Origin of the sequence: Sedimenticola hydrogenitrophicus (genome assembly GCF_025175675.1) — a bacterium.
GTDB classification, from domain to species: Bacteria; Pseudomonadota; Gammaproteobacteria; order Chromatiales; family Chromatiaceae; genus Sedimenticola; species Sedimenticola hydrogenitrophicus.
The window spans coordinates 1-57,276 of record NZ_JANIOA010000015.1; the positions used below are offsets into that span (position 1 = coordinate 1).

Sequence of the window (57,276 nt, forward strand, 5' to 3'; positions counted from 1 at the left end):
CCACCGGCTGGTTTCAATCCATACTGGCCGGGGCGCTGGGTGTCACGGGACAAAAAGCGCACCGGATGCAAAGCGGCTTTGCCTGGTCCGAAAATCGACTGCAATTTGCGGTACGTGAACCGTTCCCCAGCAATACCACCGGGGTTGACTTGGTATTCGGCGAGATCACCAGGGAAAAACCCTTGATTCTGGAATCCCTGATGCCCGAAAACGGCGTCATCTTTTCCGATGGCATTGAGCAGGACTATGTGCGGTTTGATTCGGGCACTGTGGTGACGGTAAACATCCCAAAGGTGAAGGGGAAACTCGTCAAAGGATAGATTTGTTCAGTATTGATAGGTTTTCAATCAAGCCTAGCCGGTTGAATTGTCTAATAATAAGACTTTTGCTATTGATTATAGAACGGAGATTTATACTTCATCTGACCCCACAAATTCTGCTGTAGTTGGGCTATCTGCTCGTTACTCATCCTTTCATCCTTATAATTACTCGGGCTCGCCCGCACACTTATTATTTGTATATTGTCGAGTGGCTGTTCAGTTCAATCATGCACCCACTGATAACGCACCTTCAGATCATTACAGTGGGACATGGGCAGCAGCTGTCTGTGCTGCAGTTGACCTACGACGATCCCAGGGGCGATACCCACTTCGTGGGCAAACTTCACAATGCTAGCCTTGCTAAACTGCCCTTGTCGGGAAAATGCGGTAAAGGCTCTTTTGGGAATCAGCTCATGCGCCGCAAAGGTGTTTGCCTGTTCCTCCTTTTCAGCATCCATGCCGTTGTTACCCTCGATAAAGAGCTCTTTTTTACCATGCAGGAGAATATGGCCGGCTTCGTGGAAGAAGGTGAACCAGAGATGGTCATTGGTTTTGTAGCGCAGGCTTAATTGAATGATCGCCTTATCCGGATTGAGCCAACGGGTGGCCCCGCTCACCCCGGTCTTGGGCAGGGCGGGTATCAGCACCACGGCCACGCCCGCCTGTGCGGCCAAGCGTTGGAGCTCTGGTATAAAAGCCGTTGGATCGATCACCGACGTCAGGTTTCTGATCTCATCCAGTGCCTCCCGGAATTTGGACTTGCTGAACGGGGCATAGGGAAGGGATGCGGCTTCTATCTCGCCTTGTCTCAGCCAGGCCGAAACCGCTTCCGGGAATACCTCCTGTTTATTGTGTTGACGATAAGCTACCGCTACCTTAGGCCAGAGTTCGTCCCACTGCTCCACGCTGGCAATGCCGAAGAATCGCAACAACGCATCGAGCTGCTGCTTTTTGTCCCTGTGCTTCTTCAGCCAGCCAAGTTTAGTCATGGCGGCAATGGGAATACGCTTTAGCCAATCCAGATCCTTCTCCAGCTGTTTCGCTTCGGCTAGCCGGGCGCGGGTCTCCTGGTAGTTGGCTTCCAGATTTAACCAGTATTCCGCCGGCATGCCCAAGGTACGCTCCAGTTTGATGGCCGTTTCCGGAGTGATACTGACCGTACCCTTACCTTTAAATACGGTATTCAGATGCTTTTCTGTTAGACCGGTACGCTTCGCCAGCTCGGATTTGCTCATGTGGCGCATTTCGAGTTCGTACTCAAGCACCTCGCCGGGGGTGACCGTGTAGTCCGGTGTGTACTGGTTGATTGCTTGATTATCCATGGGTGTTCTCTACGCCGGTGATTTCAATGACGGTTATTTGAAACCAATCCAGGCCCCCTTCTGGGCGCTGCGGTGGTGGGTCAATATTTGGCTTGATGATTAGGCGGTACGGACCATCCAGGTCCAAACTCAACATGCCTTGTCGGTTTCCAGTCAACGCATGGCACCTATGCGGCGGACTGTAGGGCGGAGCGAACACACCCAAATTGGGCGCCGCTCGTAGCGAAGTCATAACCAATCGAATGCGCTTTGATCGCTCCGCACCAAAGGTCTTCTGCATGACCCTGGCCTCGTTGAACTGCTTACTCAGCTTCTTGCTGGTGAACATTATTTCCATATAAATTATTCACCTAATAGGTTAATACAATTTGCATTAAATTACCATGGTGCTGGCTGCCGCAAGGCCACGATGGGAGATAAGGCGATAAACTGTGTGTGAACACCATTCGCTGTCTTAGTATTAAGTCGTTTATTGACTGGAATAATGTACCACAATTCGAGGACGGTATGATGCGGAGAGTCCAGGGCCTCTTCAATCCATAAACCCATAAACCGCGAAGTAGCAGGACGGTCGATTTCCATATTTCTGGTACCCGAAGGGCCGGTCTACAGGGATGTGGAGCATGGGCGACGTGATAAAGGGGTCAAAACAAGACGTTGCGTCTGTTGACGCCCCCTAACCCTCTCCCTGGGGGAGAGGGGATAAAAGCGGCTCTTTTGTTGGCCAGGTTGCCAGAACAGCCGGCGTGACTCTGTTCCTTTGTACCGCGCAATTTCCCGAATCTACTCCACCGTCACCGACTTGGCCAGGTTCCTTGGCTGGTCCACGTCGGTGCCCTTGAGCAGGGCGACGTGGTAGGAGAGCAGTTGCAGCGGCACGGTGTAGACGATGGGCGCGGTGGTGGGGCAGATGTCGTCCAGGGTCAGGCTCTGGTAGTTGTCCAGTTCGATCTTGACCCGCTTGTCGCTGAACAGGTAGAGCTCGCCGCCGCGTGCCCGGACCTCCTGCAGGTTGGAGAGCACCTTCTCCAGCAGCGGGTCGTCGGGCAGGGCGCAGACTACCGGCATTTCGGCATCCACCAGGGCCAGGGGGCCGTGTTTCAGTTCGCCGGCGGGGTAGGCCTCGGCGTGGATGTAGGAGATCTCTTTCAGTTTCAGCGCCCCCTCCATGGCAATGGGGTAGAACGGGCCGCGCCCCAGGAACAGGGCGTTGCTGCGCTCGGCAAAACCGGCGGCCATCTTTTCGATTTCGTCGTTGAGTTGCAGCACCACCTCCATCTGGCGGGGCAGGGCATGCAGCTCTTCCACCCATTCGGTGAGCTGGGCCTGGTCGATACCCTGGCGACGCGCCATCGCCAGCACCAGCAGCCGCAGGGCCACCAGCTGGGTGGTGAAGGCCTTGGTGGAGGCGACGCCGATCTCGGGCCCGGCGCGGGTCATCAGCGCCACGTCGGATTCGCGCACCAGGGAGCTCTCCGGCACGTTGCAGACCACCAGGCTGCCCAGGAAACCTTGAGCCCGGCTGCCGCGCAGCGCGGCCAGGGTGTCGGCGGTCTCGCCCGACTGGGAGATGGTGACGAACAGGGTGTCCGGCGACACCACCGACTTGCGGTAGCGGTACTCGCTGGCCACCTCGACGTTACAGGGGATACCGACCTCCTCGAACCAGTAGCGCGCCACCATGCCGGCATGGAAGGAAGTGCCGCAGGCGATGATCTGGATGCGCTTGGTCTTATCCAGCAGCGCCTTGGTCTCGTAACCGAAGCTCTCCTCCAGCAGCCGCCCCTTGTGGATACGTCCCTCCAGGGTCTCGGCCACCACGGCGGGTTGCTCGAAGATCTCCTTGAGCATGTAGTGGCGGTAGGCCCCCTTGTCGGTGGCGGCGGGGTTGAGCCGGGAGGAGACCACCGGGCGCTCCACCGGATGGCCCTCGCTGTCGTACACCTGCACCCCTTCGCGGCGCACATCGGCCAGGTCGCCCTCTTCCAGGAAGATGAAGTGCTGGGTCTCGGAGAGCAGGGCGAACACGTCGGAGGCGACGAAGTTCTCCCCGTCGCCGAGGCCCACCACCAGCGGCGAGCCGGCCCGGGCCACCACGATGCGATCCGGATCATCGGGGCTGGCCACCGCCAGGGAGTAAGCGCCCACCAACCGGCCCACCACCGAGCGGAAGGCGTCGCAGAGGTTGCTTTCAGTTTTCAGGGCGTCCGCCAGCAGGTGGGCGATCACCTCGGTGTCGGTCTCGGAGGTGAACTGGTAGCCCTTGGCCTTCAGCTCCTCGCGCAGTTCGGCGTGGTTCTCGATGATGCCGTTGTGCACCACCGCCACCTGCTCGCCGCTCATGTGGGGATGGGCGTTGCGCTCGGCCGGCATGCCGTGGGTGGCCCAGCGGGTATGGGCAATGCCCAGCTCGCCCTCGATGGGGTGCTCGTCCATGCGCTGCTGCAGCGAGGCGACCTTGCCCACCGAGCGGATGCGCTGGATGCGGCCGCTCTGGTCGCGGATGGCGATGCCGGCGGAGTCGTAGCCGCGGTACTCCAGACGGCGCAGGCCTTCGAGCAGGATGGGGGTGATATTGCGCCGGGCCACGGCGCCTACGATGCCACACATATTCGATTGTCCTTTTCTCTCTGGTGAGGAGGCTGTGTTACTTCACCACTGGTTCATGACGTAGCGTAGGAAGAGCGGGTTCTGGATGGCTGTCGCCATAGGCTGTAATCCCCTCATCCTGTCCTTCTCCCAGAGGGAGAAGGAACGCTTCGACCAAGATTTATTAAAACCCGATGGGCTTGCGCCCAGTCGTTACGATCAGTCACCCTGTTTTTCCGGACGCTTCCAACCCTTGAGTGTGAGCTGCTTGGCGCGGCTCAGGGTCAGGGTGTCGGGCGGGGCGTCGCGGGTGATGGTGGAACCGGCGCCGATGGTGGCGCCCGCGCCTACCTCGACCGGCGCCACCAGCTGGGTGTCGGAGCCGATGAAGGCGTTGTCGCCGATCACGGTGCGGAACTTGTTCACGCCGTCGTAGTTGCAGGTGATGGTGCCGGCACCGATGTTTACCGAGCGGCCGATGGTGGTGTCGCCGATATAGCTGAGGTGGTTGATCTTGCTGCCGGCAGCCACGTCGCTCTTCTTGATCTCGACGAAGTTGCCCACGTGTACCCGCTCCGCCAAGGTGGTGGCGGGGCGCAGCCGGGCAAACGGGCCGATGATGGAGTCGGCGCCGATCACCGCATCCTCGATCACGCAGTTCTCCTTGATCCAGACGCCGTCGCCGATGCGGCTGTTGCGGATCACCGTGTTGGCGCCCACCCGCACGCCGTTGCCCAGGGTGACCTCGCCCTCGATCAACACGTTCACGTCCAGCTCCACATCCTCGCCGCTGTGCAGGCGGCCGCGCAGATCGAAGCGGGCCGGGTCGCGCAGGGTGACGCCCTGGCGCATCAGCCGTTCCGCCTGCATCTGCTGATGGCGGCGCTCCAGCATGGCCAGTTGCACCCGGTCGTTGACCCCCTCCACCTCGAAGGTGTCGGCGGGGTGGGCGGTCTTCACCTCGATCCCGTCATCCACCGCCATGGCGACGATGTCGGTGAGGTAGAACTCGCCCTGGGCGTTGTTGCTCTCCAGCCGGGCGAGCCAGCCGGCCAGCTTGGCCCGCTCGGCAATCAGGATGCCGGTGTTGATCTCGCGGATGCGCTGCTCGACTTCCGAGGCATCCTTCTGTTCGACGATCCGGGTGACGTGGCCCTCCACCCGCACGATGCGGCCATAGCCGGTGGGATCATCCAGGGTGACGGTGAGCAGCGCCAGCGCGCTCCCTTCCGCCTGATGGATCAGGCTGTTCAGGGTCACCTGGGTGGTGAGGGGTACATCGCCGTAGAGCACCAGCACCCGGTCCATGTCGGCCATGGCGAACATCGCCTGCTCCACCGCATGGCCGGTGCCCAGCTGTTCCGCCTGCTCGACCCAGACCAGCCCCGGATCGGCAATGGCCTGCTGTACCCGGTCACCGCCATGCCCATAGACCACCGCCACCTTGTCGCCACCCAGCACCCGGGCGGTGTCGATGACATGCGCCAGCAGCGGCCGACCGGCAATGTTGTGCAGCACCTTGGGCAGTGCGGATTTCATCCTTGTCCCTTGCCCCGCGGCAAGGATTACCACGCCTAGCTTCATCTCTTTCCCTCGCAAGGTAGTCCCGGTATCCGGTCGATGGCCGATCGATTGCCTGTCAGTTGATGGAGCAGCCGCCCTCGGGCGGGGCCATGTCTTCCATTGTAGCGTCCCGCACTTCGACTATCTTGATCATCACCTTCAGGGTCTTGCCGGCCAGCGGGTGATTGCCGTCCACGGTCAGCTGATCGCCCTCGATCCTGCTGACATAGAAGGTGCGCGCCTCGCCGTCCTGGTTCTGCATCTGCACCTCGGCGCCGAGTTGGCGGAACTGGGGCGGCACATTCTCGATATCGTCGGCGAAGGTGAGGTCCGGGTCGTGCTCGCCGAAGCCGTCCTCCGGCGGTACGATCATCTCCACCTCGTCGCCAACGCCCTTGCCGGCGATGACCTGGTCCATGCTGCCGATCAGTTCGGTCTCGCCGCCATGGACATAGCTGACCGGGATGTCGTTCTGCTCCAGCACGTTACCGTCCAGGTCGGTAATGTGGTAGGTGAGGGAGACAAATTTTCCGGGTTTGATGACTTCGCTGGACATAACATACTGCTCCGCTTGATTGAATAGAGCCTCCCGCGGGGAGGCACGTCAGTATAGCATCGGCGGTGCACCGCTGACTAAGGACCCGGGCAAGAATAAGTGCCTGCATTCGGCCGCCCCTGGACCAGGCTCCAGGCGCCAGGGAATTATGCCTGCGCGAGCGCTAAACCGGGACGGCGAGATCGGCCACCCGGTCGCAATCCCCGACCGGGATAGTCATTAACTGCCGGTCACACGGTGCTTTTCGGCGGATACCCGGCCATCCGCGGAGGGCGAATGGGTGGGTTTCCACCCATTTTGTCCCACGGGCAAAAACCGGCCACGCGCCTCATATCCATGATAATCAATCGGTTAAGTATCTCGCCGGCTGCCGTCAGGCAGTTGGCACTTCCCTTGCTATCCTTTGGTGACCAGCCCGGTTTTCCGGCTTATCCAAATCCCGTCCCGGCCTGGACCATTACATAGATCCTAATCAGGAGGAATCCAATGCGCAAAGCTCTGATCGGCCTCGCCGTAACCGCAGCACTCACCGTCACGTCTTCCGCTGCCTTCGCTAACTGCGATCCCGGCGAAATGGTGATCAAATTCAGTCATGTGACCAATTCCGACAAACACCCCAAGGGCATCGCCGCCTCGCTGCTGGAGAGCCGGGTGAACTCCGAGATGAACGGCAAGGCCTGCATGCAGGTCTATCCGAACTCCACCCTGTACGACGACAACAAGGTGCTGGAGGCGATGCTGAACGGCGATGTCCAACTGGCCGCGCCTTCGCTCTCCAAGTTCGAAAAGTTCACCAAGAAGTTCCGCATATTCGATCTGCCGTTCCTGTTTGAGGATGTGGAGGCGGTGGACCGTTTCCAGAACTCGGACGCCGGTGAGAAGCTGAAGGGTTCGATGAAAAAGCGCGGACTGCTCGGTCTCACCTACTGGCACAACGGCATGAAGCAGCTCTCCGCCAACCGGCCGCTGATCAACCCGGAGGATGCCAAGGGCCTGAAGTTCCGCGTACAGGCCTCCGATGTGCTGGTGGCCCAGTTCGAACAGCTGGACGCCAATCCGCAGAAAATGGCCTTCAGCGAGGTCTACGGCGGACTGCAGACCAAGGTGGTGGATGGGCAGGAGAACAGCTGGTCCAATATCTACGGCAAGAAGTTCTTCGAGGTACAGGACGGCGTGACCGCCACTAACCACGGTATCCTCGACTACCTGGTAGTCACCTCCACCGAGTGGTGGGACGGTCTGCCGGCCGACATCCGCGGCCAGCTCGCGCAGATCCTGCAGGAGGTGACCGAGACCCGCAACTCCGAATCCGCCAAGGTGAATGCCCAGAGTATGCAGCGCGTGATCGATGCCGGCGGCGTGGTGCGCACCCTCACCCCGGAACAGCGCCAGGCCTGGGTCGACGCCATGAAGCCGGTGTGGAAGAAGTTTGAAGGCGACATCGGTACCGACCTGATCGAAGCAGCCGTCGCATCCAATAAAAAATAAGTAGTAGCTGTAACAGGCGGCCGCGCCAGCGGCCGCCTGATCCACTTCCAAAAACCCGGTTTCAAGTGCCTTCGAGGAGGCTGTGATGCACCCCTTACCCACCTCCCGGTTCGCCCGGGCCATGGATCAGCTGGAGGAGACGGCGATCGCCATCTGCCTCGGTCTCATGACCCTGATCACCTTTGCCAACGTGATCGCCCGCTATATATTCAATAACAACATTCTCTGGGCCCTGGAGACGACGGTGTTTCTGTTCGCCTGGCTGGTGTTGATGGGCTGCTCCTACGGGGTAAAGAAGCAGTTCCATATCGGCGTCGACGTGGTGATCAACTTGTTTTCGCACAAGGCGCGCCGGGTGCTGGCGCTGCTCTCCGTCACCGCCTGCCTGGCCTTTGCAATCCTGCTGCTGATCGGCTCCTGGGATTACTGGTATGCCTTCGCCACCAAACGTGCCTTCCTCGAAACCAACGACGTGCCGATGCCCGATTTTCTGCAGTTTTTAGCCACCTGGCTGAACGAGGGCGAGCAGTACGAGAAGATGCCCCGATTCATCCCCTATGCCGCGTTGCCGCTGGGTATGGCGCTGTTGACCCTGCGCTTTCTTGAAGTTGCCTGGAAGGTGATCAAGGGCGAACAGGATTCCATCATCGCCAGTCACGAGGCGGAAGCCGCCATCAGTGAAAAGCCCCAAGACCATAGCGGAGAAATTTGACCATGGATATTCTGATTCTCTTCGGCATGGTCATTGGCCTGATGCTGATCGGGGTGCCGATCGCCGTCGCCCTCGGCCTCTCCAGTATCATCTTCCTGTTCATGCACTCCGACGCCTCGCTGGCCTCGGTGGCACAGACCCTGTTTTCGGCTTTTGAGGGACACTACACCCTGCTGGCGATTCCCTTCTTCATCCTCGCCTCCAGTTTCATGTCCACCGGTGGCGTGGCACGCCGTATCATCCGTTTCGCCGTCGCCGTGGTTGGCTGGTTCCCCGGTGGCCTGGCCATGGCCTCGGTGTTTGCCTGCATGATGTTCGCCGCCCTCTCCGGTTCCTCTCCGGCGACCGTGGTGGCCATCGGCAGCATCGTCATCGCCGGCATGGTCAAGGCCGGTTACACCAAGGAGTTCGCGGCAGGCGTGATCTGTAATGCGGGTACCCTGGGTATCCTGATTCCGCCGTCGATCGTCATGGTGGTGTACGCGGCCGCCACGGACGTGTCGGTCGGCCGCATGTTCCTGGCGGGTGTCATCCCCGGCACCCTGGCCGGTGTGATGCTGATGATCGGTATCTATATCGCCGCCCGGGTCAAGGGCCTGCCATCCCAGCCCTTTGCCGGCTGGGGCGAGATATTCGAGTCCGCCAGGGACGCCGGCTGGGGCCTGATGCTGATCGTGATCATCCTGGGCGGTATCTACGGTGGTATCTTCACGCCGACCGAGGCGGCGGCGGTGGCGGCGGTGTACGCCTTCTTCATCGCCAACTTCATTTACAAGGACATGGGACCGCTGGCCGACAAGTCCAGGGGCAACTTCTTCACCGCCCTGGTGACGGTGTTCTGGCACAAGGATACCAAGCACACCCTGTTCGAAGCGGGCAAGCTCACCATCATGCTGCTGTTCATCATCGCCAATGCGTTGATCCTCAAGCACGTGCTGACCGAGGAGCGGATTCCGCAGATGATCACCGAGGCGATGCTTTCCGCCGGATTCGGACCGATCATGTTCCTGATCGTGGTCAACGTGCTGCTGCTGATCGGCGGCCAGTTCATGGAACCCTCCGGGCTGCTGATTATCGTCGCTCCGCTGGTGTTCCCCATTGCCATGACCCTGGGAATCGATCCGATCCATCTCGGTATCATTATGGTGGTGAACATGGAGATCGGCATGATCACGCCTCCCGTCGGCCTGAACCTGTTCGTGACCGCCGGTGTCTCGCACATGTCCATGATGCGGGTGGTCCGGGCTGCGGCGCCCTGGCTCGGCATCATGTTCCTGTTCCTGATCATCATCACCTACGTGCCCTGGATCTCCACCTGGCTGCCCACCCTGATGATGGGGCCGGAGATCATCACCCAGTAGCATAGGAAACCGGGCGCGGGATGCTTCGGCGTCCCGCGCTTTCCACCACATCATTTGCCTTTACATCACCTGAGGCTGACGCCATGAGCATTCCAACATTCAAGACCATCCTCTATGCCACCGATCTGGGCAAGAACATGCGTCCGGCATTTCGTCATGCCATCAGTATCGCGCAGCAGTATCAGGCCAGGATCATCATGCTGCATGTGGCGGAGCCGATCGGGACTACCGGGATGGCGGTCCTGGAACTCTATGTGCCGGACATGAGTGACGATTTCGAGCAGGAGGAGTTGCGGGAAATTCTTAAAAAGATGGAACAGCGCCTGGAGGCTTTCTACACCGAGGAACTGGGGAAGGATTCCGGCCTGGTTTCCGAGGTGGCCGTGGTCACCGGTCGGCCGGCGGAGGAGATCAAGAAATTCGCCGCCGCACATGATGTTGACCTGATCGTCATGGGCACGCATACCAGCTCCGGCTTCGGCGGATCGCTGCTTGGCTCCACTGCGCGCAAGTTAGTCAACAGCAGTGACCGGCCGGTGCTGGTGGTTCCGGTGGGCAAGCAGGCCAGCCCCTCCGGGAAGGCACCCGTTAAAAAGTAACCGTTGGCATGGGGGCGACAAGGCGCGGCCTGTTTCGGCAGTCCGCGCCTTTTTTGTTCAGGAATGGCGGAGGTAGATGTAGGGTGGGTTAGCGGCGCACAGACACGGCACTTCCAGACCACGCCAATATCCGGGCGCCGCGTAACCCACCGACTCCCCCACCACCATATGGTGGGTTACGGCGCGCGTACGGCGCAATGCAAACGGCCACCCCCTGCGCAGGGCGCGCCTAACCCACCCTACAAAACCGTCCCACCTTACTTTCTTGGTTCGTGGCAATTGCAGGATACGGTGAGGTGCCCACAGGACGCCCTATACCCAAACCATCGGATCGGTCGAGCTGGCCCCGGCCCGCCGCTCTACTTGAAGCGGCTCTTGTCCAGCCCGTACTTGCGCATCTTGTCGTAGAGGGTCTTGCGCGGTACGCCCAGCGCCGACATGGTGGCCTTGATATTCCCCTTATGGGAAATCAACATCTGCTCGATTATGCTCTTCTCGAAACAGTCGACCTGTTCCGGCAGGGTCACCTGATGCTCGCCCTGCTCCTCGTCGGTACCGTGCACCAGCTGTTCCAGGTCATAGCCGCAACTCTCGCCCAGCAGGGTATAGCGTTCCGCCACGTTGCGCAGCTCGCGCACGTTCCCCGGCCAGCTGTGGGTCAACAGGGTGCGGATCTGGTAGCTGGAGGGCGGGGGGGCTTCCATCTGGTAACGGGCATTGGCGACCAGCAGGAAGTGGTGAAACAGCAGCGGTATGTCCTCGCGGCGGTCACGTAGCGGCGGTATCTCCAGGGTTACCACATTCAGGCGATACAGCAAGTCCTGACGGAAACTGCCCGCCTCGCACGCCTCCTTGAGGTCGATCTTGGTAGCAGCCACCACGCGCAGATCCAGCGGGATCAGGTTGTTGGAGCCAAGCCGCTCAACCACCCGCTCCTGTAGCACCCGCAGCAGGCGCACCTGCACCGGCATCGGCATACTCTCGATCTCGTCCAGGAACAGGGTACCGCCGTTGGCGTGTTCAAACTTGCCGATACGCCGTTCGTTGGCGCCGGTGAAGGCACCCGGTTCGTGCCCGAACAGCTCGCTTTCGATCAGGTTTTCCGGTACCGCACCGCAGTTGATGGCGACGAAGTTTCTGTCGCGACGTTTCGATTGCTCATGCAGTGAGCGCGACACCAGCTCTTTGCCGGTACCGGTCTCGCCCAGCACCAGAATGTCGGCGGCGGTATTGGCCACCTGGGCGATGGTGGCCCGCAGCTTCTGCATCGCCGGAGTGCGGCCGATGATGCGTGGCCCCGGGACATCCTGCGCCTCCAGCTCGCGGCGCAGGCAGCGATTCTCCAGGGTCAGGGCCCGCTTGTCCACCGCCCGCCGCACCGTCTCGATCAGCTTTTCGGCGGCGAACGGCTTCTCGATAAAGTCGTAGGCACCATCCTGGATCGCGCTCACCGCCATGGTGATATCGCCGTGGCCGGTCACCAGGATCACCGGTATATCCCGGTCGACCTGCAGCGCCTTCTCGAGAAACGTGAGCCCGTCCATGCCCGGCATCTTGATGTCGCACACCACCACGCCGTGCCACTCCAGCGACAGTAGCGGCAACACCTTCTCCGCGCCATTGAAACTCTGCACCGCAAAACCGGCCAGCTCCAGGGTCTGCTGGTTGGCCATGCGGATGTGCCTCTCATCATCGATGAAATAGATAATCGGTTCGGGACTGTTCATCATCTGCAGTTTCGGCTCGGCGGTGGTCTCGGTTAACGGGCTCATTTGGCCAGCTCCTGGCCGCTCCGGAGTTGTGCCACACTCGCCAGGTCCAGTTGCAGGGTAAACACGGCGCCGCCCTGTTCCCGGTTGGCCGCGGTCAGACTGCCGTGCATCATCTCCACGATGCGGTAGGAGATGGAGAGCCCGAGCCCCAGCCCCCGCTCCTCCGATTTGGTGGTGAAGAAGGGATCGAAGATGCGTCCCAGGTTCTCTTTCGCGATGCCCGGGCCGTTATCCAGGATCTCGATAATGGCCTTGCCCCGTTTTGTGCTGACGGAAATCTGGATCCAGCGTTCGGCCTGTGGTTCCACGGCGTGTACCGCATTGGTGATCAGATTCACCAGCACCTGCTCCAGCTGCACCATGTCCGACATCACGTAGATCTCTTCCTCCGGCAACACCCGGCGCAACCCGGTCACCGTATCCTTGAGCTGCGGTCCCACGATCTTCAGCGCGTTTTCGATCACCGCCTGCAGCGATACGCTGACGATCTGTCCCGAGGTCTTGCGCGAGAACACCTTGAGCTGACTGCTGATCTTGGCCATGCGCTCGGTCAGTTCGGCGATCTGTTGCAGGTTCCAGCTCGCCTCCTCCTGGCGGTCGCGGGTCAGCAGGGCACGGGCGTTATCGGCATAGGAGCGGATCGCCGCCAGCGGCTGGTTGAGTTCGTGGTTGATGCCGGACGACATCTGCCCCAGGGCGGCCATCTTGGCCGCCTGGATCAGCTCGTCCTGGGTCTGGCGCAGGGTTTCGTCGGTGCGCCGATGCTCCTCGATCTCCTGCAGCAACCGGGTGTTGGCGGCGGTTAGGTCGGCGGTACGCTCCCGCACCCGCCGCTCCAGAACCCGCTTGGCCCGCAGTTCAAAGCGTTCACGCTCCTTGATCCGGCGAATGCGCTGGTAGAGAAAGAGCACCAGCAGGACCACCGCAATATACAGGATGGTGGCGAACAGCAGGGACTTGAGGACCTGCGAATTGACCACCTCCAGGCTGGCGAAGGTGTGCACGCGCCAGCCGGCCTCCGGCATCTCCTGTACCAGCATCAGGTGGTCGCTGTGGCGCGGGTCACCCATGTTCACCACCTGCGCCTGCCCGGAAATGTGATCTTTCGGGGTAATCGCCAGAGTGCCGATTTCCGTATTCCAGTACCGCCGGCTGTCGTGGATTCTTTCAATCACCGTGTCATCCAGCGGATAGAGGCTCTTGTAGCGCCACGCCTCGTTGGTGGAGATGAAGATCACCCCATCCGGATCGGTCACCGCAAACTGCTCGTTCAGGGAACTCCAGCTCTCCTCGAAACCGAGCAGTTCTACCTTCATCACCACGGCACCCAGGATCTTCTCCTGGTCCCGTACCGGATAGGCAAAATAGTAGCCACGCTTGTTGGAGGTGGAACCGAGGGCGAAATAGCGTCCAAGATGGCCTTTCATCGCCTCCTGGAAGTAGGGCCGGTAGGAGAAGTTGCGACCGATGAAGGGACGCTCCGACAGCCAGTTGGAGGCGGCGATGGTCCAGCCTTCCGCGTTCATCAAATAGGTGTCGGAGGCGTTGGCGACCTTATTGATGGTTTCCAGATAACGGTTCAGGGCGTTGATGCTGTTGACGTCATTGGGATACTGCAGGAAGTTGAGCAACAGACTGTTGGTGGAGAGCAGCTCCGGCAGGAACTCATACTTCTCCAGCTGCCCCTGGAGATTGGCCACGAACAGTTTCAGCTGGTGCTGGTTCTGCCGCTGGAGGTTCTCCAGGGCGATCTGTCTGGACCAGTGAGCCGTCTGCCAGAGGATCAGCGCAAGCAGCGCAATAACCGCCGCCAGCAACCACTGGCGATGAGATTTTTTCGGGCTGAAATGGGCAAATTTAATATCCATGATCCGCTCTGAAGTATAGGTCCTCGGCCGGGATTAGTCCCATCGTCCGGCCGTCGCTGAAGCGACTCCACAGGGGCGGGCCGCCTACCTGTTGAGTGCCGCTTCGGGTGTGTGGCGGGTGTGCGGCTCACCCGCACGATGCACCGTGGCCTGGACAAGCCGTAGGTTGGGGTGAGCCTGCGAACCCCAACGGGGTTTCAGGTGTGTGCGCCATGATGTTGGGGTTCGTTCCTCACCCCAACCTACCGGTACGGGCGGCCGGCAATCCGGGTCTTGGCAATATAAATCCGTCCCAAAGCCGCTCCCGGCCATCCCTGGACAAAAAAACCCCGCCGAAAAGGCGGGGTTGTTCTGCATTGCCTGGGATCAGGACTTCTTGATCTTGCGAAGTTTCTCGATCGCCCGGAGCTGAGCCACGGCCTCGGCGAGTTCGGCCTGTGCCTTGGCGTATTCGAACGCTTCCTTCTGTCCCGCGAGCGCCTCTTCCGCCTTGCGTTTCGCCTCGATCGCGGCGGCCTCGTCAAGATCGGTAGCACGGATGGCCGTGTCGGCCAGTACCGTCACTACATGGGGCTGAACCTCGAGAATGCCCCCGGATACATAGAAGTGCAACATCTCCTTGCCGGTGTCCACCCGCACATCGCCCGGCTTCAGGTGCGTCACCAGCGGTGTGTGTCTCGGGGCGATGCCCAGTTCACCCATCACGCCGGGGGCATAGACCATTTCGGCATGGCCGCTATGGATGGCTCCCTCTGCACTGACGATGTCGATATGAATAGTCATGGCCATTTAGTTTCTCCAGACTCGATTAGTCGCCTGCGCCACGCTCAACAGCTTCCTCGATACCGCCGACCATGTAGAAGGCCTGCTCCGGCAGGTGATCATACTCACCCGCCAGGATCGCCTTGAAGCTGGCGATGGTGTCCTTGACCGAGACGTATTTACCGGGGCTACCGGTGAACACCTCAGCCACGAAGAACGGCTGCGAAAGGAAACGCTGCATTTTACGTGCGCGGGATACGGTCAGCTTATCCTCTTCGGACAACTCATCCATACCCAGGATGGCAATAATATCCTTCAGCTCCTTGTAACGCTGCAGGGTACCCTGGACGCCACGCGCCACGCCGTAGTGCTCCTCACCCACAATGTGCGGATCCAGGATACGCGAGGTGGAGTCCAGCGGATCCACCGCCGGGTAGATACCCAGCTCGGCGATCTGACGCGACAGTACCAGGGTCGCATCCAGGTGCGCGAAGGTGGTGGCGGGGGAGGGGTCGGTCAAGTCATCCGCCGGTACATATACCGCCTGGAAGGAGGTGATCGAGCCGGTCTTGGTGGAGGTGATACGCTCCTGCAACACGCCCATCTCGGCCGCTAGGGTCGGCTGGTAACCTACCGCTGAAGGCATACGGCCCAGCAGTGCCGATACCTCGGTTCCCGCCAGGGTGTAACGATAGATGTTGTCGACGAACAACAGTACGTCACGACCTTCGTCACGGAAGTTCTCGGCAATGGTCAGGCCGGTCAGGGCCACGCGCAGGCGGTTGCCGGGGGGCTCGTTCATCTGCCCGTAAACCAGGGCTACCTTGTCCAGTACCCCACCCTCGGCCATTTCGTGGTAGAAGTCGTTACCCTCACGGGTACGCTCGCCTACACCGGCGAATACCGAGAAACCGGAGTGCTCGACAGCGATATTACGGATCAGCTCCATCAGGGTGACGGTCTTGCCGACGCCGGCACCGCCGAACAGTCCGACCTTGCCGCCCTTGACGATCGGCATGATCAGGTCGATCACCTTGATGCCTGTCTCCAGGATCTCGGTCGCCGTGGACTGATCTTCCAGCTTGGGGGCAACCCGGTGAATCGGCATAAACTCCTTGGAATCGATCGGGCCCGCTTCATCGATCGAATTGCCCAGCACGTCCATGATGCGGCCCAGGGTGCCCTGGCCGACCGGAACGGTTATGGGAGCGCCCGTATTGACTGCTTCAACGCCACGCTTCAGACCGTCGGTTGAACCCATGGCAATGGTACGGGCGATGCCGTCACCCAATTGCTGTTGAACTTCAAGGGTCAGACCCACTTCTTCGATCTTCAGCGCATCGTAGACCTTCGGCATATGACCCATGGGGAACTGTACGTCCACCACAGCACCGATGATTTCCACCACTTTACCCGAACTCATCTCTGGTTCCTCTTGTCGCTGTCGACGACTCTCTAATGTTTAAAAACTTAACCTGTTCTACACCAGGGCCTGGTACGGCCCGCGGCGCCTATACGGCAGCAGCGCCGGCCACGATCTCGGAGATCTCCTGGGTAATGGCTGCCTGACGCGCCTTGTTGTAGACCAACTGCAGCTCATCGATAAGGTTGCCCGCGTTGTCGGTCGCCGCCTTCATCGCCACCATGCGTGCGGATTGCTCGCAGGCGCCGTTCTCCACCACCGACTGGTAAACCAGGGATTCGATATAACGGGTCAGCAGGCCATCCAAAACCTCTTTGGAATCCGGCTCGTAGAGATAGTCCCAGTGGTGTTTCAGCTCTTTGTCTGCCTCACCGACGATAGGTACCAGCTGCTCGATGGTGGGATCCTGGGTCATGGTATTCACGAAACCGTTGTAGGCCACATAGATACGATCGATCTCACCCTGCTCATACGCATCCAGCATCACCTTCACGGCACCGATCAACTGCTCGATACGGGGTGCGTCACCCAGGTGCGTGGCCTGTGCCAGCACCTTGCCGCCAAAGCGCTTGAAAAAGCCCAGTGCCTTGGACCCGATGATGCAGAAATTAACCTGAATACCGGCTTCCTGCTGCTTTTTGATCTCGCGGGTCAGCTTGCGAAACAGGTTGCTGTTCAAGCCGCCGCACAGCCCACGATCCGAGGAGATCACAATGTAGCCGACCCGGCTGATATCGCGCTCCTTCATGAAGGTGTGGGTGTACTCCGGATGCGCATGGTACAGGTGACCGATGACATTCCGCATCTTGTCCGCGTAGGGACGCGTTGCGTTTTTCCGGTCCTGTGCCTTGCGCATCTTGGCAGCTGCCACCATCTCCATCGCAGAGGTGATCTTCTGCGTATTCTTGATGCTGGCAATCTTGGTGCGTATCTCTTTTGCGCCTGCCATGATTAAACCTTATCTTTCAGCTTGAGGGACAACATGCTTACCAGGTGTGGTTGGCCTTGAAGTCCTTGATGGCGTCATGCAGTGACTTGGTAATCTCGTCATTGTAATCGGCCGATGCATTGATCTGATCGCTCAGCGCCTTCTGGTTGCTACCCATGTAGGAGTGCAGCGCCGCCTCGAAATCCACCACCTTGTTGGCCGGGACATCATCCAGGTAGCCTTCGTTGGCGGCAAACAGCGAGACCGCCATCTGGGCGATGCTGAGCGGGCTGTACTGCGGCTGTTTCATCAACTCGGTGACACGCTCGCCGCGTTCCAGCTGGGCACGGGTGGCGTCGTCCAGATCGGAAGCGAACTGGGAGAACGCCGCCAGCTCACGATACTGAGCCAGTGCCAGACGCACACCGCCACCCAGTTTCTTGATGATCTTGGTCTGGGCCGCGCCACCGACGCGGGATACCGACAGACCGGCGTTGATCGCTGGCCGGATACCGGCGTTGAACAGATCCGCCTCGAGGAAGATCTGGCCGTCGGTAATCGAGATCACGTTGGTCGGTACGAAGGCCGATACGTCACCGCCCTGGGTCTCGATGATCGGGAAGGCGGTCAATGAACCGGTCTTGCCCTTCACTTCGCCGTTGGTGAACTTCTCCACATACGCGGCGTTGACCCGGGCCGAACGCTCGAGCAGGCGGGAGTGCAGATAGAACACGTCGCCGGGGTAGGCCTCACGACCGGGCGGACGCCGCAGCAGCAGGGAGACCTGACGATAGGCCCAGGCCTGCTTGGTCAGATCGTCGTAAATGATCATGGCGTCCTGGCCGCGATCGCGGAAGTACTCGCCCATGGTGGCACCGGAGTAGGGTGCGATGAACTGCATGGCCGCGGAGTCGGCGGCCGGTGCCGCGACGATGATGGTGTGCTCCATGGCGCCGTGCTCTTCGAGCTTGCGCACCACCTGCGCGATGGTGGAGTTCTTCTGACCCACCGCCACGTAAATGCACTTAACCCCTGTGCCCTTCTGATTGATGATGGCATCGATGGCAATGGCGGACTTACCGGTCTGGCGGTCGCCGATGATCAGCTCACGCTGGCCGCGACCCACCGGCACCATGGCATCGATGGCTTTCAGGCCGGTCTGAACCGGCTGATCCACCGACTTGCGTTCGATAACACCCGGTGCCACCTTTTCAATGGGAGAGGTTTCTGTGTATTCGATGGCGCCCTTGCCGTCCAGCGGGTTACCCAGCGAGTCAACCACACGACCCAGCAGGCCTTCACCGATCGGCACTTCCAGTACGCGGCCGGTACATTTCACCGCATCGCCTTCGGTAAGGTGGGTATATTCACCCAGGATTACCGCACCCACGGAGTCGCGCTCCAGGTTCAGGGCCAGGCCGAAGGTATTGCCAGGAAACTCCAGCATCTCGTAAGACATGGCGTCTGCGAGGCCATGGATACGGGCAATACCGTCGGTCAGACTGATGATGGTGCCCTCGTTGCGGGCTTCAGTCTTCAGATCGAACTTCTCGATCTTCTGTTTGATCAGTTCGCTGATCTCGGATGGATTGAGTTGCATGATGGCTTCTCGCTTAGATTCCTAATTCGTTCGCCAGTTGCTGCAGCTGCCCGCTGACGGAACCGTCGATTACCATATCACCGGCACGAATATGAACGCCGCCTATCAGCTCGGCATTCTCTTCGCTGGTGATGGTAATGTCGTATCCCAGTTTGGCTTTCAGCGCATCGGCTATTTGGGTTTCCTGAGTCGGTTCCAGGGCAAAGGCAGAGGTTACATGCACATGCTGTATCCGCTGACTTTTTGCCTTGAGTTGCTCGTAGAGTTTGGCGATCTCACCCACTAGGGCAAGACGTCCATTCGCTACCAGCACTTTGACCAGGTTCTTGCCCTCTTCGTTGAAGCGTTCACCGCCAATGTCGAGTAGCAGATCCGTAAGACCGGACCTGTCGAACTTGGGATTGGTGATAACCCCGGCCATGGTTGGTTCGCCAACCACTGCCGCGAGAAACTCGAGAGTTTCCGACCAGGGAGCCAGTGAATCGGTCTCCTTGGCCCGGCTGAATACCGCTTCTGCGTAAGGACGGGCTATTGTGGTTGTTTCTCCAGCCATAGCAGCGCCTTAGATTTGTTGAGCCAGTTGTTCGACGATATCCTTATGGGCGGCGGCGTTGATCTCCTTGCGAAGGATCTTGCTCGCACCCAATACCGCCAGCTCAGCTACCTGTTGACGCAGCTGTTCACGAGCACGATTGGTCTCCTGCTCGATCTCTGCCTGGGCAGCGGCAAGGATACGTTCGCTTTCGGAACGCGCATTGCCCTTGGATTCATCGACGATCTCGGAAGCACGCTTCTGAGCCTGGTTAATGATTTCTGCTGCCTGGCCTTTCGCTTCGTGGATGGCCTCTTTGGCGCGTTCCTTGGCCAACTCCTGTTCGTGCTGACCATGTTCCGCGGCCGCCAGGCCGTCTGCAATTTCCTTTCGACGGGTGTCGAGGGCGCCCATGATGGGAGTCCAGACGAACTTCATCGTGAACCACACAAACACCGCAAAGGAGAGAAGCTGACCAATAAGAGTCAGATTTATGTTCATCCCGGATTTACCTCGCTTTTGACGAGATGATTGTCAGTATGTTCGTTGGTAGCCAAAATTATCCGGCAACCGCGAACAAGACGTACATCGCCAAACCAACAGCGATCATGGGGACGGCGTCAACCAGACCCATAACGATGAAGAACTGTGTACGCAGCATCGGGATCAGTTCCGGCTGGCGGGCCGCGCCCTCGAGGAAACGTCCACCCAGCACACCGATACCGACCGCGGCGCCCAGCGCGCCCAGGCCCATCATCAATGCACCGGCAATGTACAACAGTGCGGCTGCTTCAGTCATTTCTATCTCCCGTTTGTCGTGAGGTTGTAAAGTTAATCGAAAAAACTACAAAAAAATCAGTGGTCGTTATGCGCCATATCCAGATAAACAATGGTCAGGGTCATGAAGATAAACGCCTGCAATGTAATAATCAGGATATGGAAGATCGCCCAGCCCAGCTGCAGCACACCGCCGAACAGACCGAGCACCACGCCGGCGTTGTACATGATGGCGATCAGGATGAAGATCATTTCACCCGCATACATGTTGCCGAACAGTCGCAGGGCCAGGGAAATCGGCTTGGCGATCAGGCTGACGAATTCGAGGACAAAGTTGATCGGGATAAACAGCAGTTTCACGATCGCGTTGTCGGAGGAGAAGGGTTGCAGGGTCAGTTCACCCATGAATCCGCCCACGCCCTTGATCTTGATGCTGTAGTAGAGGGTGAGCATGAACACGCCGATGGCCATGCCGAAGGTGGCGTTGGGATCGGTGGAGGGAACCACCTTCATGAAATGGATGCCGATGGCGCCAGCCAGGTGAGGAATCACGTCGACCGGCACCAGATCCATCAGGTTCTGCAGGAAGATCCAGATGAAGATGGTCAGGGCCAGGGGAGCCACCAGCGGATTACGCCCGCTGAACGAGCCGCGCACGCTGTTGTCGATGAATTCCACCAGCCACTCGGCGAAGTTCTGCAGACCGCCGGGGACACCCGAGGAGACACGGTCGGCGACCTTCTTGCCGAAGTAGATGAACAGGCCGCCCAGCAGGATCGACCAGAACATGGTGTCCACATGGATGGCCCAGAATCCCATCTCCTTCGCTTCGGCGGCGCTGTGGGCGAGACCCCAGCTACCGTCGGCATGCTGACCATAGGTCAGGTTGGTCAGATGGTGCTTAATGTATTCGCTAGAGGTAAGGGTATCGCCAGCCATTGTGCTTCACATAACCAATTTTGTTGTTTAATCCAATAGTTGAACCGCCACTATCGGCACCAGCTGAACCAGCAGAAAGATGCCGAACAAGGCGCCAACACTCAGCGGCTTGATCCAGAGGATGACCCCCGCAAAAAGCAAACCCGTCAACACGAGTTTCAAGATCTCTGCGCCATAGAAGCGGGCCAGTAGTCTGCCCGGCTCCTGGGCGGAATACCGGACAAAGATCCGATATGCGAAAAAGGCGTTCGCCAGGGTTGCTATCAGCCCCCCCGCAAGCCCGGAATAGGCATAAACGCTGCCCGCAACCAACAGCAGGAGCAGGGCCGCAGTCAAAGTCGTTACCAGTTGTGCCAGGAGGGTGCGATAGGCTTGACGCTTATCTGCCAGATGCATCTAAACGATCCCCAGCCGCTAAAAACCGCACTTAAAAAGCCGGCGCAGTATAAATGCTGCGCTGCATAAGGTCAAACGATGGGCGAATAAATTTTTTGATGGTAAAGCGAAAACTGATTGATGGATTGGCGGAAATTTCCGGCCAATCTACTGAATATGTTCCAGAATACCGTCCAGCTCATCGAGGCTGTTGTAGCTGATCACCAGCTTGCCCTTGCCGCCGCTGCCCTGTTGCAGTTTGACCCGGGCACCGAGGCGCTCGGTAAGACGGTTTTCCAGCGAGCGGACGTTGGGATCCTCCCGCACCGGCGGTTTCCCCTTGGCGGTTTCGGCGCTCTCTCCCTGCAGTCGCCGGACCAGCTTCTCCGTCTCCCGCACCGAGAGTCCCTGCAGGCTCACCTGGCGTGCCGCCTCGCTCTGCAGGGCTTCCTTGAGGCCGAGCAGTGCACGGGCGTGGCCCATTTCGATGCGCCCCTCTTCGATCATCACCTTCACATCCGGATTCAGCTCCAGCAGGCGCAGCAGATTGGTCACCGTGGTGCGGGACTTGCCCACCGCCCGGGCGATCTCCTGGTGGGTCAGTTCGAACTCGTTCAACAAGCGGTGCAGGGCGCCCGCCTCCTCCAGCGGATTGAGGTCGTCGCGCTGGATGTTCTCGATCAGTCCCATGGCCATGGCGGTCTGGTCATTGACGTCGCGGATAACCACCGGGATCTCGCTCAGGCCGGCCTGTTGCGAGGCGCGCCAGCGCCGTTCGCCGGCGATGATCTCGTACTGGTTGCCGTCCACCGGACGCACCACAATAGGCTGGACCACGCCCTGGGCGGCGATCGAATCGGCCAGCTCCTGAAGGCTGTCGGGATTGAAGTCGCGCCGTGGCTGATAACGCCCGCGCCGGATCAGGTCGACCGGCAGGGAGGTCAGGTTGTGGTTTGCGCCTGTGCTCTCGGCTGTCTGTTGTTCATCCTTGTCCGACGCATTGCCCAGCAGGGCATCCAGTCCGCGTCCGAGGCCTCGTTTTTTTGCTGCCATGTTCTGGTTCCGAAAAGTACTAGCGCCGCCTGGCGGCGGAATCTTGTCTGGATTAGGCTGGCGCAGCCATCCGTTTTTCCTGTCTGCGCATCAGTTCGCTGGCCATGGCCAGATAGGATACCGCGCCGCGCGACGTCTTATCATACAGTAAAACCGGCAGCCCGTGACTCGGTGCCTCGGCGACCCGGATATTGCGCGGGATAATGGTGCGGAACACCTGGTCACCGAAGTGGTGAATCAGCTGCGCCGACACCTCGTTGGTGAGGTTGTTGCGCGGATCGTGCATGGTGCGGACGATACCGTCGATCACCAGCTGGCTGTTGCGGCTGCCCTGGATCTGGCGGATGGTGCTGATCAGCGCCGAGAGCCCTTCGAGGGCGTAATATTCACACTGCAACGGGATCAGCACGCCATCGGCCGCCACCAGGGCGTTGACCGTCAGCATATTGAGGGACGGCGGACAGTCGATGACAATATAGTCGTAACGGTCCCTGGCCCCGGCCAGCGCCAGGCTCAGCCGCTTCTCCTTCAGCGGGACGCTCATCAGCCCGACCTCGGCCGCCGTCAAATCGGCATTGGCGGGGAGCACGTCGAAACCGGCCGCGGGGGTCTTCACCACCGTGTCGTTGAAGCTCGCCTCGCCCAGCAGCACATCGCAGCTGGAGTTGTCGAGCGTGTGCTTGTCCACCCCACAGCCCATGGTGGCATTGCCCTGTGGATCCATATCCACCAGCACGACCTTGCGCCTGAACGAGGCCAATGACGCCGCCAGATTGACCGCCGTGGTGGTCTTGCCGACCCCACCTTTCTGATTCGCGACACAGATTATTCGACCCATAGCCTACTTCCGCGCTAGTACCCGGACATTCCAGGAGGCTGTCAGACTCCCAGGTTCCCCAAAAACTCCCCGTCCCCAGATAGGTGACGGGCCGTTCAGAATATCAGAAAGCGGGGTAGATGCACGAACTTTGACGGGATTGGCGGGGACGGCACCGCCCGAATCGGGGACCCGTCCCGGAATCCGGCCCGCTCTCCCCGGCCACGGGCTCACTTGAACAGATCCTCCGCCGCCTGCCGGTGGTCCGCGTCACCGGGAGCGCCACCCGCCTCGGGATCGGCGGTCGGCTCGAAGTAGTCGCAATAGTTGGCGCGGGTCTTGTCCTGCACCTTTTCCGCCAGCGGCTCGCGGCACTGGTTGGTACAGGACGGATCGTACCTGTGGCAGTTCCGGCACACCCGGGTGGGTTTGCCACACTTCAGGCAGACCGTTTCGCGGCCATATTCATGGGTGGTCAGTTCGCTGCCGCACTGCCAGCATTTTCCCGCGATGATAGTCGTCATGCCGCTGCCTCTCTCTGCTCTCGTCCGCGATACTGCCGATTATCGCGCTTCGGTTTCAGCCTCGGCAAGCCGCTGCCTGAATCGCGCCATTCCACGGCTTGCAGTTCCCACCCCGGTAACGCATATTTATAGCCACAGGCCCATCACCCGGAGGCGCCGTCACACGGCAAGGAACCATCCATGTATGAGACATTGCAAGAACTGGGCGTTACCGACCTCGATCAGATTGAACGCTATACCCTGCGGCAGGAGGGCGACGAGGACATCCTCAAGATCTATTTCAAGCGCAAGAAGGGCGAGCTGTTCGCCCACAGCATGAAGTTCCGTCACGGTCGTGCCAAGAAGATGGTGCAGGTGGACAGCGGCACGCATAAATACAAGGAGGTCAGCGAGATCTCACCTACCATGCTGAAACTGGCCGGTGAACTGGATCAGCTGGTGAACCATGAGGAGAGCGTGGCCGATTTCAAGCGGCGCATCCTGAGCGATATCGACCATCTGGAGCGGGTGATGCAGCGCAAGCTGGAGCAGATCCGCGCCGATATCGAAAGCCTGGAGTAGGCGCACGTTAGTACCCACGGTGCCTTCCCGGTCCCGCATTGGTAAAGAATCATTACTCTCGCCAAGAAGCCAAGAGCGCAAAGGTTAAAGGAAATAAACGGTTTTCCTTGGCGTGCTTGGCGTCTTGGCGAGAGTCCAATTGCCAACTGTCGTCCAGAGGTGCCCTACTTATACATAGGTCAAACCCAACGAGTCCCCCGGCTGAGCCGGGTAATTACCCGGTGACTCAGTCCCCGCGCCGGGCCAGAAACCGGTCCAGCGCGTTGGCAAAGGCCAGACGGTCGCCCTTGTCCAGGGCCGGCGGTCCGCCGGTATTGACGCCGCTGCCGCGCAGTTCATCCATGAAGTCGCGCATCGTCAGTCGTTCGCGGATATTCTCCCGGGTGTAGAGCTCGCCCCGGGGGTTCAGCGCATAACCCCCCTTGTCGATCACCCCGGCCGCCAGCGGGATGTCGGCGGTGATCACCAGGTCGCCGGACGCCACCTGACGGATGATCTCGTTGTCCGCCACATCGAAACCGGCCGCTACCCGAATCGAGCGGATGAAGCGGGAAGGCGGAGTACTGACCGGCTGGTTGGCCACCAGGATGAGCGGCAGTTCCACCCGTTCCGCCGCCCGGAACAGAATCTCCTTGATCACGTTGGGGCAGGCGTCGGCATCGACCCAGATCTGCATGCTTACTCCCTTGAGTTAGTCGCGAACAAACACAGATTGTAGCCTGGATATCGAGATAGCCCGTAGGATGTGGTGAGTAACGCGAACCGCATCAAGCCTTACCGGGCATGGTGCGGTTCGCAAGCTCACCAGCACCTTACAACCTGTTCCGGCGCCCGTCGCGTCTGTGGGGAAGGGGGTCGGAGGTACCTGTCGCCTATCCTGTCCGGCCACTAGGCTCCACCAGCAGGGCATGGCGCTGGCCGGCGCTTTCGGGCACCTGCAGCGGCACCACCTCCACCCGATAGCCGGCGGCCGCCAGTTCGGCGATCTCATCCCCCGGCACCGTCCCTTTCATCGCCAGCAGACGGCCCCGCTCATCCAGCAGGTGTTCGGTCAGTTGCAGCATCTTCGGCAGCGCGGCAAAGGCCCGCGAGGTGATGGTGTCGAAGCCGGCCGCCGGCCGGTACCCCTCCACCCGGGCGCGCACCACCTGTACATTGTCCAGCCCCAGGGTGACCACCGACTGCTGCACGAAGCGGGTCTTCTTGCCGTTGGAATCGAGCAGCGTAAATTGGCATTCGGGACGGGCCACCGCCAGGGGTATGCCCGGCAGGCCGGGGCCGGTGCCCACGTCCAGCACCCGCGTCCCCCGCAGCAGCGGCAGGATGGAGAGGCTGTCCAGCAGCTGGCGGGAGACCATCTCATTGGCATCGCGGATGGCGGTCAGGTTGAACGCCTTGTTCCACTTCAGCAGCAGGGCGAGATAGTCCAGCAACCGCTGCTGTTGGCGCTCCGAGAGTGCGATGTCCATGGCCAGCAGCCCCTCTCGCAACTGGCGCCGCCACAGCTTCATCTGATCGTTCATGATGTACGCTTCAGGTGGATCAGCAGCAGCGAGATGGCCGCCGGGGTCAGCCCGGGAATGCGGCTCGCCTGGCCGATGGTGGCCGGGCGGGTCTTGAGCAGTTTTTCCCGCACCTCGGCGGAGAGGCCGCGCACCCGGGCATAGTCAAAATGCTCCGGCAGCTTCAGCGCCTCGTTGGCCTTGAGGCGGTCGATCTCCACCTGCTGGCGCTTGATGTAACCGGCGTAGCGGGCCTGGATCTCCAACTGCTCGGCCGCCGCACGGTCCGCCAGCCCCGGCCCCAGGGCGGGCAGGCCGCAGAGCCGGGCGTAGTCCACATCCGGCCGGGCCAACAGTTCCAGGGCACGGGTCTCCTTGGAGATGGGGCTGTCGAACAGCGCGGTGACCTGTTCGGCGAGCGGGCTACCGGGCTGCACCCAGATGTCCCGCAGCCGCTGCTGCTCGCGCTCGATCGCCTCGCGCTTCTGCTCGAAGCGCTGCCAGCGTTCGTCCGCCACCAGCCCCAGCCGGCGCCCCTGTTCGGTCAGGCGCAGGTCGGCGTTGTCCTCGCGCAGCAGCAGGCGGAACTCGGCCCGGCTGGTGAACATGCGATAGGGCTCCTGGGTCCCCTTGCTGATCAGATCATCCACCAACACCCCGAGATAGGCCTCGTCGCGGCGCGGCGACCAGGCCGCCTGCTCGCGAATTTTGAGTACCGCGTTGAGTCCGGCCAGCAGCCCCTGGGCCGCCGCCTCCTCGTAGCCGGTGGTGCCGTTGATCTGGCCGGCAAAAAACAGCCCCTCGATGAAGCGCGTCTCCAGGCTCGGGCGCAGATCCCGGGGATCGAAGAAATCGTACTCGATGGCGTAGCCGGGGCGCATGATGCGCGCCTCGGTAAACCCCTCCATGGAGCGCACCAGTTCGAGTTGCACATCGAAGGGCAGGGAGGTGGAGATGCCGTTGGGATACACCTCGTTGCACTCCAGCCCCTCCGGCTCGATGAAGATCTGGTGCGCCTCCTTGTCGGCGAAGCGCACCACCTTGTCCTCGATCGAGGGGCAGTAGCGCGGACCCACCCCCTCGATCACCCCGGTGTACATGGGCGAACGCGACAGCCCGGCGCGGATGATCTCGTGGGTGCGCTCGTTGGTGTGGGTGATGTGGCAGCTGACCTGGCGCGGGTGTTCATCCCGCGAGCCCATGAAGGAGAAGACCGGGGCCGGGTCGTCCCCGGGCTGTTCCGCCAGGCGGCTGTAGTCGATGGTGCGGCTGTCGATGCGCGGCGGGGTACCGGTCTTCAGACGCGCCACGTTGAACGGCAGCTCGCGCAGCCGCCGCGACAGGGCATTGGCCGGGGGGTCGCCGGCGCGCCCGCCCTCGTAATTGTTGAGGCCGATATGGATGCGCCCGCCGAGAAAGGTGCCGGTGGTCAGCACCACGGCCCGGGCATGGAACTTCAGTCCCATCTGGGTCACCACCCCGGTGACCCGTTCCCCCTCCACGATCAGGTCGTCCACCGCCTGCTGGAACAGGTCGAGGTGGGGTTGGTTCTCCAGGGCGAAGCGGATCGCCGCCTTGTAGCGCACCCGGTCCGCCTGGGCTCGGGTCGCCCGCACCGCCGGCCCCTTGCTGGCATTCAGGATACGGAACTGGATGCCGCCGAGATCGGTGGCATGGGCCATGGCGCCACCCAGGGCGTCCACCTCCTTGACCAGATGCCCCTTGCCAATGCCGCCGATGGCCGGATTGCAGCTCATCTGCCCCAGGGTCTCGATGTTGTGGCTCAGCAGCAGGGTGCGCGCGCCCATCCGCGCCGCCGCCAAGGCCGCCTCGGTACCGGCATGGCCGCCGCCCACCACAATCACTTCATAGCTGTCGGAATAAAACATGGTTACTCGGAACAAGAACGATTTAGCCGGCTAGTGTACCTCTTGTGGGTGTCCGGCTGGAACAGGCAGCCGCGCGTGTGCGGGCGCTCACTATGGGTGTTTTACTAGGGTCCGGCTCAATACATGCGATGGCGGAACAGCCAGGCCGCCGCACTCAGGGTAAAACCGGCGATCAAGGCCAGCGGCCACAGCTCATGCACCAGGATGGAGAGCGGCGCACCCTCCAGAAACACCCCCCGCACCACCACCAGGAAGTAGCGCAGCGGATCCACCAGCGTGAGCAGTTGCACCGCCCGCGGCATGTTGGCGATGGGGGTGGCGAAGCCGGAGAGAATGACCGCCGGCACCATGAACAGGAAGCCGCCGAGCAGGGCCTGCTGCAGGGTCACCGCCAGGGAGGAGATGGCCAGACCGATACCGATGGCCGCCAACAGGAACAGCACCAGGCCCAGGTAGAGTACCCCAAGCCCGCCCACCAGGGGCACGCCGAACCAGTACTGGGCCAGCAGGATCACCACGCTGCCCTCGATCATCCCCACCACGAAACCGGGCGTCGCCTTGCCGATCAGGATCTCGAACGGCCGCAGCGGCGTCACCAGCAGCTGGTCGAAGGTCCCCTGTTCGCGCTCCCGCGCCACCGAGAGGGAGGTGACCACCATGGTGACCACCAGAGTCAGCAGACCCACCAATCCGGGGATGAAAAACCAGCGACTCTCGAGATTGGGGTTGAACCAGGCCCGGCTCACCAGGTGGGCCGGTGGCGGCGCCAGCCCATGTTCGGCGATCCAGCGCTCATTGAACTCCCGGATCACCGTGGCGGCGTAATTGACGGCGATCTGCGCGGTGTTGGAGTTACGCCCATCCACCAACACCTGTACCTCGGCCGGTTGCCCGGCCGCCAGCTTTTCGCTGAAGCGGGGTTCGAGCTGCAGCACCAGCAGCACCTCGCCGTTGTCGACCAGCGGCGCGATCTCATCCTGGTGCTGTACGATATGCCGCAGATCGAAATTGGGCGAGCCGGAAAAGGCCGCCGCCAGCGCCCGCCCGGCCTGGCCCTGGTCCCGGTCGTAGATCGCGTAGGGCACCTGGTTGAGATCGAACGAGGCCGCGTAGCCGAACACCAACAGCTGGATCAGTGGCGGCACGATGGTGACGAAACGGCTCTTCTTGTCCTTGAACAGGGAGAGGAACTCCTTCACTACCAGGGCGCGGATACGCTGCCACATGACCATCACTCCAGGCGCTTGTGCATGCGGCGGCGCGCCAGACCGAGAAACAGCAGCGCCATCAGCAGCAGGGCCAGCGCATTGGGCAGGATCACCCCCCAGACATCGCCGGCCAGGAACAGGGTCTGCAGGATGGCGACGAAATAGCGCGCCGCCACCAGGTGGGTCACCCACTGCACCACCGTCGGCATACTATTGATATCGAACAGCATGCCGGAGAGCAGGAAGGCCGGCAGAAAGGTGGCGATAATGGCGACCATGCCAGCCACGAACTGGTTGCGGGCGGTCACCGAAATCAGCAGCCCCATGCCGAGTGCAACCAGCAGAAACAGCGCCGAGCAGGCGGTCAGCACCCAGAACGAGCCGCGCAGCGGCACCTCGAACAGCCACAGGGCCATGGCCACCGAGAGGGCCATGCCCCCCATGCCGAGAACGAAATAGGGCAGCACCTTGCCGATCAGCACCTCGCGCATGCTGACCGGGGTCACCAGCATCGCCTCCAGGGTGCCGCGCTCCCACTCCCGGGCCATCACCAGGGCGGTCAACAGCGCCCCCACCAGGGTCATGTTGATCGCCACCAGCCCGGGCACCAGATAGTTGCGGCTGCGCAGTCCCGGATTATACCAGATACGCGACTGCAACATCACCGGTTGCCCCAGGGGACGCGCCCGGGCGTCCAGCTCGCGCTCCAGCCAGTTGCGCCAGGCGCCCTCGACATAGCCCTGCAGCAGCCGCGCCGAGTTGGCGTTCACGCCATTGACGATCAGTTGAATGGGGGCCCCGCCCGCACCCTGGAGCCGCGCCGCGAAATCGCCGGAGAGTACCACGACCCCATCCACTTGACCGGCACCGAGCGCCTGCTGCGCGCTGGCCCGGTCCGGGAAGCGCCGGGGCGCGAAATAGCGCGACTGCTGAAACACCCCGACGAAACTTTCCGCCTCGGCACTCGGCTGCTCTACCACCAGGCCCAGGGGGACGTTGCTGGCGTCCATCGACACCCCGTAGCCGAACAGCAACAACAGGAATGCCGGCATCAGGAAGGCGATCGCAATGCTGCTGGGATCGCGCAACACCTGCAGGAACTCCTTGTGCAACAGGCCACGGAGGCGTCGGTTCATGCCGCCTCCCGGCTTTCGATCAGGGCGATGAAGGCCGCCTCCATGGTCGCGGACCGGGCCTGGGGACCGAGGGCGCGGGCCTTCACCTCGGCCGGCGTGCCCAAGGCCAGGATCTCACCAGCGGCCATGATCGCCAGGCGGTCGCAATACTCTGCCTCCTCCATAAAATGGGTGGTGACCAGCACCGCCACCCCGGCATCGGCCAGGGCGTTGATGTGGGACCAGAATTCACGCCGCGCCAGGGGGTCGACGCCGGAGGTGGGTTCATCCAGGAACAGTATATCCGGCTCATGCATCAGCGCGCAGGCCAGCGCCAGGCGCTGCTTGTAACCCAGTGGCAGGTCGCCGCTGGGGGCTCCGGCGAAGGCCGCCAGGTCCAGCTCGCCCAGTGCCCATTGCAGGCGCGTTCGGCGCCGGGCACCACGCAGCCCGTAGGCCTGGCCGAAAAACTCCAGGTTCTGCCGCACCGTCAGGTTGCCGTAGAGGGAGAATTTCTGCGACATGTAGCCAATGCGCGCGCGCGCCTTCGCTGGCGCCTGGCGCAAGTCCACCCCCGCCACGCTGAGTTCGCCGCCGCTGATCGGCAGCAGGCCGCAGAGCATGCGGAAGGTGGTGGTCTTGCCGGCACCATTGGCGCCAAGCAGGCCAAACACCTCGCCGGCACTCACCTGAAAGCTGACCTCCCGGACGGCCACGAAATCGCCAAACCGCCGGGTCAGGCCGGTAACCCTGATGGCCTGGCTGCTGGTAATGTTGTGGGGGGCCGGCTGCAGGCCCGGCTGCATCTCCGTGTCGCCGCGCAGCAAATCAATAAAACCGTCCTCGAAACGGGGCGGCACCGCCTCGCAGCGGGCCGTCGCCAGGTCAGACTCCTCTAGCAGCGGCGCGGCGGGCTGGCGCATCACCAGGCGCACCGCCTCGCCCTGCACCGTGGCATCGAGCACCCCCGGCAAGCGTGCCAGCCGCGTCTGCAGGCGCCGCGGCAGTACGCCGGGCTGGTGCACGCTGAAGCTGCGTCCGCGCAACGGCTCGCTAAAGGCGGCCGGCCGGTCATGACCCACCACCCGACCCTGGTGCAGCAGAATCACCTCGGCGCAGCGTTCCGCCTCGTCCAGATAGGCGGTACTGAGCAGCACGCTCACCCCCTCCTGTTCCACCAGACGGTAAACGATGTGCCACAATTCGCGACGCGACACCGGGTCCACCCCGACCGTGGGTTCATCCAGCAACAGCAGGCGGGGCGAGCGCACCAGGGTGCAGGCCAGTCCCAGCTTCTGCTTCATGCCGCCGGAGAGTTGCCCGGCCAGTCGCCGGGTGAACCGGCCCAGGCCGGTCATGTTGAGCAGTTCGTCATAGCGCGTCGGGCGGGAAGCCGGGGGCACGTTCTGCAGATCGGCATAGAGGTCGAGGTTCTCCTGCACCGTCAGATCGTCGTACAGCCCGAAACGCTGTGGCATGTAGCCGATCCGGGATTGCACCGCCATGGACTCCCGGCTGGCGTCGTAGCCGAGCACCCGGATGGCTCCGCTGTCCGGCAGCAGCAGACCGGCGGCCAGGCGCATCAACGTGGTCTTGCCGGCACCGTCTGGTCCGATCAGCCCGGTGACCACGCCGGCCGGTACCCGCAGGCTGACCTCCCGCAGGGCCGGGGCGAGCCGCCCGGGGAGCCGGAACGACTTGGACAGGGCGGTGGTCTCCAGCACGGGGGCCGACATGAGCGGCCGGCCCTATTGACCGCAGCCGGGCGTGGTCACCGGTGCCTGGTCGAGATCCAGGGTGACCGTCACCGGCATCCCCAGGCGCAGTTCGTCCTGGGGATTGCAGACGAACACATGCAGCTGATAGACGAGGTCGGCCCGCACCTCCTCGGTCTGTACCTGCTTGGGGGTAAACTCGGCGCTGGGTGAGATGTAGCCTACCCAGCCGCGATAGCGTTTGGTGGGGAAGCTGTCGCTGCCGATCTCCGCCGGCATGCCCTGGCGCACCCGCCCCAGATCGGGGCCGTCCACGTAGACCCGTGCCCACAGGGGGTCGGTAAGCGCCAGGGTATACACCGCGCGCTGCGGCGAGGCCATGTCCCCCGGCTCCAGGATACGACTCTGGATCACCCCGGCCGCCGGTGCGTACACGACCGCCTCGGCCAGGTTGCGCTCGGCCAGCGCCAGATCCGCCTGCAGGGCTCGCAGGGTCGCCTTCGCGGCCGCGACATCCTCGACACGCGGACCGGCAACCGCCAGGGCCAGCGCGGCCTGCACCGCCTGTGCCCGGGCGACAGCGGCCTCCGCCACCGTCCTGGCATTATCCAGATCCTGGGTTGAAGTCAGGCTTTTCTGCGCCAGGTCCTGCTGCCGCCGGTGGCTGCGCCGGGCGTTGACGGACTGGGCCCGGGCTTCCTGCAGTTCGGCGTGCAGTTTGTCGATCTCCTCCGTGCGGGTGCCCGCCACCAGGGCGTTCACCTGCTGCTGCTGGGCCTCGACCCGCGCCGCTGCCGCATCGCGCTGCGCCTGCAGCTGGCTGGTCTCCAGCTTCGCCAGCGGTTGCCCCGGCTGCACTCGGGCCCCTTCGGCAGCCGGCATCTCGACAATACGCCCGCTGGCATTGAAGGCCAGATTGACCAGGCGTACCTCGATATTGCCGTACAGGTGCAACTCCCCGGTCACAGTGGACGGACTGCTGTTGGACCACCAGTACCATCCGCCCACTGCCACGAAGGCGAGCAGGGGCAGCATCAGGAGCGATTTTTTCACGTGGACTCCTCCTTTCCAGCCTGGGCAAAAATCAATGCGGCAATATGCTCCGCCATCTGTTCCGCATACTGTTCGTCCAGCGTGATCCCCAGGGCACTCTTCACCACGGGTCGGCCGATAAATGGGAACAGCACCATGGCCAGTACCGACAGCGCGGTCAGATCGGCGCCGCTGCGTCGTGTCGCCGGGGCGTCAGCCACCGCCCCCTTCAAGCCGCTGACCACCCGCCGGGCGATCTGGTTGGTGAAGGCGGTCCGCAACGGTCCGTCACGCAAGAGCACCTCACGGGTCACCAGGGGTGGCAACCAGGCCTCCCGCTGTAACAGCGCCATATAACTGCGCAGCAACCCGGCCAGGGCCTCGCGGTCCAGAGGTCCGTCGGCCACCAGGGCGGCGAATTGTTGCAGGATCGGTGAAACCGTCTCCTGTATCACCGCCAGGTAGAGGCCCTCCTTGTTGCGGAAGTGGTATTTCACCATCGCCGGATTGACGTTCGCCTCCTGCGCAAGCTGGCGCACCGACACGGCTTGATAACCGTCGCGGGCAAACAGGCGGCGCGCCGCGGTCAACAAGGCCGAACGGGTTGAGGGTTGTGCTTGCGCGGCCGCACGTCGGCCGGGCTTGCCGCTGGTTTTGGCGGACATCGACTTCGCTCATTTATTAAACATTCGTTTAATATGCTAGCGCGTCGACCGGAGTGAATCAATCGGGCGCGCTTTCGGCAAGGGCTGATGGCTGCCTGCAGCTTGGCGGGCGCCCGCCGCCAACTGATTTTTATCACTAGCGGATGTGGGGTGGGGTGGGGTGGGAATATGCCCGTCACGACCGCACCAGGATCGGACGGGCAGGGTGGAGGAAGGCAAACTAGCTCTTGGCCAACTCCTCGTGCCAGCCGGTATCCAGGCCGAACTCGAAGGTGTGCATCCGGTAGCCTTCAGGAAAGGCCGCCTTCAGCCTTCTTTCAAACTCGGCATAAATCTCTGTCTTGTGCTGCTGCACGTCGTAGTCGCGCGTGTCGGCATCGACTTCCGATACGTCCAGATCCATCTTGAACTCGATCTCCGGTACCAATTGAATTCTGACTTTAGCCATTGTTTTTCTCCTTTTCCGCGAAGTGTTGGCCGGGAATGCCCCCGGCCAGCCTTCACCGGGTGCAATTACATTAACGGTACAATCATCAGCGCCACAATGTTGATGATCTTGATCAATGGATTGATCGCCGGGCCGGCGGTGTCCTTGTAGGGATCGCCCACGGTGTCCCCGGTGACCGACGCCTTGTGGGCCTCGGATCCCTTGCCGCCATGGTTGTCGTCTTCGATGAATTTTTTCGCATTGTCCCAGGCGCCGCCACCGGTGGTCATGGAGATGGCGACGAACAGTCCGGTAATGATGGAACCCAGCAGCACGCCGCCCAACGCCTGGGGACCCAGCATCAGGCCCACGGCCAAAGGCACGGCAATCGGCAGCAGGGAGGGGAGCACCATCTCCTTGATGGCCGATTTGGTCAGCATATCCACGGCACGGGAGTAGTCCGGCTTGGCGCTGCCGTCCATGATCCCGGGGATCTCCTTGAACTGCCGCCGCACCTCGATCACGATACCGCCGGCCGCACGACCCACCGCCTCCATCGCCATGGCGCCGAACAGGTAGGGCACCAGGCCGCCGATGAACAGCCCGACGATCACCAGATGGTTGGAGAGATCGAAAGTCAGGACCTCGCCGGTGTGATGGGCCAGTTCCCGGGTATAGTCGGCGAACAGCACCAGCGCCGCCAGGGCCGCGGAACCGATGGCGTAGCCCTTGGTCACCGCCTTGGTGGTGTTGCCCACGGCATCCAGCTCATCGGTGATACTGCGGATCTCGTTGGGCAGGTTGGCCATTTCGGCGATACCGCCGGCGTTATCGGTGATCGGTCCATAGGCATCGATGGCGACGATGATCCCGGTCATCGACAGCATCGAGGTCGCGGCGATGGCGATTCCGTACAGCCCGGCCATGGCGTAGGCGGACAAGATACCGGCACAGATCACCACCAGCGGGGCCGCGGTGGAGCGCATGGAGAGTGCCAGCCCGGCGATGATGTTGGTGCCGTGGCCGGTGGTGGAGGCGGCCGCCAGCAGCCGCACCGGTCTGTAGTCGGTCGAGGTGTAGTAGTCGGTGATCATCACCAGCGCGGCGGTAATGATCAGACCGATCAGGGCTGCGCCGTACAGATCCATCACCGCATAGGTGACATCATCACCCATCAGCCACTGGGTCACCGGATAAAAGGCGGCGGCCGAGAGGACGGCGGAGACCCCCAGGGCGCGGTACAGGGCGTTCATGATCTTGCCGCCATCTTTTACCGAGACAAAGAAGGTGCCGATGATCGAGGTGAGGATGGAGATGCCGCCCAGCACCAGCGGCAGCAGGGCCGCGTTGGGGTTATCCGCGAAGATCAGTGCACCCAGCATCATGGTGGCGATAGTGGTCACCGCGTAGGTCTCGAACAGGTCGGCCGCCATACCGGCACAGTCGCCGACATTGTCGCCCACGTTGTCGGCGATTACCGCCGGATTGCGTGGATCATCCTCGGGAATCCCGGCTTCCACCTTGCCCACCAGGTCGGCGCCCACATCGGCGCCCTTGGTAAAGATACCGCCGCCCAGCCGGGCGAAGATGGAGATCAGCGAACCACCAAAGGCCAATCCGATCAGGGGGGCCAGATTCACCGCCTCACCGGCCGGGGTCATGCCGAGCAGCCAGGCGTAGAAACCGGCCACCGCCAGCAGGCCCAGGCCCACCACCAGCATGCCGGTGATGGCACCGCCGCGGAAGGCCACGGCCAGGGCCGCATTGAGGCCGGTCTTGGCCGCCTCGGTGGTGCGCGAATTGGCCCGTACCGAGATGTTCATGCCGATATAACCGGCCAGCCCGGAGAAGATGGCGCCGAGGGCAAAGCCGAACGCGGTGGTGGAATTTAGTAAGCCGTAGATCACCCCGAACAGGACCACCCCGACGATGCTGATCGCCATGTACTGCCGATTGAGGTAGGCCGACGCCCCCTCGCGGATCGCCAGGCTGATGTTGCGCATCTCCTCGGATCCCTCCGGTTTGGCCAATAGCCAGCGGATGGAGTAGGCGCCGTAGGCGATTGCCCCCACAGCGCATAACAGTGCAAAAACAAGGCCCGATGTCATTGTATACCTCCAAAAATCGTTTTGATTTAAGGCCGGGCCATTTTTGTTATGGTGATATCGATATAACCCGGCAACTGCTTGCCAGGCAGAGGTTCCTGCGGTGTCTGATTATCGGGCCTGTCAATAAATAACTAGGTGGCAGTTATCTCTATCCAGGCCCTAATGGTCACAGCAAGCAATGGTTCGTTTTTCTCTGGGATAGCGGAACCGGACACTGGCAAACGGATTCATCCTAGTCCTGGAAGCAGGCCGGCGATAATCAGAATTCGCTTTGCAACAATCAAAAAAAGCTATGTTGCAATTGCAGCATGTTAGTAGATAAGGATGTGTTAAATTCAGCGATGGCGGGGCCTACAGGGATTGATGCAGCGCGATATAACGGGCATTTATCCACTGCCGAAACGCCCCCCGGGGCCGATAACATTAATATGGATCTAAAAAATGCTGTACAAATATCCTCGCGAACGGGTGAATACCCGTCAGTTTTTGCGACCGTGAGCACATTCCGCCTTCCCCTGCCAGGCAGCGGACCTAAAGCTGGTACTCTTTGAAATCAGCGACGACAAATCGGGAGTCATTATGAAGCAGCTGCTGGATCAGGTGGTGATGGAAGCCGGTAAAATCATCGTCGGCAAGGAGCATACACTGCGGCTGGCCCTGACCTGTCTGCTGGCCAATGGTCACCTGTTGATCGAAGACCTCCCGGGGGTCGGCAAGACCACCCTGGCCCACACCCTGGCCCGGTTGCTGGGACTGCAGTACCAGCGTATCCAGTTCACCAGCGACCTGCTGCCGGCGGATATCATCGGCGTCTCGGTCTATCATCGCGGGGAGGAGTCGTTCCAGTTTCATCCCGGCCCGGTGTTCACCCAACTGCTGCTGGCGGATGAGATCAACCGGGCCACCCCCAAGGCGCAGAGTGCCTTGCTGGAGGCCATGGAGGAGCGGCAGGTGACCATCGACGGCAGCACCCGCAGCCTGCCGCAGCCGTTCTTCGTCATCGCCACCCAGAATCCGGCTCACCAGATCGGCACCTTCCCGCTGCCGGAGTCGCAACTGGACCGCTTCCTGATGCGACTGCATATCGGCTATCCGGACGCCCGGGCCGAGCGGGTGCTGCTGAACGGCGAGGACCGGCGCAGCCTGTTGGAGCAGCTCGATCCCTGCCTCGACCTGGAACAGCTGCGCGCCCTGCAGCAGCAGGTGGCCCGGGTCCATGTATCGGACGCCCTGCTGGATTACATCCAGGCCCTGCTCAAATTCAGCCGCAACAGTCCCCGCTTCAATCACGGCCTCTCGCCCCGCGCCGGACTGGCCCTGATCAACAGCGCCCGCGCCTGGGCCCTGCAGGCCGGTCACCCGCAGGTGCTGCCGGAGGACGTGCAGACGGTGCTGAGTGCCACGGTGGCGCACCGGCTGCACTCCGGCAGTGATACCGGGGTGCGTGAGGGTGCGGGGCTGGCGCAGTTCCTGCTCGAATCCGTGCCGCTGCCATGAGGTGGCAGGTCCCGGAGCGTTTTATCCGGCGCTGCCGCGGTGATGCGCGAGGCGGGGCCACGGTAGGCGCGCAACAGATCTACATCATCCCCACCCGCTATGGCCTCGGCTTCGCCCTGCTGCTGTTGCTGATCTGGATCGGCTCGGTCAACTATGCCAACAATCTCGGCTTTCTGCTCACCTTCCTGCTGGCCGGTCTCGGCCTGGTGGCGATGCTGCATACCTGGCGTAATCTGCTGGGACTGACGCTGCGCCCGGGACGCAGTGATCCGCTATTCAAGGGTCAGCAGGCCCGGTTCGAGATCCAGGTCGGCAATCCGCGGGACGGCGAACGCCCCGGCATCCGGCTCCAGCTGGCCGCCCACGAAGCGGTCGCCGGCGACCTGGCGCCGCGCAGTGAACAGCGTTTCACCCTGAGCGCGCGCGCCGAACGGCGCGGCCGCTTTTCCATGCCGCGCTGTATCCTCTCCACCCGCTATCCACTGGGCCTGCTCCATGCCTGGTGTTATCTGGAGCTGGACGGGGAGGCGCTGGTCTATCCCGCGCCCGGGCCGCGCACCCCGGCGACCGGCCAGCCCAGCTACCAGCCGAGCCAGCAGGGCGACAAGGGGGTGGGTGCCGATGATTTCGTCGGCCTGCGCAGCTACCGCCCCGGCGACTCCCCGCGGCAGATCGCCTGGAAGGTCCAGGCCCGGGAGCAGGGACTGCAGACCAAGCAGTTCGGCGGCGACCGCGCCGACCAGCTGTGGATCAACTGGGGAGACTATCCCGGGCTGGAGACCGAGGCCCGGCTCAGTGCCCTCTGCCGGGCGGTACTGGACGCCGCCGAGCGGCAGCAGGTGTTCGGCTTGCGCCTGCCGGAGCTGGAGTTGAAGCCGGCCCGGGGTGACTCGCAGCGCCACGCGGCGCTCGCCGCCCTGGCCCTGTACGGCGAACCGCGACCATGACCCCGAACGAGCTCGGACGCCGCCCCCTGCTGGCCCTCAGCCTGATCACCCTGTTGCTGGTGGCACCCCATTTTGCGCGCCTGGATCTGCGTATCAGCCTGGCGTTCATCGCCATCATCCTGCTGCGCCTGACCACCCTCTATCTGCCCCGGTTGCACCCCGGCCGCTGGCTGCTGCTGGGCATCACCCTGGCCGGGGCCGCGCTGATCTTTACCCTCTATCCCCTGCTGATGGGCCTGCCGGCCAAGGTCGCCCTGTTGGCGCTGATGCTGGGCCTGAAACTGATGGAGTGCCGCCGCCGTCGCGATCTCTATGTGGTGGTGTTTCTCGGCTACTTCACCCTGAGCACCCATTTCCTGTTTGACCAGGGGATGCTGCTGGTGGCCTATGTATGCGTCCTGGTGATCGGCCTCAGCGGCTTGCTGATCGAGGCCAGCCGCGCCACAAGCCGCCCGGGCTGGCCGCTGCACTCGCTGCGTTTTGCCGCTGGCCTGACCGCCCAAGCCCTGCCCATCATGCTGGTGCTGTTCTTTCTGTTTCCGCGCATTGAAGGCCCCCTGTGGAACCTGGGGGTGGACAACTCCATCGGCAAGACCGGGCTCAGCGACAGCATCACCCTGGGTAGCATCAGCCAGCTGATCCGCTCCCGGGCCGTCGCCTTCCGGGTCGATTTCGATCAGACGATACCGCCGCCGCGGCTGCGCTACTGGCGCGGCCCGGTGCTCTGGCATAGCGACGGCCGGCGCTGGAGCCGCGGCCGCCTGATGGAGCCGGGCCCCGTGACCTACCGCAGCGATGCGGATCCGGTAGGCTATCAGGTGACCCTGGAACCCTCGCCCAACGACTGGCTGTATGCCCTGGACCTGCCGGAAACCCTGCCGGTCGGGGCAACCCTGTCGGCGGATTACCAGATCAGCGCCAAAAATGTCCGCAACCGACGCTACCGCTACGTCGCCAGCTCACGCCTGGCCTACCACACCGGCGCCTTGAGCGAGCGCCAGCGCCGTTTGGGATTGCAGCTGCCGGATACGATAACCCCGCGCATGCGCGCCTTGGTGGCCGGTTGGCGCGCCGGGACCGGCGGCGACGCGCAGCTGGTCAGCCGGGCACTGCAATTCTTCCGCAGCGAACCCTTCTACTACACCCTGAACCCGCCGTTGCTGGGGACCAATCCGGTCGATCAGTTTCTGTTCGACAGCCGGCGCGGCTTCTGCGAGCACTACGCCACCAGCTTCACCCTGTTGATGCGGCTGGCCGGTATCCCGGCGCGGGTGGTGACCGGTTACCAGGGCGGGCAGCGCAACCCCCTGGGCAACTACCTCATCGTGCGCCAGTCGGACGCCCACGCCTGGAGCGAGGTGTGGCTGGCGGAGAGCGGCTGGACCCGGATCGACCCGACCGCGGCCGTGGCCCCCGAGCGCATCGAACGCAGTTTCGAGTTCGACCTGGACGAGAACGCCGACCCGGGTGTTCCGGTGATCTTCGCATCGGCCGACAGCGATCTGCTGCGGGGCATGATGCAACAGTTCCGGCTGGGTCTGGATGCGGCCAACGCCTCCTGGCACCGCTGGATCCTCGGCTACTCCCGGCAACAGCAGCAAAGCCTGTTGCAGTTGCTCGGTTTCGGCTCGCTATCGGAGTTCAAACTGGCCTTGGCCATGGTGCTGGCCACCGCCGCGCTGCTGCCACTGCTGCTACTGCTGCTGCGCCGCCGCGACCGGATCCGGCCCGACCCGGTGCAGGGGGACTACGTGAAGTTCTGCCACCGCCTGGCGCGCCGCGGGCTGGTGCGCCAGCCCCACGAGGGACCGCGGGATTTCGCCCGCCGGGTGATCCGCCAGCGCCCGGACCTGCAGCGCCAGGTGAGCGCCATTGTGAATCTCTACATCGCGCTGCGTTATGGCCCATCGGATGACCCGCAACAGCGCCGCCGGCTGCACCAACTGGTACGCGGTTTCCGCGCCTGAGCCGGGGTCAGCTGGCACTCCATGGATGGTTTCTGCGATCCTGCGGCGGGCACGGCCCGCCCTATAACTCAAGTTTCGGAGTTCGTGGTATTTGTAGGTCGCGTTAGCCGAAGGCGTAACCCGACAGACCGAGTGTATGCGTCGAATTATGCTGCGCTAATGCGGCCTACGGTTCATCCACCCTTCTGCAGCAGGCGCGTAGGGTGGGCACGTCGTCTGTGCCCACGCTGTCATCTATGCAGCTACAACCGCGTGGGCACAAAAAGCGTGCCCACCCTACAGGGCTGATACTAAGCTGGGCGGTTCTTCGCGTGCTTTGCGTCCTTCGCGGTTACATCCTTGTACCACTTCTCACCCTGGGAATTCAGCGATTCCGGCTTTGTGAAATGAACTCCGAAACTTGAGTTATACGCTGACCGAAAGTTGGGACAATGCCTACCAGTTCTCGCCCAGCAACTCGAAATGGGCCTGGGGATGGAGGCAGGCGGGGCAGACATTGGGTGCCGCCTCGGCCTCGTGCAGATAGCCGCAGTTGCGACAGCGCCAGACCACCTTGCCGTTACGTTTGAACACCAGACCCGCCTCCAGGTTATCGGCCAGGGTCCGGTACTGCTTGTGGTGCTGCTTCTCGGCGATGCTGATCGCCTCGAACGCCGCCGCCACCTGCCTGAAGCCCTCTTCCCGGGCGACCCGGGCAAACTCCGGATACATCGAGGTCCACTCGTGCTCCTCACCGGCGGCGGCGTGGCGCAGATTCTCCAGGGTGCTACCGATCAGGCCGGCGGGGAAGGTCTCGGTGATCTGCACCTCGCCACCCTCAAGGAACTTGAAAAAGCGCTTGGCGTGCTCCTTCTCCTGGTTGGCGGTCTCTTCGAAGATAGCGGCGATCTGCACCAGCCCCTCGTTGCGCGCCGCGCCGGCAAAATAGCTGTAGCGGTTGCGCGCCTGGGATTCGCCGGCAAAGGCGGTGAGCAGGTTTTTCTCGGTTTGCGATCCGCGAATACTCTTGTTCATGATACGACTCCCTGTGAAACCCTGATTTTTCTGTGTTCATTCTAGCGTGATTGCCTCAGGGAATACCACTTGGAGACATAGGTGGCGAGCAGGATGGCGACGAAGATGGTGGTCATGCCGATCACATGGTAGGAGCGGAACGCCTCGCCCAGAAAGATCACCGCCAGCAGGCTGGCGAAAACCGAGATCAGGTTGGTGAACAGACCGGCCTGGTTGGCCCCACCGAGCAGTACCGCCTTGTTCCAGAAGTAGTAGGAGAGCAGCGAGGGGAAGATCGCCACGTAGCCGAGGATCAGGGCGGTGTCGGTATTCAGGGTGAAGGTCTCGCGGCTGCTGATGTCCCAGAGGTAGAAGGGCAGGATGCCGATGCTACCGATAAAGATGAGCAACAGCAGCAGCCCCAGCTTGTCCAGTTCGCGCGGCAGTTTGCGCATCAGCACCGAGTAGATGGCGAAGCCGAACACCGCCGTCAGCATCAGCAGGTCGCCCGGATTCAACTGCAGGCCGGTCAACACCTGCAGCTGACCGCGGGCGACCACCCAGCCGACCCCCAGCAGCGCCAGCAGCAGACCCAACTTCTGCAGCCAGTTGGCGCGCTCCTGCCCCAGCAGCCAGGTGAGCAGGAACACCTCCAGCGGCATGGTGGCGCTCACCACCCCCACATTGATGGCGCTGGTCCACTGCAGCGCCACGTACTGCAGCGAGTTGTAGAGGGAGACGCTGAGCAGGGCGAGAAACAGCAGCAGCCAGCGGTGCCGGCGATAGTAGCCCAGATCGCGCAGACAGGGACGCCAGGCGAAGGGGAGCAGGATCACAAACGCCAGCACCCAGCGCCAGAAGGAGAGTTCGATCCCCGACATGTAGTTGAGGGCGAGCTTGCCGACCACGGCATTGCCGCCCCAGAACAGGGTGGCCAGCACCAGCAGCACCGCCGGCAGCTCAAACCAGTGCCGCGCCCGCGATCGGGGCGCTCCGGTGGGTAGCCCGGTCACCGGTGCACCCGGGATCGCCCGGACATCATGCAATCGTCCAGGGCGGAATCACGGCAGGCGGGACTCGAAATGGTCGATCGTGACCTCGAGCAGGGCCGAGTCGCGGATCCTCTCCGGCAGCGAGGCGACACAGGCGGTAATCACCGCATCCGCATCCGCGCCGAACGCTCCCCTTTCCTCCATGAAGCGATCCAGCGCCGCGCTGCCGCTGCGGATCATCTCACGCGCCACGGCATGGGTGGCCAGGGTCTGCCCGGGATACCGCTGCAACAGGTAGGAGAAGATAAAGGCGGTGTTGGTCATGGCCTGGATGGAGATCCGCGGCAGACCCGCCGCCAGCGCCAGGCGGGCGGCGTAGACCGCGTCCACTACCGCATGATGAATACCGAAACCCTGCTCCCAGTTGTCCGCGGCGATGCCCTTGCTGAGGGCCAGGTCCCACTGCCGGGTGCCGCCGGCGCCGCCGTTGAGAAACCCGAGGTAGTCGTACTGTTCGTCGCCTCCCAGTCGGCCCTGGTTGAAGCAGTCGGCATGGATGGCGGCGGCGGTGGCGATGCCGTTCAGGCCATTGAACACCATGTGGTGGCCAATCAGCTTGGTGATGGCGCCGGCCGCGGGTGAACCGCCGAAGTAGCGGGGATGGCCCAGGCGTTGCAGCAGGGGCAGCAGCCGCTGGTACAGCGCCTCGTCACCGCTGGCCAGGATCAGCATCCCCTTGGGATCCGCCCCGCCCAGCTGGGCGCCCAGCGGGCCGCCGGTCAGGGGGTAGTTGACGTAGTCCACCTGCTGACCGGCACAGAAGGTGGTAGCCGCCTCGGCAAAGTCGGGACTGACGGTGGAGAGGTGCAGGATGAAGGGGCGGGCGGACGACTCGGCGCGCAGGCGGCCGGCCAACTCGCCGATAATCGCCACGTCGTCACCGTTCTTGCCGGCGCAGACCACCACCCCGTCCAGGTCCCCGCTGCCCACTGTTTGTTGCAGGGTCGGCACCAGGTCCGCGCCGTGCGCCCGCCAGTCCGCCCGGTACTGCTCCCGGGTGCCGCCCTGGCTGCCGCGATCCTGTACCCGCAGCACCCGCGCCGGGCCGTCCGCCGCAAGATGCACGGCGGCCGGTCCGGCCATCATTCCCAGTCCGCCTACATAAGCAAGTTTCAACATGATCTCCGTCCTGTTCTGGTGCAATATCGTGACCCATCTTAGCAGATCACGATTCCGCTTATCCGCTACAGATGCAGGGGTATCCGCCGGTTTGCATCGTCTGGAGTTTCCCCGCTAGAGTAGGGCATCGAAGAGACACCACCGGATCCCGCCTTAGCTGATGAACAAAATACTCAACGGTCTGCTGCTGGCCCTGCTGCTGATCGGCTTGCTGGGCTGTGGTTGGAAGATCTGGGAACAGGCGAACGCCTATGAACGGCAGACCTTGGCGATCATCCAGCAACTGCAGGCCACCAGCCAGATGGAGACCAGCGGCCGCCAGCTGCTGGAGGCGTTGAGTTTCGGTCTCTATGACGGCTACAGCCAACAGCTGGCGGATCTCAACCGGCAGAAGGCGCTGCAGGCCGCCTACCGGGCGTCGGTGAATCAGCTGACGGCACTGTTTTTGCTCAATGCCACTTTACTGCTGCTGGTCTCCTGGTTGCCCCGGCGCCGCTCCGGCGATCTCGGCTATGCCATGCTCACCGTGGGTATCATCGCCCTGGCGGTCGGCCTGACCACACCGATTCTCTCGGTGGAGGTGAGTAAGACGCTGCCGGTGCTGGGTGAAACCGTGTTGCAGTTTCAGTCCAAGGGCATACTCACCACCATCACCGGGCTCTGGAGCAACGGCAATCTCTGGCTGGCGCTGCTGCTGACGCTGTTCAGCGTGGTACTGCCGCTGCTGAAAACCGGGGTCGCCTGGCTGACCCTGTTCAGCCGTACCCATCACCTCTCCCTGCGTGGCCTGCACCTGAGCCATCACCTGGGCAAGTGGTCCATGGCGGATGTCTTTGTGGTGGCCATCCTGGTGGCCTTCTTTTCCAACAATGGCGGCGGACTGACCCAGGCCGAGGTACAGGCCGGACTCTGGTTCTTCGCTCTCTATGTGGTGCTTTCGCTGTCCGGTTCGCAGCTGATCAGCCGGCAACTCAGGCAGCTGCAGCTGGCGAATGCCTTGCCTACCTAACCGAAACTGAGCATCCCGGCCTTCACCAGCAGCAGTTCCCAGGCGGTTTCAAAACGGGGCGGGACCACCTGCTTGCGCCGCTGTCTCGGCAGGTCGTGCAACAGGCAGGCACCGTCCGGTTTATCCTTGGGGAAGGTGCAATTGCCGGCAAACAGCACGATCCCGCTCACCGGGATATTGGGTACCAGGGATCTGACCGTGGCACAGATCAGCTGCAGTTCATGCAGCGGATTGGTAAAGCGGTTTGAGGCGCCGCACCATACCTGGGTCCACTGGTCGGTATCCTTGCCGCCGAAGATATTGCCCTCGTACCAGTTGACCGTGACCAGCAGGATGCCCTTGTGGGTCAACACCACATAGTCCGCCACCAGCACGCCATCGATGCCGTCCGGCAGCAGCAGATCGTGGTGTACCTTGGGTCCCAGGCGGCGGATGGCCTGGCCGAGCCGGTGCTGTTTCAGGAAGGCGGCGAGGCGGCGGCGGAACAGGATGGCGGGCAACAGCAGGGCCATCGTCGACAGGGCCGCAACCAGCCACGGTATTTGCTCGGGAGTGAGGGAGAACATGGGTGATTAAAATGCCTATCCAGGGTACTTCATCAACTTACGCATCCGCAGGATGCCTGATCCGCCAGGCGCAAAGTTTGGCCAACAAGCGCCATCAGGACAACCTTTTTCTGCGCTTTTGTGACCCCGTCCGATAAGGACGGGGCGATTATTTACCGATGCAGAAACTGCTGAAGATCTGCCCCAGCAGATCATCGGCACTGAACTCGCCGGTTATCTCACTCAATGCCTGCTGCGCCTGGCGCAGATCCTCCGCCAGCAACTCGCCGGAGCCTTGCCCCTGCAGTGCAGCCTGACCGGTGAGTAGGTGCTCACTCGCGCGTTGAATGGCATCCAGATGCCGGCGCCGGGCGATAAATTCACCCTCCTGTCCGCTACTGAAGCCCATGCACTGTTTCAGATGCTCCCGCAGCAGGTCGATGCCTTCGCCGGTCTTGGCCGACAGGGCGATCTCGGTAACGTCCGCGCTCTCCCGGAGTCTTGCCGGGGTGTTGCTCTGATCGATCTTGTTGCGGATGAAGGTGACCGGTATCGCCGCCGGCAGCAGGCTGCTGTCGAACGCCCGGTGCCGGGGATCCAGCTGGTCATCGAAGATCCAGAGGATGCGATCCGCCCGGGCGATCTCCGCCCGGGCGCGGCGGATCCCCTCCAGCTCCACCGCGTCGTTGCTCTCGCGCAGGCCGGCGGTATCGATCAGGTGCAGCGGCATGCCGTCGATCTGGATCTGCTCGCGCAGCAGGTCCCGGGTGGTGCCGGGAATATCGGTGACAATGGCCGATTCGCGCCCGGCCAGGCTGTTCAGCAGACTCGATTTGCCCGCATTGGGCAGGCCGGCGATCACCAGGGTCATACCGTCGCGCATCAGCCGTCCCAGCCGGGCGCTCTGTTGCACGGCGCCGACGGCGGCGATGATCTCCGCCAGGTCCCCGGCCACCTTGCCGTCGGAGAGAAAATCGATCTCCTCTTCCGGAAAATCGATCGCCGCCTCCACATACATGCGCAGCAAGATCAGCTGCTCCACCAGCTGATGAATGCGCCTGGAGAACTCGCCCTCCAGGGAGCGCACCGCCAGCCGGGCGGCGGCGGCCGTGCCACTCTCGATCAGATCGGCGATCGCCTCGGCCTGGGTCAGGTCCAGCTTGCCGTTGAGGAAGGCACGCTGGCTGAACTCGCCCGGACGGGCCAGCCGCACCCCGCACTCCAGGACACTCTGCAGCAGCAGATCCAGCACCACCGGACCGCCGTGGCCCTGCAGCTCCAGCACATCTTCACCGGTAAAGGAGTGGGGGCCGGGAAAGAACAGCACCAGGCCTTCATCCAGCACCTCTCCCCCGGCATTACGAAAGCGGGCAAAGCGGGCGAGGCGTGGCTCCGGTAGGGCGCCGGTGAGGGTTCGGGCGACCGTGGCCGCCTGACTTCCGGAGATGCGGATGATGCCGACCCCGCCCATTCCGGGCGGGGTGGCAACCGCGGCTATGGATTCCTGTGCAACCACAGGGCTGGCTGGATCAGGCCCTGGCGGCGGCATTCTCGATCTGGCGGGTGATGTGCCACTGCTGGGCAATGGACAGCACGTTGTTAGTCACCCAGTAGAGCACCAGACCCGAGGGGAAGAAGGCGAAGAAGACGGTGAACACCACCGGCAGGGCCATCATGATCTTGGCCTGCATGGGATCCGGCGGCGCCGGATTCAACTTTTGCTGGATAAACATGGAGATACCCATGATCAGCGGCAGCACGAAGTAGGGATCCTTGGTGGAGAGATCCTGGATCCAGAAAATAAATGGTGCCTGACGCAGTTCCACGCTCTCCAGCAGCACCCAGTAGAGGGAGATGAAGACCGGGATCTGCACCACGATCGGCAGACAGCCGCCCAGCGGATTTATCTTCTCCTTCTTGTACAGCTCCATCATGGCGGCGTTGAGTCGCGTTTTATCCTCGCCGAATCGATCCTTCAAGGCCTGGATGCGCGGTGTCATCCGGCGCATGTTGGCCATGGATTTGTAGCTGGCCTCGGAGAGTTTGTAGAACAGTACCTTGATCAGCAGGGTCAGCAGGATGATGGCCACACCCCAGTTGACTACCACACCTTGAATCTGCTTGAGCAGCCAGAAGATCGGCTGCGCGATCACCGTCAGCCAGCCGTAATCGACGGTGAGATCGAGCCCCGTAGAGATCGCCTTCAGCTCATCCTGCAGCTTGGGGCTGGCGACAAAGCCGCTGCTGAAGGTATGGCTGGTGCCTTTATCGACCGTCAGCGCCGGGGTGTAGGCGCCCAGCACATAGCGTTCGCCGGGGAGCACATTGGTGTAGAAGGTGCCGGTCTGATCCGCCGGCGGTATCCAGGCGCCGACAAAATAGTGCTGCAGCATGGCGATCCAGCCGCCCTTCACCTCGCGCGAGAGTTTGGACTCCTGCATATCATCAAAGTCGATCTTTTCGTACTTCTTCTCTCCACTGTAGATGGCACCGCCGGTGTAGGTGTAGAGCACCTTGGAGGCGGCGCTGTCATCCACCGCAGGGGTGCGCATCAACTGGCGATACTCGCGGCCGACCCAGGGTTGGCCGGAACCGTTTTCAACAATATGTTGAACCGTCACCAGGTAGCTGCCACGCTGGTAATTGAAGCGTTTGGTGACCTTGACCCCCTCCGGGCTGGTCCAGTAGAGATCCACACTCAGCTGGTCCGCGCCACTCTCCAACCGATAGCTGTGACTGTTGACCCGATAGGGGGTCTCATGACTGGGCGCGGCGCTGCCCTCGCCGGCAATCAGGCCAGACTGGGCGACGAACAGGTTGGGTATCTCCGGTTTCATCAACTGGAAGCTGTTTTCCTGGTCCCCCAGCGAGGCGGGATACTCGTTCAGGAACACCTTCAGCACATTGCCGCCGACGGTGCCGATCTCCATGGTGTAGAGATCGGTCCTGACGGTGACGCTGGCGGCGGTGGGCTGGCTTTCCGCCCCTGCCATGGGCAGCGCAGAATCGGCCGTGATCAAGGGGACGGCGGAGGGTTGCCCGTTGGCAGCGGGCGTCGGTGCCGATGGGATCGCCCTGGGAACGGACGTCGTGGTGCCGGCCTTGTCGCTGCTCATCTCGGTAGGGGCGGCCGTTTGCGGCTTGCCGCCGTAGTCCTTATCCCACGCCTGCCAGAGCATCATCAGGATGAAGGCCAGGGCGAAAAACAGTATCAGGCGAAGGTTATCCATGGACTATCTCGAACTCGAATTTGGAAGTTGCGTCGGCCGGTTTGGCAAAGGGCGTATTATGGACTGAAATCATGCTTAAGCGGAGATTTTTTCCGGCCTCAATCCCTGACAACGGATTTAGCCTGAGCGGCCTTTGTCCAGTGCCTGTCGAGCGAGTCCCGCAGTTGCTGCAGATTGGAAAGGTCTATTCCGCGCGCGCACATCACCACCAGATCCAAACCCGCTAAATCGTGCTGCCTGAGTCTAAAGCTCTCTCTGATCAGCCGCTTGACCCGGTTTCGGTCAACCGCCCGCCGCAGAATTTTTTTGGCAACTGCTGTCCCCAAACGGGCATCGGGCCTGTCATTAGGCAGGAACAACACCGTAAAGCAGCGGTCTGATGATCTGCGAGAATTCTGAAAAACCCGTTTGAATTCAACAGGTTTTAGTAGCCGCAGAGCCCGACCGAAACTTGCCCTGCCAGTGTGCAAAGCAGGTCAGAAACTCAGGATGCGAGACAATCACGTCCTTTTGCACGACGGGCATTGATGATCTTGCGGCCATTGCGTGTTGCCATGCGGGCGCGGAAACCGTGAGTACGTGCACGCTTCAAATTGCTCGGCTGAAAAGTTCTTTTCATGACTAATACCAGGTAAATGATTAAGAAGGCCTTGACTAAACAAGCGCAGAAAAAGCCCCTGAAAAAGGGCGCGTATAGTACGATGCCGGACTAGCGGATGTCAACAAAAATGCGGCCGCGCAAGCGGCGCTAACCCGCTGATTTATCACAAACTATCGGCGGCCGGCAAAAGCGCCGTGGAAAAAACGCCGGGCACCGCGACGGGTGTCGCCGGTAACAAGAAAACATCTTTAATAACAATCATCTAGCTGCATGCCTCGGTCAACCTTGCCGGTGCCGCAACCCATTTACCGATGCGTAAAAGCTGTGGATAAGGCGGCGGAAGCGGAGTAAACTTTTGCCTCCACAGTTTCCGGTCACACAGAAGTAATCCTCAAGGCAGGCCGACAATCCGTGGTCAAATCCAGGCCTTTCAGCCGTGTGGATCAGCAGCAAAAATCGCCGGATCCCTACACCTACTGTGAAAAGGGGAAATCCTTTCTCGTTTCAGAACAAGAGAGTACATCAAGCGTGAATTTTTGGAGCAAATGCACTGACCGGCTCGAGCATGATCTGCCTCAGCAGCAATTCAATACCTGGATTCGCCCCCTGCAGTCCGTAGAGGATGCACACAGCATCCGCTTACTGGCACCCAACCAGTTCGTGCTCAACTGGGTGCAGAATCACTACCTTGGCGATATCACCGAATATCTGCAGAGTATCGCCGGCGCCAATGCACCCACCATTTCGCTGGAGATCGGCAGCAAGGCCACCGTCCAGCCCGCGGTGGAAGCCCACCCGGAGGCGCCCTCCCACCGGCGCCTTCAGGGCGCCCGGACCAACGTGCGTCAGAGTGAGGACTCACCGATGCCGAGCAACCTCAATCCCAACTTTGTCTTCGAGACCTTTGTTGAGGGAAAGTCGAATCAGTTGGCCAGGGCCGCCTCGATACAGATCGGCGAGAACCCCGGCACCGCCTATAATCCGCTGTTCATCTATGGCGGGGTGGGACTGGGCAAGACCCATCTGATGCACGCCGTCGGCAACATGATTGTGAAAACCAATCCCCGCGCCCGCGTCGTCTATGTCCATTCCGAGGGCTTCGTCGCCCAGATGGTGAAGGCGCTTCAGCACAACACCATCGACGAATTCAAGCGCCGCTTCCGCAGCGTCAACGCCCTGCTGATCGACGATGTGCAGTTCTTTGCCGGCAAGGAGCGCTCCCAGGAGGAGTTCTTCCACACCTTCAATGCGCTGTTCGAATCCCAGCAGCAGATCATCCTTTCCAGCGATCGCTTTCCCAAGGAGGTTTCCGGCCTCGAGGAGCGGCTCAAGTCCCGTTTTGGCTGGGGCCTGACGGTGGCCATCGAACCGCCCGATCTTGAGACCCGGGTCGCCATCCTGAAGAGCAAGGCCGATCAGCTGTTTGGGGTGGATCTACCCAATGAGGTGGCCTTCTTTATCGGCAAAAGGGTACGTTCAAATATCCGCGAACTGGAAGGGGCACTGCGGCGTATTATTGCCAATGCGGAGTTTACCGGGCGTCCCATTACCCAGGAGTTTGCCAAGGATGCCCTGCGAGACATGCTGGCGGCGCAGGATAAGCAAGTCACCATAGAGAATATCCAGAAGACCGTCGCCGAGTACTACAAGATCCGCACCTCCGAGCTGCTCTCTGCCAAGCGCAGCCGCACCATCGCCCGGCCACGCCAGATCGCCATGACCCTGGCAAAGGAGCTGACCAATCACAGCCTTCCGGAGATAGGTGAGGCCTTCGGCGGTCGCGACCATACGACGGTACTCTACGCAACGCGCAAAATCGCCGAGCTGAAAGAGGGGGACAATCGGGTTGAAGAGGACTATGGAAACCTGTTAAGAACTCTCACCAGTTAATGTGGATAAACTGTTGATGTTTTTGCGGCAAAACAGCATGCTTTAGTTATCCACAGATGATCAACATCTCTTTCATGATGCATACCGCTGTTATCAACAGCTAAAAACCGGCATAACTAATTGATAAACAACAAGAAATAATGATTGATCAACAGTAATCGTGCTGTGTAATAATAACAGTAAATCTATATAAATATTTTATATCTATTAAAGAGTACTTCGCCATGAAGATCGTCACGACCAGGGATAATCTGCTTAAACCACTTCAACAAGTAGGTGGAGTTGTGGAGAGAAGACAGACCCTACCGATTCTTGCGAATGTCCTGATCAATGCAGGCAATGGAAAAGTCACCATTACCGCAACAGACCTTGAAGTCGAGATGAAAACCACCAGCGTGGTGGATTGCGACGGCGAAGTGGATTTCACCCTCCCGGCAAGAAAACTGCTCGATATCTGCAAGGCACTGCCGGATGACGCCACCATTGAACTCAATATCGAAAACGAACGGGTCGTCATCAAGTCGGGGAGAAGTCGATTCACCTTGGGGGTCTTGCCCGCCAACGACTACCCATCCATCGAACCATCGGCCAGCAGCCACCGGTTCACGGTGACTCAAAAGATATTAAAGCGGCTTATAGAAAAAACCCAGTTCGCCATGGCCATTCAGGATGTCCGCTACTACCTGAACGGATTACTGATCGAAATGAACGAGGGGCTTATCCGCGCGGTAGCGACCGACGGACATCGCCTCGCCCTCAGTGAAGCCGAATGTGCCCTGGGGCAGGAGACCGGCCTGCAGGTCATCTTGCCAAGAAAGGCGGTCCTGGAGCTCGCCCGCCTGCTGAGTGAAAGCGACGAGCCGATCGAGATCGACGTCAGCAGCAATCACATCCGCTTCACCATGGGGGAGACCAGTTTCACCTCCAAGCTTATCGATGGTAAATTTCCGGATTATCAGCGTGTTATCCCGAGCAACACGGACAAGGAGATCACCGCGGATCGGGATGATCTCAAGCAGGCTCTGATGCGCACCTCCATCCTGTCCAACGAAAAATATCGGGGGATACGATTCCAGTTTTCCAGTGGCCTGTTGAAATTGCTCGCCCATAACCCGGAACAGGAAGAGGCCGAGGATGAGATGGAGATCGACTACCAGGGTGACCAACTGGTTATCGGTTTTAATGTGGGTTACCTGATCGAGGTCCTGAACGTTATCGATACTGAATCGGTGAAGCTGTCGCTCAGTGATTCCAACAGCAGTTGTCTCATTCAGAACATGGATAGTGAGCAGAGTCGATATGTCATTATGCCGATGCGGCTTTAGCTCCTGGGAGGCTGTCGGGAAACCCCGGTAGACTCCTTGTATCGGGACTGGTGAGATAGCCAGTCCCCTATCCACCCGCCCGAATAACGGGAACCTCCCGTGACTATCAAGCAGATCAAAATCCAGCATCTCAGAAACATCGCTGAGGCCGATATACGATTTGCAGCTGGGATCAATGTTGTAACCGGAAAAAACGGTTCGGGAAAAAGCACCTTACTTGAAGCGATCTACATGCTCGGGCGAGGGCGCTCCTTTCGCACATCAAAATTTGGCCCCGTGGTACAGCATGGTGAGAAATCGCTGACCCTGTTCGCTATCTCTTCCCTGGCGCGTGAACACCGGATCGGGATACATAAGAGCGCCAGCCAGACAATCATCAAGATCGACGGCGAGAGCATCACGAAGCTTTCCGATATCGCCAAGATGACTCCGCTGCAGATACTCACCCCCATGTCACATGAGATACTCGAACGGGGTCCCGAGTATCGGCGCCGATTCGTGGAATGGGGTGTGTTCCACGTGGAACCTTCCTATTACCCGAATTATAAAAAATTCTGCAAGGCACTGAAGCAGAGGAACAGTCTGTTGAAGACCGATCCTGGCACGGTATCGAGCTGGAATCAGATCGTCGGTGGTTTCGGCGAGGAGATGAATAGGCTACGCGAGGATTATTTCAACCTTCTGCAAAGTACCTTCAAAGACGAACTGGCGCAGTTGAATATCGACAGCAAGATCGAAATATCCTGGAAGCGGGGGTGGGACGAGGGGGTATCCCTGGCATCGGCACTTAAACAGAGAGAGCCCTCCGACATAAAACAGGGTTACACCCAGGTGGGTCCCCATCGGGCTGATATCCGTTTGCTGTTTGAGGGGCGTTCGGCCTTCACCTCCATCTCCCGTGGCCAGCAAAAGATGATTATCTCCGCACTGCATCTGGCCCAGGCGGCCATTACCCAAAAGCGGACGGGTATCATGCCTATCCTCCTCTTTGACGACCTGGTGGCCGAGCTCGATGCGGAAAACCGGGACAGATTGCTGAGGCGCATAAATCAGATCGGCTGTCAGGCGTTTATCACCGCAACCGATCGACCTGGTGAGGTGGGCGACATAGAGATGAATGAGATCCGTATCGAATCGGGGACGGTCAAACCGACTGATCATGTGAGCTGAAGGCTGGTCAATCTATAGATCATGTTAGCGAGTTCAGTTCCAGATGCCGGGCGGGCTACCCCCATTCAGGGACCGTCGGAGGTAGTAGGAGTGGTACAGGGATGTACTCACAGCGTGTCCCTGAATGGGGGTAGCCTGCCCTGAACGACGCCTTTTGAACTCCTAAGTAACTATTCAGCATGTTCAACTTAAGGTTCGGCGCCGTCACGGTTACGGGGAATTTGTTCCAAGAGACACCGTAAATAAATCCCTGTAGGCTCCACTATGGTATCCCTGCCGTAGAGGCTCTTTCCACAAACACCCCGTATCCACGACTGAAGCTTGGGTGCTGAATAGTTACACTCCGAAACTTGCGCTATAACCATCCCGACTTGTTGGTCTTTTCCTGGGCCTTTGGCGTTACGCCAAGGCTTACATAGTGTGACTAGGCGCGTCTTGAAGGCAACCGAATATCCGGCGCAATCTGTAACTGGGTGTGCTTTCCAGACCCTAAGGTGTTCCACGTGGAACATCGGTGATTTATGAATAAATCTGCAGGCGGCATGGTGTATAATGGGCCGTTCGTTAACAGGAGTGCTATATGACCTACGACTCGTCAAATATCAAGGTGTTGAAAGGGCTGGATGCGGTACGTAAACGGCCAGGTATGTATATTGGTGATACCGATGATGGAACTGGTCTTCACCATATGGTGTTTGAAGTCGTAGATAACTCGATAGACGAAGCGCTGGCAGGACATTGCACCGAAATTACGGTTTCGATCATCGACGACGAAACCGTCAAGGTGACGGACAATGGTCGGGGGATTCCCGTGGATATTCATCCGGAAGAGGGTCGCTCCGCCGCCGAGGTGATCCTGACGGTGCTGCATGCCGGGGGTAAGTTCGACGATAACTCCTACAAGGTTTCGGGCGGATTGCACGGAGTCGGCGTATCGGTGGTGAATGCCCTGTCAGAGAATCTCAAACTCTACATCCACCGCAATGGACATACCCACTACCAGGAATATGTCCACGGAGAGCCCCAGGCGCCCCTGGCCGTGGTAGGCGATACGGATAAATCGGGTACCGAAATCATCTTCAAGGCCAGCAATCTGACCTTCACGAATATCGAGTATCACTATGACCTGCTCGCCAAACGCCTGCGAGAACTCTCCTTTCTGAATTCCGGTGTGCGGATCAAACTCACCGATGAACGGAACGACAGACAGGATCTGTTCGAGTATGAGGGAGGGATCAGGGCCTTCGTTCAACACCTCAACCGAAAAAAGACCCCACTGCATGAATCGGTTTTTAACTTCTCGGTCGAGAAGGATACCGTGGTGGTGGAACTGGCTATGCAGTGGAATGAGTCCTACCAGGAGAATATATTCTGCTTTACCAATAATATTCCGCAGCGGGATGGGGGCACCCATCTGGCCGGTTTTCGTGCCGGCCTGACCCGGACCCTGAACCAGTACATCGATCAGGCCGGGTTGGATAAAAAGCAGAAGGTCAACACCTCGGGTGACGATGCCCGTGAAGGGCTGACGGCGGTACTGTCGGTGAAAGTGCCCGATCCGAAGTTCTCCTCGCAGACCAAGGACAAGCTGGTCTCCTCGGAAGTGAAGGGGATCGTTGAATCGGTGCTGGCCGATCGACTGAGTGCATTTCTGCTGGAAAATCCTGCCGAAGCCAGGCAGATCGCGGGCAAGATGATCGAGGCGGCGCGCGCGCGCGAGGCGGCACGCAAGGCCCGGGAGATGACCCGCCGCAAGGGTGTCCTGGATGTGGCCGGCCTGCCGGGGAAACTCGCCGACTGCCAGGAGAAGGATCCCTCGCTGTGCGAGATCTACCTTGTCGAGGGTGATTCCGCCGGGGGTTCCGCCAAGCAGGGGCGGGATCGCCGCACCCAGGCGATACTGCCGCTGAAGGGGAAGATCCTGAATGTCGAGAAGGCGCGGTTCGATAAGATGCTCTCTTCGGCGGAGGTCGGCACCCTGATCACCGCGCTTGGCTGCGGTATTGGCCGGGAGGAGTTCGATCCGAATAAACTGCGCTACCACCGAATCATTATCATGACCGATGCCGATGTGGACGGTGCCCATATCCGCACCCTGTTACTGACCTTCTTTTACCGGCAGATGCACGAACTGATTGAGCGGGGCCATATCTATATCGCCCAACCGCCACTGTACAAGGTGAAGAAGGGCAAACAAGAACAATATCTGAAAGACGATAACGACCTGAACGCCTATCTCCTGCAGGCGGCACTGGATAATGCGGAACTCCACGTGAGCAGCGAGGCACCGGCTCTGGGGGGCGTCTCCCTGGAGGAGCTCTCCAAACAGCATCTCTCAACCATGGCGACGGTGAAGCGCGTGGGTAAACGGTATGATGCGGCGGTGATAGAGAAGCTGATCTACATGCCCCGTCTCGGCGAAGAGCTGATCGCCGACCCGCAGGGTTATACGGAATGGTTGGGTGAGCTGGAGTCGCGACTGAATGCCGAGCAGAATATCTCCAACCGGTTTGAGATTCGCGCGCAACCGGCCCAGGATGACCTGCCGGCCCAGATCAATGTCACCCAGTATGTGCACGGGATCAATACGGAATCGGCCATCCCTCTCGACTTTTTCAGTAGCAGCGACTATCGAAGAATGGCGGACATGGGGGAGAAGCTGGATGGCCTGCTCTCCGAGGGTGCCTTTATCAAACGTGGTGAACGCCAGAGTGATATCAGCAGCTTCTCCCAGGCCCTCGGTTGGCTGATGGAAGAGGCGAAACGGGGTCAGCACATCCAGCGCTATAAAGGCTTGGGCGAGATGAATCCGGACCAGCTCTGGGAAACCACCATGAACCAGGAGTCCCGGCGCCTGCTGCAGGTGAGGATTGAAGACGCGGTCGGCGCGGATGAAATATTCACCACCCTGATGGGCGACCAGGTGGAACCGCGCAGGGACTTCATCGAGAAGAATGCCCTGACGGTGGAGAATCTGGACGTCTGATCACCGGCCAGGGGATGGATCAAAAGGGGCCTCACGGCCCCTTTTTATTTACTCGAACGGGTGTCGATCCGCTATCTTGTAAGTGAATACTTACTTCCGCTCTATTGTATCTGGGACATGGTGTTCTCTATCCAGCTCTCCACATCCCTGTTGATGTCGGCGGCCTTTCGCCCGGCCGAGGGAATGGGGTCACCGACCACCACCTTGATGACGCCCGGGTATTTACGGATGTCACGGCGGCGCCAGAAGGAGCCCGCGTTGTGTGCAATGGGGATAACCGGGACGCCGCTCTTTTCGGCCAGCAGCGCCCCTCCCAGGCCATAACGCCGCCGTTCCCCGGGGGCAACCCGGGTCCCCTCCGGAAATATCACCACCAGCCGCCTCTGCTGCAGCCGCACGATGCCGGTTTCGATTACCTGGCGCGCCGCCTTGCTGCCGGCCTTGCGATTGATGGCGATCGGCTGCACGGTAGCGGCCGCCCAGCCGAAAAAGGGGACCCACATGAGCTCGCGTTTCAGCACCCAGGCCTGTTCGGGTGGCAGCAGCGCTCGCAACGCCATGGTCTCCCAGGCGGATTGATGCTTGGCCAGGACAATCGCCCCCGATTCGGGGACCTTTTCAAGACCCTCAATCTGATACCCGAGACCGCAAAAGTACTTGAGACACCAGAGATTGACCGCACCCCAGGCATTGGCGATCCGGCAGCGCTGCCGGTAGGGCAACACCCAGCCGACGATGGATAACAGGCCCGCGAGTATCAGCGTGGTGAGCACCAGGCTCACCAGATAGAGCAGAGATCGAAGCAGGATCATTGTTCGGGTTCTTCTTCACTCAACAATGCAT

53 protein-coding genes (1 of these 53 only partly in view) are annotated in these 57,276 nt (G+C 61.0%); 14 read left to right on the forward strand and 39 right to left on the reverse strand.

What is annotated here, in order from left to right:
- Positions 1-320 (forward strand): hypothetical protein (locus NPX02_RS09870; RefSeq protein WP_470423642.1); only part of this gene is annotated, 320 nt, incomplete at its 5' end.
- Between the two features lie 221 nt (positions 321-541).
- Here the strand turns inward: NPX02_RS09870 and NPX02_RS09875 are convergent.
- From NPX02_RS09875 to NPX02_RS09895, 5 genes are all read right to left on the reverse strand, one after another.
- The gene (locus tag NPX02_RS09875) at positions 542-1,642 is read right to left on the reverse strand and encodes an ImmA/IrrE family metallo-endopeptidase (protein WP_260293367.1); all 1,101 of its coding nucleotides are present in this window, start codon (positions 1,640-1,642) and stop codon (positions 542-544) included.
- Positions 1,635-1,979 carry a type II toxin-antitoxin system RelE/ParE family toxin gene (locus tag NPX02_RS09880; RefSeq protein ID WP_260293369.1) on the reverse strand — a complete coding sequence of 115 codons (345 nt, stop codon included), beginning with the start codon at positions 1,977-1,979 and terminating at the stop codon, positions 1,635-1,637. Before NPX02_RS09880 ends, NPX02_RS09875 begins: the two co-directional genes overlap by 8 nt.
- A 446-nt stretch (positions 1,980-2,425) precedes the next feature.
- The gene (gene glmS, locus NPX02_RS09885) at positions 2,426-4,252 is read right to left on the reverse strand and encodes a glutamine--fructose-6-phosphate transaminase (isomerizing) (RefSeq protein ID WP_260293370.1); all 1,827 of its coding nucleotides are present in this window, start codon (positions 4,250-4,252) and stop codon (positions 2,426-2,428) included.
- A gap of 198 nt (positions 4,253-4,450) precedes the next feature.
- Complete coding sequence (gene glmU, locus NPX02_RS09890) at positions 4,451-5,815, reverse strand: bifunctional UDP-N-acetylglucosamine diphosphorylase/glucosamine-1-phosphate N-acetyltransferase GlmU (protein ID WP_260293371.1); 1,365 nt, start codon at positions 5,813-5,815, stop codon at positions 4,451-4,453.
- Between the two features lie 55 nt (positions 5,816-5,870).
- Positions 5,871-6,350: an FKBP-type peptidyl-prolyl cis-trans isomerase gene (locus NPX02_RS09895; protein WP_260293372.1), complete on the reverse strand. Its 480-nt coding sequence runs from the start codon at positions 6,348-6,350 to the stop codon at positions 5,871-5,873.
- A 486-nt stretch (positions 6,351-6,836) separates the two neighbouring features.
- Between NPX02_RS09895 and NPX02_RS09900 the strand changes: the two genes are divergently transcribed.
- The 4 genes from NPX02_RS09900 to NPX02_RS09915 all read left to right on the forward strand — a co-directional run bounded on the left by NPX02_RS09900 (position 6,837) and on the right by NPX02_RS09915 (position 10,510).
- On the forward strand, positions 6,837-7,838 hold the full coding sequence (locus NPX02_RS09900; RefSeq protein WP_260293373.1) for a TRAP transporter substrate-binding protein: 1,002 nt from the start codon (positions 6,837-6,839) through the stop codon (positions 7,836-7,838).
- Positions 7,839-7,923: 85 nt separating this feature from the next.
- A complete protein-coding gene (locus NPX02_RS09905; RefSeq protein WP_260293374.1) occupies positions 7,924-8,550 on the forward strand; it encodes a TRAP transporter small permease in 627 nt (208 codons plus the stop codon).
- A 2-nt stretch (positions 8,551-8,552) separates the two neighbouring features.
- Positions 8,553-9,911: a TRAP transporter large permease gene (locus tag NPX02_RS09910; protein ID WP_260293375.1), complete on the forward strand. Its 1,359-nt coding sequence runs from the start codon at positions 8,553-8,555 to the stop codon at positions 9,909-9,911.
- 83 nt (positions 9,912-9,994) lie between these two features.
- Positions 9,995-10,510, forward strand: coding sequence for a universal stress protein (locus NPX02_RS09915; RefSeq protein ID WP_260293376.1), 516 nt, complete (start codon positions 9,995-9,997; stop codon positions 10,508-10,510).
- Between the two features lie 359 nt (positions 10,511-10,869).
- Here NPX02_RS09915 and NPX02_RS09920 read toward each other — a convergent pair whose 3' ends face one another.
- The 14 genes from NPX02_RS09920 to NPX02_RS09985 form a co-directional block, all read right to left on the reverse strand.
- On the reverse strand, positions 10,870-12,282 hold the full coding sequence (locus NPX02_RS09920) for a sigma-54-dependent transcriptional regulator (protein WP_335342547.1): 1,413 nt from the start codon (positions 12,280-12,282) through the stop codon (positions 10,870-10,872).
- A complete protein-coding gene (locus NPX02_RS09925) occupies positions 12,279-14,150 on the reverse strand; it encodes an ATP-binding protein (protein WP_260293377.1) in 1,872 nt (623 codons plus the stop codon). The genes NPX02_RS09920 and NPX02_RS09925 overlap by 4 nt, the downstream gene beginning before the upstream one ends.
- 366 nt (positions 14,151-14,516) lie before the next feature.
- Positions 14,517-14,939 (reverse strand): F0F1 ATP synthase subunit epsilon, encoded by a 423-nt coding sequence (locus NPX02_RS09930; protein WP_260293378.1) that lies wholly within the window; start codon positions 14,937-14,939, stop codon positions 14,517-14,519.
- 19 nt (positions 14,940-14,958) lie between these two features.
- Entirely contained in the window at positions 14,959-16,335 is a 1,377-nt protein-coding gene (gene atpD / locus NPX02_RS09935; protein ID WP_260293379.1) for a F0F1 ATP synthase subunit beta, read from the reverse strand.
- 88 nt (positions 16,336-16,423) lie between these two features.
- A complete protein-coding gene (gene atpG / locus NPX02_RS09940; protein ID WP_260293380.1) occupies positions 16,424-17,284 on the reverse strand; it encodes a F0F1 ATP synthase subunit gamma in 861 nt (286 codons plus the stop codon).
- Positions 17,285-17,321: 37 nt separating this feature from the next.
- Positions 17,322-18,863 carry a F0F1 ATP synthase subunit alpha gene (atpA, locus tag NPX02_RS09945; protein WP_260293381.1) on the reverse strand — a complete coding sequence of 514 codons (1,542 nt, stop codon included), beginning with the start codon at positions 18,861-18,863 and terminating at the stop codon, positions 17,322-17,324.
- A gap of 13 nt (positions 18,864-18,876) precedes the next feature.
- Positions 18,877-19,416 (reverse strand): F0F1 ATP synthase subunit delta, encoded by a 540-nt coding sequence (locus NPX02_RS09950; RefSeq protein WP_260293382.1) that lies wholly within the window; start codon positions 19,414-19,416, stop codon positions 18,877-18,879.
- A gap of 9 nt (positions 19,417-19,425) precedes the next feature.
- On the reverse strand, positions 19,426-19,896 hold the full coding sequence (locus NPX02_RS09955) for a F0F1 ATP synthase subunit B (RefSeq protein WP_260293383.1): 471 nt from the start codon (positions 19,894-19,896) through the stop codon (positions 19,426-19,428).
- Between the two features lie 58 nt (positions 19,897-19,954).
- On the reverse strand, positions 19,955-20,194 hold the full coding sequence (atpE, locus tag NPX02_RS09960) for a F0F1 ATP synthase subunit C (protein WP_305792823.1): 240 nt from the start codon (positions 20,192-20,194) through the stop codon (positions 19,955-19,957).
- Between the two features lie 56 nt (positions 20,195-20,250).
- The gene (gene atpB / locus NPX02_RS09965; RefSeq protein WP_260293384.1) at positions 20,251-21,111 is read right to left on the reverse strand and encodes a F0F1 ATP synthase subunit A; all 861 of its coding nucleotides are present in this window, start codon (positions 21,109-21,111) and stop codon (positions 20,251-20,253) included.
- Positions 21,112-21,138: 27 nt separating this feature from the next.
- Positions 21,139-21,507: an ATP synthase subunit I gene (locus NPX02_RS09970; RefSeq protein ID WP_260293385.1), complete on the reverse strand. Its 369-nt coding sequence runs from the start codon at positions 21,505-21,507 to the stop codon at positions 21,139-21,141.
- 147 nt (positions 21,508-21,654) lie between these two features.
- Positions 21,655-22,539, reverse strand: a complete 885-nt coding sequence (locus NPX02_RS09975; RefSeq protein WP_260293386.1) for a ParB/RepB/Spo0J family partition protein — start codon at positions 22,537-22,539, stop codon at positions 21,655-21,657.
- Positions 22,540-22,591: 52 nt separating this feature from the next.
- Positions 22,592-23,377: a ParA family protein gene (locus NPX02_RS09980; protein ID WP_260293387.1), complete on the reverse strand. Its 786-nt coding sequence runs from the start codon at positions 23,375-23,377 to the stop codon at positions 22,592-22,594.
- A 209-nt stretch (positions 23,378-23,586) separates the two neighbouring features.
- On the reverse strand, positions 23,587-23,880 hold the full coding sequence (locus tag NPX02_RS09985; protein ID WP_260293388.1) for a hypothetical protein: 294 nt from the start codon (positions 23,878-23,880) through the stop codon (positions 23,587-23,589).
- 180 nt (positions 23,881-24,060) lie between these two features.
- Between NPX02_RS09985 and NPX02_RS09990 the strand changes: the two genes are divergently transcribed.
- The gene (locus NPX02_RS09990) at positions 24,061-24,441 is read left to right on the forward strand and encodes a DUF3461 family protein (protein WP_260293390.1); all 381 of its coding nucleotides are present in this window, start codon (positions 24,061-24,063) and stop codon (positions 24,439-24,441) included.
- Between the two features lie 226 nt (positions 24,442-24,667).
- Here the strand turns inward: NPX02_RS09990 and NPX02_RS09995 are convergent, their stop codons facing one another.
- The 10 genes from NPX02_RS09995 to NPX02_RS10040 form a co-directional block, all read right to left on the reverse strand.
- Positions 24,668-25,117, reverse strand: a complete 450-nt coding sequence (locus tag NPX02_RS09995; protein WP_260293391.1) for a YaiI/YqxD family protein — start codon at positions 25,115-25,117, stop codon at positions 24,668-24,670.
- A 196-nt stretch (positions 25,118-25,313) separates the two neighbouring features.
- Positions 25,314-25,964 (reverse strand): 16S rRNA (guanine(527)-N(7))-methyltransferase RsmG, encoded by a 651-nt coding sequence (rsmG, locus tag NPX02_RS10000; RefSeq protein WP_335342548.1) that lies wholly within the window; start codon positions 25,962-25,964, stop codon positions 25,314-25,316.
- Positions 25,961-27,832: a tRNA uridine-5-carboxymethylaminomethyl(34) synthesis enzyme MnmG gene (mnmG, locus tag NPX02_RS10005; RefSeq protein WP_260293392.1), complete on the reverse strand. Its 1,872-nt coding sequence runs from the start codon at positions 27,830-27,832 to the stop codon at positions 25,961-25,963. The genes rsmG and mnmG overlap by 4 nt, the downstream gene beginning before the upstream one ends.
- 116 nt (positions 27,833-27,948) lie before the next feature.
- Positions 27,949-29,058 carry an ABC transporter permease gene (locus NPX02_RS10010; protein WP_260293394.1) on the reverse strand — a complete coding sequence of 370 codons (1,110 nt, stop codon included), beginning with the start codon at positions 29,056-29,058 and terminating at the stop codon, positions 27,949-27,951.
- Between the two features lie 5 nt (positions 29,059-29,063).
- The gene (locus tag NPX02_RS10015) at positions 29,064-30,176 is read right to left on the reverse strand and encodes an ABC transporter permease (RefSeq protein ID WP_260293396.1); all 1,113 of its coding nucleotides are present in this window, start codon (positions 30,174-30,176) and stop codon (positions 29,064-29,066) included.
- Positions 30,173-31,891, reverse strand: coding sequence for an ATP-binding cassette domain-containing protein (locus NPX02_RS10020; RefSeq protein ID WP_260293398.1), 1,719 nt, complete (start codon positions 31,889-31,891; stop codon positions 30,173-30,175). Before NPX02_RS10020 ends, NPX02_RS10015 begins: the two co-directional genes overlap by 4 nt.
- 12 nt (positions 31,892-31,903) lie before the next feature.
- The gene (locus NPX02_RS10025; RefSeq protein WP_260293399.1) at positions 31,904-32,923 is read right to left on the reverse strand and encodes an HlyD family secretion protein; all 1,020 of its coding nucleotides are present in this window, start codon (positions 32,921-32,923) and stop codon (positions 31,904-31,906) included.
- A complete protein-coding gene (locus NPX02_RS10030) occupies positions 32,920-33,567 on the reverse strand; it encodes a TetR/AcrR family transcriptional regulator (RefSeq protein WP_260293400.1) in 648 nt (215 codons plus the stop codon). Before NPX02_RS10030 ends, NPX02_RS10025 begins: the two co-directional genes overlap by 4 nt.
- 220 nt (positions 33,568-33,787) lie before the next feature.
- Entirely contained in the window at positions 33,788-34,015 is a 228-nt protein-coding gene (locus NPX02_RS10035; protein WP_260293401.1) for a hypothetical protein, read from the reverse strand.
- A gap of 65 nt (positions 34,016-34,080) precedes the next feature.
- Complete coding sequence (locus NPX02_RS10040) at positions 34,081-36,102, reverse strand: sodium-translocating pyrophosphatase (protein ID WP_260293402.1); 2,022 nt, start codon at positions 36,100-36,102, stop codon at positions 34,081-34,083.
- 579 nt (positions 36,103-36,681) lie between these two features.
- On the opposite strand from NPX02_RS10040, the gene NPX02_RS10045 reads away from it, so the two are divergent.
- From NPX02_RS10045 to NPX02_RS10055, 3 genes are read left to right on the forward strand one after another with little or no spacing between them, the layout of a single operon-like run.
- Positions 36,682-37,599 carry an AAA family ATPase gene (locus NPX02_RS10045; protein ID WP_260293403.1) on the forward strand — a complete coding sequence of 306 codons (918 nt, stop codon included), beginning with the start codon at positions 36,682-36,684 and terminating at the stop codon, positions 37,597-37,599.
- The gene (locus NPX02_RS10050) at positions 37,596-38,546 is read left to right on the forward strand and encodes a DUF58 domain-containing protein (RefSeq protein WP_260293404.1); all 951 of its coding nucleotides are present in this window, start codon (positions 37,596-37,598) and stop codon (positions 38,544-38,546) included. The genes NPX02_RS10045 and NPX02_RS10050 overlap by 4 nt, the downstream gene beginning before the upstream one ends.
- Positions 38,543-40,513: a transglutaminase TgpA family protein gene (locus tag NPX02_RS10055; protein ID WP_260293405.1), complete on the forward strand. Its 1,971-nt coding sequence runs from the start codon at positions 38,543-38,545 to the stop codon at positions 40,511-40,513. The genes NPX02_RS10050 and NPX02_RS10055 overlap by 4 nt, the downstream gene beginning before the upstream one ends.
- A gap of 435 nt (positions 40,514-40,948) precedes the next feature.
- Here the strand turns inward: NPX02_RS10055 and rbr are convergent, their stop codons facing one another.
- The 3 genes from rbr to NPX02_RS10070 are packed head-to-tail and all read right to left on the reverse strand — an operon-like array spanning position 40,949 to position 43,677.
- Positions 40,949-41,527, reverse strand: coding sequence for a rubrerythrin (rbr, locus tag NPX02_RS10060; protein WP_260293406.1), 579 nt, complete (start codon positions 41,525-41,527; stop codon positions 40,949-40,951).
- A gap of 41 nt (positions 41,528-41,568) precedes the next feature.
- Positions 41,569-42,519 (reverse strand): DMT family transporter, encoded by a 951-nt coding sequence (locus NPX02_RS10065; protein ID WP_260293407.1) that lies wholly within the window; start codon positions 42,517-42,519, stop codon positions 41,569-41,571.
- A 48-nt stretch (positions 42,520-42,567) separates the two neighbouring features.
- Positions 42,568-43,677, reverse strand: coding sequence for an NAD(P)-binding domain-containing protein (locus NPX02_RS10070; RefSeq protein ID WP_260293408.1), 1,110 nt, complete (start codon positions 43,675-43,677; stop codon positions 42,568-42,570).
- Between the two features lie 160 nt (positions 43,678-43,837).
- Here NPX02_RS10070 and NPX02_RS10075 point away from each other — a divergent pair, with 160 nt between their 5' ends.
- A complete protein-coding gene (locus tag NPX02_RS10075; RefSeq protein ID WP_260293409.1) occupies positions 43,838-44,686 on the forward strand; it encodes a paraquat-inducible protein A in 849 nt (282 codons plus the stop codon).
- On the opposite strand, the gene NPX02_RS10080 is transcribed toward NPX02_RS10075, so the two are convergent.
- The 5 genes from NPX02_RS10080 to rpmH form a co-directional block, all read right to left on the reverse strand.
- Positions 44,683-45,252: a nuclease-related domain-containing protein gene (locus NPX02_RS10080; protein WP_260293410.1), complete on the reverse strand. Its 570-nt coding sequence runs from the start codon at positions 45,250-45,252 to the stop codon at positions 44,683-44,685. The two genes, NPX02_RS10075 and NPX02_RS10080, sit on opposite strands and share 4 nt — an antisense overlap.
- Before the next feature lie 148 nt (positions 45,253-45,400).
- Entirely contained in the window at positions 45,401-46,747 is a 1,347-nt protein-coding gene (gene mnmE, locus NPX02_RS10085; protein ID WP_260293411.1) for a tRNA uridine-5-carboxymethylaminomethyl(34) synthesis GTPase MnmE, read from the reverse strand.
- A 13-nt stretch (positions 46,748-46,760) separates the two neighbouring features.
- Complete coding sequence (yidC, locus tag NPX02_RS10090; RefSeq protein WP_260293412.1) at positions 46,761-48,461, reverse strand: membrane protein insertase YidC; 1,701 nt, start codon at positions 48,459-48,461, stop codon at positions 46,761-46,763.
- Positions 48,462-48,559: 98 nt separating this feature from the next.
- Positions 48,560-48,931 (reverse strand): ribonuclease P protein component, encoded by a 372-nt coding sequence (gene rnpA / locus NPX02_RS21615; RefSeq protein WP_260293413.1) that lies wholly within the window; start codon positions 48,929-48,931, stop codon positions 48,560-48,562.
- 14 nt (positions 48,932-48,945) lie between these two features.
- Entirely contained in the window at positions 48,946-49,080 is a 135-nt protein-coding gene (gene rpmH, locus NPX02_RS10100; protein ID WP_260293414.1) for a 50S ribosomal protein L34, read from the reverse strand.
- 510 nt (positions 49,081-49,590) lie between these two features.
- Here rpmH and dnaA point away from each other — a divergent pair.
- From dnaA to gyrB, 4 genes are all read left to right on the forward strand, one after another.
- Positions 49,591-50,952, forward strand: a complete 1,362-nt coding sequence (dnaA, locus tag NPX02_RS10105) for a chromosomal replication initiator protein DnaA (RefSeq protein ID WP_260293415.1) — start codon at positions 49,591-49,593, stop codon at positions 50,950-50,952.
- Between the two features lie 224 nt (positions 50,953-51,176).
- Complete coding sequence (gene dnaN / locus NPX02_RS10110; protein WP_260293416.1) at positions 51,177-52,277, forward strand: DNA polymerase III subunit beta; 1,101 nt, start codon at positions 51,177-51,179, stop codon at positions 52,275-52,277.
- A 99-nt stretch (positions 52,278-52,376) separates the two neighbouring features.
- Complete coding sequence (gene recF / locus NPX02_RS10115; RefSeq protein ID WP_260293417.1) at positions 52,377-53,447, forward strand: DNA replication/repair protein RecF; 1,071 nt, start codon at positions 52,377-52,379, stop codon at positions 53,445-53,447.
- 580 nt (positions 53,448-54,027) lie between these two features.
- Positions 54,028-56,433: a DNA topoisomerase (ATP-hydrolyzing) subunit B gene (gene gyrB / locus NPX02_RS10120; protein ID WP_260293418.1), complete on the forward strand. Its 2,406-nt coding sequence runs from the start codon at positions 54,028-54,030 to the stop codon at positions 56,431-56,433.
- Positions 56,434-56,534: 101 nt separating this feature from the next.
- Here gyrB and NPX02_RS10125 read toward each other — a convergent pair whose 3' ends face one another.
- Both NPX02_RS10125 and gmhB read right to left on the reverse strand, forming a co-directional pair.
- Positions 56,535-57,245: a lysophospholipid acyltransferase family protein gene (locus NPX02_RS10125; RefSeq protein WP_260293419.1), complete on the reverse strand. Its 711-nt coding sequence runs from the start codon at positions 57,243-57,245 to the stop codon at positions 56,535-56,537.
- A protein-coding gene (gmhB, locus tag NPX02_RS10130) for a D-glycero-beta-D-manno-heptose 1,7-bisphosphate 7-phosphatase (RefSeq protein ID WP_260293421.1) crosses the window boundary here: on the reverse strand, positions 57,242-57,276 show its 3' end. It continues 517 nt past the right edge of the window; the window shows 35 of its 552 coding nt (coding positions 518-552); the start codon falls outside the window, past its right edge — the gene reads right to left on this strand; the stop codon is at positions 57,242-57,244. The genes NPX02_RS10125 and gmhB overlap by 4 nt, the downstream gene beginning before the upstream one ends.

Bases quoted from the DNA above. Each gene is read 5' to 3' on its own strand.
- NPX02_RS10045 (WP_260293403.1), top strand. From the start codon at position 36,682: ATGAAGCAGCTGCTGGATCAGGTGGTGATGGAAGCCGGTAAAATCATC.
- dnaN (WP_260293416.1), top strand. From the start codon at position 51,177: ATGAAGATCGTCACGACCAGGGATAATCTGCTTAAACCACTTCAACAA.
- NPX02_RS09950 (WP_260293382.1), bottom strand. From the start codon at position 19,416: ATGGCTGGAGAAACAACCACAATAGCCCGTCCTTACGCAGAAGCGGTA.
- NPX02_RS10075 (WP_260293409.1), top strand. From the start codon at position 43,838: ATGAACAAAATACTCAACGGTCTGCTGCTGGCCCTGCTGCTGATCGGC.
- NPX02_RS09880 (WP_260293369.1), bottom strand. From the start codon at position 1,979: ATGGAAATAATGTTCACCAGCAAGAAGCTGAGTAAGCAGTTCAACGAG.
- NPX02_RS09990 (WP_260293390.1), top strand. From the start codon at position 24,061: ATGTATGAGACATTGCAAGAACTGGGCGTTACCGACCTCGATCAGATT.
- glmS (WP_260293370.1), bottom strand. From the start codon at position 4,252: ATGTGTGGCATCGTAGGCGCCGTGGCCCGGCGCAATATCACCCCCATC.
- rbr (WP_260293406.1), bottom strand. From the start codon at position 41,527: ATGAACAAGAGTATTCGCGGATCGCAAACCGAGAAAAACCTGCTCACC.
- NPX02_RS09995 (WP_260293391.1), bottom strand. From the start codon at position 25,117: ATGCAGATCTGGGTCGATGCCGACGCCTGCCCCAACGTGATCAAGGAG.
- NPX02_RS10125 (WP_260293419.1), bottom strand. From the start codon at position 57,245: ATGATCCTGCTTCGATCTCTGCTCTATCTGGTGAGCCTGGTGCTCACC.
- NPX02_RS10010 (WP_260293394.1), bottom strand. From the start codon at position 29,058: ATGTGGCAGCGTATCCGCGCCCTGGTAGTGAAGGAGTTCCTCTCCCTG.
- atpD (WP_260293379.1), bottom strand. From the start codon at position 16,335: ATGAGTTCGGGTAAAGTGGTGGAAATCATCGGTGCTGTGGTGGACGTA.
- NPX02_RS09970 (WP_260293385.1), bottom strand. From the start codon at position 21,507: ATGCATCTGGCAGATAAGCGTCAAGCCTATCGCACCCTCCTGGCACAA.
- yidC (WP_260293412.1), bottom strand. From the start codon at position 48,461: ATGGATAACCTTCGCCTGATACTGTTTTTCGCCCTGGCCTTCATCCTG.
- gyrB (WP_260293418.1), top strand. From the start codon at position 54,028: ATGACCTACGACTCGTCAAATATCAAGGTGTTGAAAGGGCTGGATGCG.
- NPX02_RS10035 (WP_260293401.1), bottom strand. From the start codon at position 34,015: ATGGCTAAAGTCAGAATTCAATTGGTACCGGAGATCGAGTTCAAGATG.
- NPX02_RS09895 (WP_260293372.1), bottom strand. From the start codon at position 6,350: ATGTCCAGCGAAGTCATCAAACCCGGAAAATTTGTCTCCCTCACCTAC.
- NPX02_RS10015 (WP_260293396.1), bottom strand. From the start codon at position 30,176: ATGAACCGACGCCTCCGTGGCCTGTTGCACAAGGAGTTCCTGCAGGTG.
- NPX02_RS10050 (WP_260293404.1), top strand. From the start codon at position 37,596: ATGAGGTGGCAGGTCCCGGAGCGTTTTATCCGGCGCTGCCGCGGTGAT.
- NPX02_RS09915 (WP_260293376.1), top strand. From the start codon at position 9,995: ATGAGCATTCCAACATTCAAGACCATCCTCTATGCCACCGATCTGGGC.
- rsmG (WP_335342548.1), bottom strand. From the start codon at position 25,964: ATGAACGATCAGATGAAGCTGTGGCGGCGCCAGTTGCGAGAGGGGCTG.
- NPX02_RS09875 (WP_260293367.1), bottom strand. From the start codon at position 1,642: ATGGATAATCAAGCAATCAACCAGTACACACCGGACTACACGGTCACC.
- NPX02_RS09955 (WP_260293383.1), bottom strand. From the start codon at position 19,896: ATGAACATAAATCTGACTCTTATTGGTCAGCTTCTCTCCTTTGCGGTG.
- rpmH (WP_260293414.1), bottom strand. From the start codon at position 49,080: ATGAAAAGAACTTTTCAGCCGAGCAATTTGAAGCGTGCACGTACTCAC.
- NPX02_RS09975 (WP_260293386.1), bottom strand. From the start codon at position 22,539: ATGGCAGCAAAAAAACGAGGCCTCGGACGCGGACTGGATGCCCTGCTG.
- NPX02_RS10020 (WP_260293398.1), bottom strand. From the start codon at position 31,891: ATGTCGGCCCCCGTGCTGGAGACCACCGCCCTGTCCAAGTCGTTCCGG.
- NPX02_RS09980 (WP_260293387.1), bottom strand. From the start codon at position 23,377: ATGGGTCGAATAATCTGTGTCGCGAATCAGAAAGGTGGGGTCGGCAAG.
- NPX02_RS10070 (WP_260293408.1), bottom strand. From the start codon at position 43,677: ATGTTGAAACTTGCTTATGTAGGCGGACTGGGAATGATGGCCGGACCG.
- atpE (WP_305792823.1), bottom strand. From the start codon at position 20,194: ATGACTGAAGCAGCCGCACTGTTGTACATTGCCGGTGCATTGATGATG.
- NPX02_RS09900 (WP_260293373.1), top strand. From the start codon at position 6,837: ATGCGCAAAGCTCTGATCGGCCTCGCCGTAACCGCAGCACTCACCGTC.
- glmU (WP_260293371.1), bottom strand. From the start codon at position 5,815: ATGAAGCTAGGCGTGGTAATCCTTGCCGCGGGGCAAGGGACAAGGATG.
- atpA (WP_260293381.1), bottom strand. From the start codon at position 18,863: ATGCAACTCAATCCATCCGAGATCAGCGAACTGATCAAACAGAAGATC.
- atpG (WP_260293380.1), bottom strand. From the start codon at position 17,284: ATGGCAGGCGCAAAAGAGATACGCACCAAGATTGCCAGCATCAAGAAT.
- atpB (WP_260293384.1), bottom strand. From the start codon at position 21,111: ATGGCTGGCGATACCCTTACCTCTAGCGAATACATTAAGCACCATCTG.
- NPX02_RS09985 (WP_260293388.1), bottom strand. From the start codon at position 23,880: ATGACGACTATCATCGCGGGAAAATGCTGGCAGTGCGGCAGCGAACTG.
- NPX02_RS09910 (WP_260293375.1), top strand. From the start codon at position 8,553: ATGGATATTCTGATTCTCTTCGGCATGGTCATTGGCCTGATGCTGATC.
- NPX02_RS10030 (WP_260293400.1), bottom strand. From the start codon at position 33,567: ATGTCCGCCAAAACCAGCGGCAAGCCCGGCCGACGTGCGGCCGCGCAA.
- mnmG (WP_260293392.1), bottom strand. From the start codon at position 27,832: ATGTTTTATTCCGACAGCTATGAAGTGATTGTGGTGGGCGGCGGCCAT.
- NPX02_RS09920 (WP_335342547.1), bottom strand. From the start codon at position 12,282: ATGAGCCCGTTAACCGAGACCACCGCCGAGCCGAAACTGCAGATGATG.
- NPX02_RS10080 (WP_260293410.1), bottom strand. From the start codon at position 45,252: ATGTTCTCCCTCACTCCCGAGCAAATACCGTGGCTGGTTGCGGCCCTG.
- NPX02_RS09905 (WP_260293374.1), top strand. From the start codon at position 7,924: ATGCACCCCTTACCCACCTCCCGGTTCGCCCGGGCCATGGATCAGCTG.
- NPX02_RS09930 (WP_260293378.1), bottom strand. From the start codon at position 14,939: ATGGCCATGACTATTCATATCGACATCGTCAGTGCAGAGGGAGCCATC.
- NPX02_RS09925 (WP_260293377.1), bottom strand. From the start codon at position 14,150: ATGGATATTAAATTTGCCCATTTCAGCCCGAAAAAATCTCATCGCCAG.
- NPX02_RS10055 (WP_260293405.1), top strand. From the start codon at position 38,543: ATGACCCCGAACGAGCTCGGACGCCGCCCCCTGCTGGCCCTCAGCCTG.
- NPX02_RS10040 (WP_260293402.1), bottom strand. From the start codon at position 36,102: ATGACATCGGGCCTTGTTTTTGCACTGTTATGCGCTGTGGGGGCAATC.